Genomic DNA, 57,180 nt, shown 5'->3' with positions numbered 1-57,180 from the left:
CAGGTGGGGTTTTAGCCCCATCTGAAGGTTAGTTGCCCTTATCCCGGGATTTATCCGCTCTTACTCCACTTACAGAAGGGGGAGTCTTAGAGCGGGTTAAGCGGGTTAGTCACAGGATAAATTCATGCTGATTAGTGCATAAAGGGGTGTTGTTTTGAATCACCAGGGTATGCAAACCGGGTCAGACCGTTTGCGGGGTATATTTCTCCTGATATCGGCCGCCGCCTTATGGAGTACCAGCGGCCTGGGAATAAAGTGGATTGACTGGAACCCTATGGCTATTGCCGGTGCCAGGAGTGCGTTTGCGGCAGCAGTTATTTGGCTGGCTTTTCGCCGGTCGGAGTTTCGCTGGAATAAGGTATTGTTGTGTGGCGGGGTGGCTTATGCGGTAATGATGCTGACTTTTGTGGCCGCTATGAAATTGACTACGGCCGCCAATGCTATTTTGTTACAATACACATCGCCGATTTACGTTGCAATTTTGGGAATGATTTTTTTACATGAGAAACCGGCTTTGCAGGATTGGCTGACCATGGCCGCCACTGGCGGCGGTATGATTTTGTTCTTCCAGGATCAAATGTCAGAAGGCGGCATGCTCGGCAATATTCTGGCTATTGCCAGCGGGGTGGCGATGGCCACTATGGCGGTGTGCATGCGGCAGCAAAAAGAGGGCTCGCCGTTTGTCGCTGTACTGGTAGGTAATGTGCTTACTTTTTTCTGCGGGTTGCCGTTCATGTTTGACAGTTCGCCGGGAATGGGCGGCTGGGCGGCTATTGCGGCGCTGGGCTGCGTTCAACTGGGGTTAGCGTATGTCTTGTACTCCCTGGCCATAAAATCGGTAGTTGCCCTTGAGGCGACCATTATAACCATGATTGAGCCTATTCTTAATCCAATCTGGGTTTTTCTGCTGTTGGGCGAGTGGCCGGGATTTTGGGCGCTTGCTGGCGGCGGCGTTATCATGACCGCTATAGCGGCCAGGTATGTCCTGCCGGCTTTAAAACCGGCAGCCGTTTTGACTGAGAAAGAGTCTTCCGGCCAATAAAATAACCAAATAAAAGCTAAGGGAACTGCAATTGGCAGTTCCTTAGCTTTTGTGGCAGTGTGAGTTTACCGCGTCATTTAAGAGTCCGCACAGTATATCCAGAGCCTCGGGCAGATCGTTGTCTGTCAGGTTGGTCCAGCAAATCCGTAAATGATTGGTTTCCGGCTCACCCGGGTAAAAAATGGAGCCGGGGAGAAAATGCACTCCGCGGCGATGAGCCTCGGGAACGAGGTGGTCGGTATTAATGCCTGCCGGCATGGAGAGCCATAGATGCAGACCGGCCGACTGCCGGGGACGGATAATACGGGGATCCAGACGGCTTTCCAGTGTCTGCAGGACACTTTTGCGACGGGTGTCCAGAAAGATGCTCAGCTTGCCAATGGTCTTTAAAAGCAGCGGATTTTGAAAAAATGGCAGCAGTGATTTTTGCAGCCATAGCGGAGAGCCCAAGTCAGCTATAGACTTGGCGGCAAGCAGACGGTTGTAAATACTTCCGTCCGCCGCCAGTACGCCCAGCCGTATGCCGGGAAATAGAAATTTACTAAAGCCTTTAAGATAAATGACCCGCCCGTCGGTGTCCAGCGCTTTTAACGGAGGCGGCAGAACTGAATTTTTTATCCGGGCCATTTCCAATTCACGGTGCGGCTCGTCTTCCAGGATGAGGACATTGTGCTCGCGGGCAAAGGCTAAGAGGTCTTCGCGGCGCGACAAGGGCATGATGGCACCGGTGGGGTTTTGACCGGTGGGGACTGTGTAAATGGCCTTCAGGCGGAGATGGAGAGCCAGGTCTTCCAGAATATCAACCCGTATGCCGTTGGCATCCACGGGGATGGGCTGCAGATTGGCATGGGCCAGGCGAAAAGCGTCAATAGCGCCTGAGAAACATGGCGTTTCTACCGCGATGGTATCACCGGGGCCAAGGAATGTGCGGGCGAAAAGGTCGATGCCTTGCTGGGTGCCGCTGGTAATCAGCAATTGGTGAGGCTTAAGATGGATGGACAAACACTCCAGATACTGTGTCAGAGCCAGTATGAAATCAGTATCCCCGCGAAAATCAGCGTATTGTCCCAGCGTATGGGGATATTTCTCCAGCGTCTGGCGAATGGAGGACTGGATTAAGGGGGTGGGCAGCAGAGAATGGTGTACGCAGGCTGACGCCAAATCCAGGATATGCGGCGGCAGGCGTATCGAGCTTTGGCTCCAGAAGCTGGCCCGGGGCAGATAGTCGGCAATCGAGAGCTGCCAGTCAAAAGGGGGCGCAGTATTGTTGACGGCAGTCTTCAGTTCCCTATTGCGCACGAAGGTTCCTTTGCCGCGCGTGGTTTCTGTCAGACCGCTGTTATCCAGCATTTTATAAACCTGATGGGCGGTTACCAGGCTAATGTGCAATTCTTCGGCCAGTGTCCGGACCGAAGGCAGGCGGAAATTGGGTTCCAGCAGGCCGGAACGGATGCGCTGGGCAATCTCCAGATAGATTTGCTCGCGGATAGGAACCGGGCTTTGGCGGTCAATCAATATTTGCATAGGCCCTCCGACTGTTATATTGATGATTTGACTGTTATAGTGATTTGGTGGTTATATATGAACAATATACCATATTGTTATATAACAGAAAAGAGGAGGGAAGTCATGTATATAGTGTATAGTCTCATGTGTCTCATCTTCGGTACAACATTTTTAGCCATTAAAATTGGCATCGATGCCGGGGCGCCGCCTTTTCTTTTTGCCGGCACGCGGTTCCTCCTCGCCGGCATAATCGTACTAACCAGCGTTAAACTAATGCAGGGACGGATTGGCCTCGAACCGGGTATGCGCAAGGATGTTGTCCTGGTGGGCACTTTCATGACGGCGGTTATGTTTGGCTGCCTGTACTTGGGCGAGAAATATATTTCCTCCAGTGTTGCCGCGCTGCTGGCGGCGACTACCCCCATTATGATCAGTATCGTCGAGTGGTTTCAGGGAATCCGGGATCATTTTCGGATTAAAGGCGCCGGCTTGCTTCTGTCCTTCATCGGGGTAGGAGTGGCAGTGCTGCCGGCGCTGGGAATCGACGTCGGCACTGAAGCCATTTTAGCGGTGGTGGTTATTCTGGCCGCGGAAGCGGGCTGTGTTTTTGGCACTATGACCTCGAAAAGAGTGCTGGCTGCCGGACTCGACCCTTTTGTGCTAAATGGCTGGCAAATGGTGGTTGGCGGGAGTATGCTGGTGCTGCTGTCGCTGGTTACTGAGCCGTGGGCAGGGGTAGTCAATAACCGGATCTTTGTATCCTGGGCATATCTTATCGTCTTTGGCTCATTGGCCGGACACGGTTCTTACTACTGGCTGGTGCGCCGGGCCGGACCGCTGCTGCCGTCCACCTGGACATATATTTCGCCGGTAATTGCCCAATTTGTCGGTTATTGTGTTCTGGGGGAATATTTGTCAGGATATTCCTTCGCCGGACTCGCACTGGTGCTTGGCGGGGTATATCTTGTGAGCAGGGCGGCCATGCTGGAACAGTGGCTTAAGAACAACGGCAAAGCTTTTGGGCTGTTTAAAAAGGAATCATCGCCAGAGTTACGTCAATAAAGGCCTTAAGCGCAGGCGACAGCCATTTAGCCTTATGGTAATGCATTTGAGCCTTAATATTAAAAGCAGGTCCGGCCCAGGGCAGCGCTACCAGCTGCCCGGCCAGAAGCTCCTGCTGGACGGTAATCTGCGGCAAAAAACCAATACCCCAGCCGTCGCAAACAAATCTCTTGATAACTTCGTTGCTGCTTACCCCCATGGCGGAGGCGGGCTTGACGCCGGCCTGGGTGAGGATGCTGTCAAAGAGCTGCCGGTAGCTGCACCCGGGTTCTGTCAGGATGAGCGCCTGACCGTTCAGGTCGGCAGGTATAACGGTTGATTTTTTTGCCAGGGGATGGGCAGGGGCGGCAATAACCGCCATTTGTTCCTCAAACAGCACGTGGGTAACCAGATCGGTTTCCAGACTGGGAACGCCGAGCGAAAAGACGAGGTCTACCGTATTTTTCCTAAGATGATCCCGGTAGACGATGGAGGTGTCGAAGCGAATATTTAGCTCTACTTCCGGATAACGCGAACGAAATTCCTGAAATATCCTGGGAAGCCGGTAACTGCAAAGCGATTCGGGCGTGCCAATGGTAAGGGATCCTCTGGGAACCAGGGAATTGCCTATGTGGTCCTTAGCCTCATCGGCAAGCTTAAGGATTTGATCAGCATAGTTATATAAGTGTTCGCCGTCTTTAGTCAGTTTTATTTGTTTGCCTAAGCGTTCAAACAGCATTGTGCCTAATTCTTCTTCCAGGGACTGAATTTGATTGGTGACGCTGGACTGCGCGTAGCCGAGCGTGTTGGCAGCTTTGGTAAAGCTAAGCAATTTTACTGTTGTCATAAAGGTTCGCAGTTGACGAAGCTCCATTTTTCAACCACCCATCTGTTTTAGTGAAGATATTCATTGTGATTATCAATTTTACCTATCGATATTACTATGATAGAATAGTTTTCAGCATGAGTCTATAGGAAATCCAGCAAAGATTTTTTTGAACTGGCTGGGACGAAAGCAGGCGACACGGGCGCCAATTCAAATCGCACTGACCGACAGATTGTAAAATAACAGAAAAACGTTTTATGAAAAGGAGCGGGATGGCAATGACACGAATCGCGTATAGCGCCGCGGAGGCGGTGGCTGTGGGGCCTTATTCCCATGCTGTTCAGGCGGGAGAGGTAATTTATTTATCCGGGCAAACGCCCATAAGCTCTGAGACTGGGAAACTTGCCGCGGGTGACATTGCGGCGCAGACTGAGCAATGTTTTAAAAATTTGTTTAATGTGTTGGTTTCATCCGGATTAACACCGGACGATGTTGTTAAAGTAAATGTGTTCTTAACGGATATGAATGATTTTGCTGCCATGAACGAAGTATATTCCCGGCGGTTTACCGCGCCATACCCGGCCAGAACAACCATTGGCGTAGCCTCGTTGCCACTTGGTGCCCGCATCGAGATAGAAATGATCGCCCGTAAAAAATAATTTATGCTGATGTATAAACTTAGATCACAATGGAAACAATAACTATGTAACAGGTGTCCTCCACGCAAGAGGGTTGCGAAAACATTACTTTGAATAACGCGCAGACATAAGCACCATACACATAGCCCCTGCCAGCCGGCAGGGGTTACTTTGTTTAAGAACCAGGCATTTATCTTTTCCTTTTCACCAGCAGTCTTTGTTTTTGGCTTAGAAAGAAGCAGCCGGGGAAAAATAGTGACGGAGGTGATAATGATGCCTACACCCAGGCCGGGACCGGATAAGTTCGGGATTGAGCATGAAATCAAGAATAAAGCAGGTAACAGACCATTGACGGACGAGGAAGTACGCGAGGAAGCCAAACGGTATACCGACAAAAATCATCCGCCCCGGTAAGATTCTAAGTCGTAATTTTAGAGGCATATAACAAAGTGACTAATGAGGCGCGGCTTGCGCAAAGCCTTTCGGACAAGCGCAAGCCGAAGTGCCCGAAAAGATATCAGTCGCCGGCTAAAAGATCAATCTGAAGCGCTGCACACAGTCTGCAGATTTTTTATTTATGCTTTCAGTAAACAGAATTTATTGGTACAATAAAATCCATGCATCAGATTAGAGAGGACGATGAAAATGATTGTAACAGTAAATAAAGCAATTCTCCATATTCTGGATTTCAATTCCGGTGTTACTGTTTTTTCCGAGCAGGAATTAGATATAGAAAGTAAAAGTGTTATTGCATTTTTAGCCAAGCATATAGAAAAGTCGTATGCCGCCGCGAATTCTAAAACAGGCACGTTTCATCCTGAAAGCAAATTTAAACAGCAAGTGGCAGACTATCTGGCGGGTAACCAGGAGTTTATCGGTTTCTCCGTGTATGTGGCCGAGCTTATGTACACCGCCGTCGCGCAATCAGATGTACAGGTTTCAACCGATTTGCTGATTTGCGATTGCAGTATTGATGACACTCGTGCAATCGCAATCTTGAAATGCAACAATAGAGTGGGCTATATCCACCAGGTGGTACAGGAAAATGATAAACTGAAAAATGATATCATCAATCATTATGCCATTTTGCCGGGACCGACGCAAAAGCTTGATGAATATGCCTTTATTGACGCAGAATCCTTAGATATTAAATTTATTGATAAAAAACGGGAAGTTAATGGTCAAGAGACTTATATTATTGCCGATAATATATTAGAGTGTAGTTTTTTGCCGTCGCAAAAAGAGACCATCGAACTAGTGAACTCCATAACGCGTATGGTGGCGGAAAATCATGGCCAAAGTACGCTGGAGGCGGCTTCCAAAACTAAAACCTATATTGCTGAAAACACCGAAGTATCCGAATACCTCGATCCGGTGGAACTGGGTAAAGAGGTCTTCAGCTCCTCCCCCATCATGCAGGAGGAGTACGTAAGAGAAGTAAAAAATGCCGGTCTGCCGGAAACGGTCAAGATTGATAAGACGCTGGCCATGAAAGCCAGTAAAAGTCATAAAATCAAAACTGATACCGGGATTGAAATCACATTCCCGGCCGATTACTTTCAAAATAATGATTTTATCGAGTTTATTAATAATGCTGACGGAACGTTATCCATTGAGCTGAAAAATATTGGCAGCATAACCAATAAATAAGTAGAGGAGTACCGGCCAAGCAACTAATAGGACAAGTTCTTAATAGACTACGTAGCGAAAGGATTTCAGCAAACCAATGGCAAAATTGATGTCAATATTTACTACTATACCGTTTGGTTTACTTATTCTGACAGTGTTTGCGTATTGGCGCATCACGGCTGATCATTTGCAGATTGCGGGAATGGATAATCTTGCCTACGCCGTCTTTGGTGTAGGTCTGATACTTAGCTGGTGGTTCAACCGCAGCCGGGTCTTTTTTATCACTGTGGTACTGGCCCTTTCCCACTATGCCCTGAGCGGTTTGGCAGCCCTTCATACAGGCATGCCCTCGCTAACGACGGTAGTGTTTCCAGTCATTTGTACCTTAGTGCCTATCAATATTTTAATTTTTTCCTTGCTGAAAGAACGGGGGATCTTTAATTTTTGGGGTCTGGGACGCTTTGCGCTGATTGCCTTTCAATTGTTTTATGTCGCAATGGCTATTACTGCCAATGACCTCTCGTTATTAAACTTTTTTCGCCAAAATGTTTTGACCGGCGAGTTGGCAGCCAATGCGGCTATTCCCCAGCCGGCCGTGCTGGCGTACGGTGTTGCATTTTTATCTATGTTCAGAAAACAGCTGCACAGCCGGTCGCACCTGGATAATGCACTTAGCGTTGTATTGGTTGCTTCTTTGCTGGCCTTACAGGCCAAACCCGCAACAATGGCCGGCACCATGTTTTTTAGCGTAGCCGGCATAATGCTTATCATTGCCGTAATCCAGGACTCGTATTCGATGGCTTACCTGGATGAACTGACAGGTCTGCCCGCCCGCCGGGCTCTTAAAGAAGAGTTGATGAAGCTGCGGGGCGAGTACACTATCGCCATGGTGGATATCGATTTTTTTAAAAAATTTAATGATACCTACGGACATGACACGGGTGATGAGGTACTTAGACTTGTTGCCTCGGTACTGAAGAAGGTGACCGGGGGAGGGAAGGCTTTCCGCTATGGCGGGGAGGAATTTACCATTGTCTTTCCGCATACCGCCGTTGCTGACGCGCTGCCGCATTTGGAGAAACTGCGGGCGGCAGTGGAAGAATGCCCTTACGACTACCGGGGAAAACAGAAGCAGGAAGGCAAGAGCAAGAAAAAAGCGTCTGCCAAAAAGTTATTTGTAACCATCAGTATCGGCGTAGCCGAACGCAGTGAAAAACATCCGGAAACGCAGGAAGTCATCAAAGCAGCGGATAATGCCCTGTACCGGGCCAAAAAGAAAGGGCGTAACTGTGTAAGTAAGTAGATTATGGAAAGCGATGAACAGTGCTGGCATCTTGGCCGGCACTGTTTCATTTTTTACTGCAATCTGGCGCAAATTACCAAAAGGGTTAGCGGCGGCGGATAACGAACAAGTCCCATAATATAAAATGATTCTGATCCGATTGGTGATTTTTTGGTCTTAAAAGTCTTTGGCTAATTACGCACGGAAAGGATTGTTGTTATGGTTGGGAAACACAGAAATCCCAGGCTGGATTTGCTGTGTTGTGTGGTTGTGCTGATAATTGTCGCTCTTATTGCCCGTCTTGGCTATTTGCAGATCGCCAAAGGGGGAGAGTTCTACCAGCAGGCCGACAATAACCGCATCAGACTTATGCCTGTTATGGCGCCCCGCGGAATTATGTATGACCGCAGCGGGGCACTATTGGTTTCCAACCGGCCTGGTTTTTCTGTATCGCTAGTCCCGATTAACGGGCCGATAGCGGACGAAGTGCTTGAGAAGCTTGCCGCAATTTTAAACATGAAGGCTGCCGATATCAAAACCAAGATAAAAGAACAGGCCAACCCGCTTGAGCCAATTCGCATTAAGAACGACGCCAGCCAGGAGATTATTACGAAAATCGAGGAACGCAGGAACGATTTGCCGGGAGTGGTCATTGAGGTTCAATCCGTGCGAAATTATATATTTAATGAATTGGGTGCGCACATCTTCGGCTATGTCAACGAGATTAGCGATTCAGAGCTGGAGAGTAAGAAGAAGGAAGGCTATAAAACCGGCGATATTATCGGCAAGTTCGGACTGGAGAAGTATTACGACAAAGAATTGCGCGGCATTGACGGCGGCGCCCAGGTAGAAGTGGATGTCAACGGACGCCCGGTACGCATGCTGGGCAAGAAAGAACCTGTACTGGGAAACAGCCTGGTTTTGACACTTGATGCCAAAATACAAAAGGCTGCGGAAAAAGCAATGGATGACCGCCTCAACTACCTGCAGAAACGGCTCGGGAATCCGCAAGCCAAGGCCGCCGCTGCTGTTGTTATGGATCCTAGGACAGGCGCTATTCTGGCTATGGTCAGCCGTCCGGCATTCAATCCAAATCTATTTAACGGCGGAATATCTACAAAAGACTGGCAGGCCATAAACGATAACCCGTTTAATCCGCTGCAGAACCGCGCTATCGGCGCTGAATACCCTCCCGGTTCGGCGTTCAAGATTGTTACCGGTACGGCTGCCCTGGAAACAGGCAAGCTAACGCTGGAGGAGAAAATCCTTGATACCGGACGGCACTGGATCATACCCAAAGGCAATGCGCATGGTGCGGCCTTGGGCTGGATTGACTTTAATGAGGCCCTGGTGAAATCAGATAACGTATTTTTTTACGAATTAGGTAACCGGCTGGGAATTGATACTCTGGAAAAATGGGCGAGAAAGTTTGGTTTAGGGGCAAAAACCGGTATTGATCTGCTGGGCGAGGATACCGGTTTAGTAGCCAACCGTAAATACAAGGAAAAGGTATACGGTGAGGAATGGTACCTGTCGGAAACCTTCGACGCCGCCATCGGCCAGGGCTTTCAACTGGCAACGCCGCTGCAAATGGCTACGTTAATCAGTCAGGTGGCAAACGGCGGTCATCGCTATCGCCCGCATCTTGTAAATAAAATAATCTCCCCTGAAGGGGAGACGCTAAAAACCTTTTCGCCGGAGGAACTGGATACTGTGCCAATAGCAGACAAGAACCTGCAGGCCATTCGCAAGGCCTTGCGTGAAGTTACCATGCCCGGCGGTACGGCAGGATATATTTTTGATGGTTTTACGGCCCAAATTGCCGGGAAGACAAGTACGGTGGAAAACTCGCACGGGGATGATCATGGCTGGTTTGTTGCCTACGGACCCTATGACAACCCAACGATAGCCATTGCTGTAGTTGTGGAGCAGGGCGGCTACGGCTCAGACTCCGCGGCCCCTATTGCCAGAAAGATTATGGAAGCAGCCTTCGGTCTGCCTGAATCCAAAGATGCGGCAGACGAACTGGCTGCGCAAGAAGCTGCAACTATGAATTCGCCGAATCCTAAAAATTAACACTTGCCAGAGGACCGTTTATTTCTGGCGTGGCGGTGCCGGTAAAGCAATACTAGGATTAGGATAAGGGGAAAAAGTATTGCCCAGCCGCCAAACAAAAAGATGATTGCAGAGAGTGCCGCACTGCCCCAGGCGGATATCTTCAGGGCGGTCCCGGGAAGAATACGGGCGGCTGCGATCATACCGAGCGTATAAACAACGAGAAAATTGGCGCTGGGAATGGCGATAAGCGGCTTTAAATCCCAGGTCAGCAGATAACTTAGCAAAAGCACCAGCAAATAAAGCGGTGCAAAGGAAACCAGCGCAACATGAGGGGTTTGAAACTGCGGGTGCAGCCGGCTGAAACGCTGGGGAAAGTGGCCATCCCGGGCCTGGGCGTAGACAAGGCGGGAAAAGCCGGCGATAAAAGTGTGAACAGGACAGTAACACACGATAAAGCCCAAAAGAGCCACCAGTGAGCCTGCCATATCTCCCCAGCGGTAGGAAACAAGTGTGATCATTCCTGTTACCGGATCGTCCGCTTGGTATGCCTCACTGCCCACGGTAATAAAAGCCACTGACAAGTATAAGAGGTTTACCAATATGACGGCAGCTCCCAGGCTTACAGGAATATCCCGGCCGGGATTGCGAAATTCTTCTGCCAAATGGCCAATCATCTCCCAGCCGATAAAGGCGAAAAATAAAAGTGTCATAGCCTGGCCCACCGGGAACCAGCCATTTGGCAGGAACGGGGTAAATGCCCGGGCTTTTATTTGCGGTACAGCCGAAAGCACGGCTGTGGCCAGGATGAACAAAATAGCGGCAACCACCAACACTTGTGTATGGCCGGAGAGCTCGACGCCTCTAAAGTTAAGGGCTATGGCGACAAGTAAAAGGCCTGCCGCCGCCAGGTGTATACCTGCCGCCGGCCAGGAAAAAATGCTGCCAAGGTAATGGGCGCCTATTAAAGCAGTGACCGGCATGCCAAACGGCATGGCGCTCAGCATAAGAATGCCGGTAATCCGGCTGGCGTCAGGGCCAAATGCCTGACGTACATAGGTGGCCATCCCGCCTGAATCCGGAAACCGGGAGGACATGGCGCCGATAACAATTACCATCGGCAGTGAAACCAGTCCCATCAGCAGCCAGCTGATTAATGACGCCGGGCCGGCCATTCCGGCGGTAATGGCCGGCAGTACCAAAATACCTGCGCCGAGTACGGCGCCGATGGTTAAAGCAGTTCCTTGCACCCAGGAAATGCTTTTTCGGAACTCAACTTGTCGTTGCATAAATAATACGCCTCACTTATAAAGCAGACTTAGCTTCAGGTGGGGCTTTAATCCCATCTGAAGGTTAGTTGTCGGATAAAATTTCTTGACCGGAAGTTGATTATATCCTAGCATAAAGATAGGACTCCTGATAAGTCGATTGTTTTGATAGAAACAATCGGTTTTTCCGAAAGAAGTGGTAGTGTGTTTATTAAGAACCTGGAAGTCTTCCTGACGGTGGCCAGGCTGCTCAACTTTGGCGAGACGGCCCGGACGCTTAATTATTCGCAATCTACAGTGTCTGAACAGATCCGGGTCTTGGAAGAGTATCTTGGGGTGAGGCTTTTTGAACGCATCGGCCGGCGGATTTTCCTGACTGATCAGGGAAACATGCTGGTGCCGTTTGCCGAGCGGATGGTCCGGGACGCCGAGGAACTAAAAAATTTGTTTAGTGACACCGGTACAGTGACTGGCTCCATAACAATAGGATCAGCCGAAACGCTCTGCGTGTTCTGGCTGCCGCCCATGCTAAAGAAATACCGGCTGCTTTATCCACAGGTGAAAATAAATATAAAAGTAGGCAACTGTATCGATTTTCCGCAGTGGCTTCAGCAAAATATCATTGACGTGGCATTCGGGCTTAATGACGAATCAGCCCGGCAGCAACTGCGGCAAATAGATCTTTTTTGCGATGAAACGGTTTTTATTGTTGCGCCTGATCATGGACTGGCTGCAAAGCCGCTATTGGCCATTGGCGGGCTGGCAAGGCAGACCTTGCTCTTGCCTGAGGGGTATTGCGGCTATCCGATGGACTTGAAAAACCTATTGGAGGAAGAAAAGGTGCAGGCCAATACCATTATGGAGTTTGGCAGTCTGGAGTCTATCAAACAGTGTGTCAGGAATGGCCTGGGCGTTTCCCTGCTGCCTAAAATCGCCGTAGCCGGGGAACTGGAGCGGGGCGAGCTGATTGCCTTATCCTGGCATGGTCCGGCTATTCCCATTGAGGCCAGAATGATATTTCACCGGGATAAATGGATGTCACCGCCGCTAGCCGCCCTGGAGAAGCTAATTACTGCGTCCATACCTGAATGAGCTGGAAATTCGAGCTTGACCTTGACAATATCAGGAAACGGAGTATTCTATAGGTAAGACTTATTCTCAGGGCGGGGTGCAAGTCCCCACCGGCGGTATTCTGGATTCTTTCCAGGCAGCCCGCGAGCGCTCCTTTAGAGGAGGACAGCAGATCTGGTGAGATGCCAGAGCCGACGGTAACAGTCCGGACGAAAGAGGATGAGACAGTGGAGCTTCGATTTGTTAGCATGCTTTGTTATTGCTGTCTTTTCATACGCCCTGATTCTGGTAGGTCGACCAATCTTAGGAGGCGATTACTTTGAATCAGAATGTACTAGCAGAGTTTGGCAATTCGCGGGAAAGGGTCGAGCGGGCGCTTGCCGCATTGCGGCAAGGACAAGGTGTCCTGGTAACCGATGATGAAGAACGGGAAAATGAAGGCGATATTTTCTTTGCGGCCCAGTCGCTGACAGAGGAACAAATGGCTATATTGATCCGTGAGGGCAGCGGCATTGTTTGTTTGTGTCTGCCGGCGGAAAAAGTGCAGGCACTGGCATTGCCAATGATGGTGGCGGATAACACCAGCCATTTTCAGACAGCGTTTACTGTTTCGGTGGAGGCCGCAGCCGGGGTTACTACCGGTGTTTCGGCCGCCGACCGGGTGGTCACAGTAAAAGCGGCTATTGCCGATGACGCGTCACCGGCCAGCTTGCGCCGCCCAGGTCATGTATTTCCGTTACGGGCCCGCCCGGGTGGGGTATTGGAACGACCGGGACATACCGAGGCCAATGTGGATTTAATGCGTTTGGCCGGGTTGCAACCTTATGGCGTATTGTGTGAACTAACCAATCCGGACGGTACAATGGCCCGGCTGGCTGAGATTGCGGCCTTTGCCCGGCAGAAGAATATGGCAATGGTAACTGTTGAAGATATTGTTACATACCGCCGGCGATTAGGAGTTTAAAGGCATTTAAATAAAGAAAATCCGTAGGCGTGCTGGTCTGCGGATTTTTTGTATAAATCACTTTTAGTTTAGGGCATTGCAGTTTGCGCTTTTCGTTCACGTCCCGGCGCAAGCCGTGCTTTCTACATCTTTGTGGCTGGGAGGACATAAACCCTGTGAAAATACTAATTGACGCCGATGCCTGTCCCAAGGCCGTTCTCCAGCTATGTGTAAAGATAGGCCAAAAGTATGATATACCTGTCTGGACGGTGGCGAGCTTCAATCATAATATTGTGTCAGACCACCATATAACAGTGGGCGGTGAATCCCAGGAGGCTGACATCAAGATAATTAACCTAACCGCCGCCGGGGATGTTATTGTTACACAGGATTGGGGTTTGGCCTCAATGGTGCTGGGAAAGGCAGCCTTTTGCCTCAGCCCTGCAGGGCGGGAGTATACACCGGATACCATCGGTTTTTTGTTGGAAGAACGGGAAGCCAAGGCCAAATTCCGGCGTGGCGGCGGCAGAACCAAAGGGCCTGCCAAAAGAACGCCGGATGATGATAAGCGATTCACGGCCGGACTTGAGCGAATACTAACACGGGTAGATAACAATTGACAACCAAAGATAAGGCAAGTGGCCGCTCACGAGTGAGCGGCCACTTGCCTTATCAAATATAATTTTAATAAATTGGTACGATAATAAAATACATATGCAATGCAGCGTAAAACTGTAAACAGGAGGTTACTGTTGTGGCAGCAAAGGTAATCCCATTTCCCAAAACATCCGGGCCCGATTTGAACGAGATTGAAAAGTTAATACGATTATGGCTGACAGAGATGTCGGAAAGCCGTGATTTTGTAGATACCATAGCGGCAAGAATGATGACTTTTATTGATGCATATGCAAGTAAAACCTTTGAGCCGATTTTCAATTTGGCTGTACCGCCGCATTTGTCGGCGGAGGAAAGGCACTCACTCCTGGTTTCGATTGAAACCGGTGTTGACAATACGGCGGTGCAAGTGCAGGAAATGGTCAACCGGATAATAGTTGAACGACTGTTTCTCGAGGTAGAAATATACGAAAGTGCTCAAAAAAGGCAAAGCCGGCACTATCCTACAGTTTAATTTGAGCGAAAAGAAACTTGGCGTTGCGCCAAGTTTTTATTTTTCTGCAGCCAGTCGTTATTTATTTCTATAATAATAGGCGGTTTTTATTTAATAATAATTATCAACATGGTATAATAAAGCAAATTTAGGTACACGCTGAGTATTGATGAACAGGAGGTTGATATGATGGAAAAGAACTTTTTAACAGCAGTGAAAGATAGAAGAACCTATTATGGGATTAGCAAAGAGCCTGTTATTGCTGATGAGCGCATTCAGCAAATAATAACCGATGCGGTTAAGTATACGCCGTCTTCCTTTAATTCGCAAAGTGCCCGGGTGGTAATTTTGCTGGGTGAGCAGCATGACAGCCTGTGGGACATTACCCTCGGCGAGCTGAGAAAAGTCGTGCCGGCGGAAAATTTTGCACCTACCGAGGAAAAAATCAATTCTTTCCGCAAGGGCTACGCTACAGTATTATTTTTTGAAGACATGGCTGTTGTTGAAAAACTGCAAAACCAGTTTTCGCTTTATAAAGATAATTTTCCGATTTGGTCCAATCACTCGTCCGGCATGCTGCAGTATGTAGTTTGGACTGCGCTAGAAATAGAAGGCTTCGGCGTGTCGCTGCAGCACTACAGTCCGCTTATCGACGCCGCGGTCAGCGAAAAATGGCAAATTCCCGCGAACTGGAAGCTGATTGCCCAGATGCCGTTCGGCAAACCTACAGCAGCTCCCGGAGCCAAAGATGTCCAGCCTTTGGAGCAGCGTGTGAAGATATATAAATAGCCAATAGGTTGTAATGCTCAGCCTGCTGTAGGAAATAAAATTTACCAGACAGCAGGCTGTTGATTTTTTTTTATGAGCGGGATATAATATTTAGGTAACATTTGAGCAAGTTTGCGCGGCGGTGGAAGACGGCATGGATGACAGCTATTATATGGAACTGGCTCTGGCCGAGGCCAGAAAAGCATTTGATCTTGGCGAGGTGCCAATTGGTGCTGTGCTTGTTATCGATGACCAAGTTGTGGCCAGTGCCCATAATATGCGTGAAGAGTGGCATGATGCAACAGCGCATGCTGAGGTAATCGTCATCCGGGAAGCCTGCCGGCAGCTCAAACGCTGGCGATTGACGGGAGCCACACTTTATGTTACTATAGAGCCGTGTCCCATGTGCGCCGGTGCGTTAGTGATGAGCCGGGTTGACAGGCTGGTCTATGGCAGTCCGGACTACAAAGCCGGAGCTGTTGAATCACTGTTCAACATTGTAAAGCATCCCGGACTTAATCACCGTCTTGAAATAACAGCAGGAGTTCTTGCCGACAAGTGCTCCGGTATTATGAAAGAATTCTTTCGTATGCGCAGAAAATAATATGGAGAGGTGTCCGAGTGGTCGATGGTGCTTGACTCGAAATCAAGTGTCCTGTCAAAGGGACCGTGGGTTCGAATCCCACCCTCTCCGCCATAGAAGTCAAGGCTTTGGAGCATATCCAAAGCCTTTTAATTTTGCTTAATTAATTGTATCCAAAGTTGTATCCATTGCGGGGTAAAATTAAACGTTTTCTGTATTTTTGACACAAGAAAACATATCGACTACACGTATTAACATTTTTATTTCTGTTCCCTCTTGAGTCGTTTTTCAAATTCTTCAAGAGCTTTCCTTATTTCTTTCGGTATGAGGTGGAAATAGGTGTTGTAGGTAATGATTATATCGCTATGGCCTAAACGCCGGGAAACAAAACTTATATCCTCTCCGGATGACAATAAGTGTCTGGCATGAGTATGCCTTAGACAGTGAAACGTAAACCTGTTAATACCTATTTGTTCGCAGAACTTAGGGAACCACCGTGTAGGTATGTTAGGATGATAAAAATATCCTTCTTCATTACAGAACACTAGATTTAAGTCTTTGCGATATAATTCTCCTAATCTCAACTTATTTGCGGCCTGTGCCTTTGTTTGCCGGTCTAACGCTGCAAATATTTCGGGTGTGGCCTCGATTTTTCTTTTTTGCTTATTCTTTGTAGGCTTTATTCGGTAGCCGCCTGTTGGTGTCCAGGAAAGTGCCTTTTTAATGAATATAGTTCCTTCTTTTTCATCGATGCAATCCCACCCCACGTAAGGGCTAACAGTTCTTCGCGCCGCATGCCTGTTCTAAGGGCTACTGCAAGAAGGTTGCCATGCACAGAGGCTGTCGCTTTTTCTTCAAGAAGTATAATTTCCTCTTTTGATAAAACCTTTATGCATCGAGATTATGCTGAGACCCGAAATGCTCAATCTGCAGAAGAATTTGCGCAGGCCTTAAAAGATGGCGGGTATTACACAGACAGTACATCAAATTATGCTCAGGGTATCAGAGAAGGGCTTAAAAATATCCCTAGTGAAACTCCAGCAAAAAATTCTTCCGATCCCAACAATAATGAACCAGTTGTTCAAAATCAATCTGGTGACTTACGAGATCCGACATTGCTGGATAGAGCGAAAGATTGGTGGAATAGACTTCAAAGTCCTTCTGTATCTCAGGATACGGAGTCATCTTCAAGTTTTGTTCGCCCATCAGCTTATTTTGCCAATGGTTTTGCAAATGTCCAGTGTTACTCAATAATCTGATGTATGGAAGTTCACCAGCTTATGCCCAGAATTCAGGTGGCAGTGTTACCAATATCACCTATCAAGTAGATGTTGGCGGTGTAGAAGTAAAAAACACTAACGCCTCCGCTGATGATATAGGGAAGTCGGAAGTCTGTAGGAGAGAAAACCGCCTCTAGCATCAACAATAGGGCTACCTATGTTCTTCAAAATCGGGCTCTTAATGGCATACAGGTATAAAAAAATAAATAGGGGGCTTGGTGTTAGCCCCCTATTTATTAAATATAGTCGGTAACAACAAAGCCATAATTACCGACTATTTTTTCATTAGCGACGACTAAAATATAGTAAGTGCCGGAATCCATTCTAAAGACGTCCCAAATATTTATATAATCCGCGTATGCTGTATCTTTATCTACAAAATACGATTTTTCTGCTACAGGCCCTTTTTCTCCAAGGAGCATAAATCTTATATGTTTAGGATTTAAATGTGATATTATCATAAAATTATCAAAAGTGGATATGCTTTTGTATTCTTTTTTGCTTACTATAGCCATGATACTCCTAGATTGTACACGTTCGGCAGATTCTTTTTTAAAATCAGGAGATATAGCATGATTAACAGAAATAACTTCGTTAGACATGTCAGGTAATTTTGCAGATGCTATCCCGATACATGCTGAAAAAATGATACTAAAGAAAAACAAAATTCTTAGCTTTTTCAAAACATCACGCCCTTTCTTTAACATAAATATAAGACAAAATCTTCCTGTAGGAAAGAAGGTGATTTAATTTGGGTGTAAAAAGTAGAATAGGGTATGAACGGGATACAAGTATAAAGAAAACGAGCGATATTATTCACTCGTTTTCTTATATCCACTTCTTGACAAAACCTTATCGTGATTTAAAGAAACATATTTTTCAATTACTTGTAATGTATAATTTTGAGATGGAGACATGTTAAACCAATCGTGCGGGCCCGGATCTTTAAAGGTATCACTGATTATTTTCCCACTCATATCGTAGTCTGTGAAACTAATCATGGTGTATTTTTTATTTTTCAAATCAAAGATGAATCCGTTAAGAGAGAATGCAAAATTATCATATTTATTGGAGCCACTGTGGCTCTTTTTATATGAATTTATCCGGTCGCGAATTCCATCAGGCGTGTATTCGAATTTAATTAAAGCGGCAATTTTATTTAAATCTGCCCCGCTTTTAGTACTTGCAAATAAAATACTGTCTTTAATAACATATTGCGAAACAAAATCCCCCTTAAAGACCAATTCTAGGTCTAATTCTCGTTTAGGTTCTTTAGTTTTATCCGCCAATGCAGTCCCAATCCCTATAACCATAAATAACACAGTCAGCAACGTAATCCACAGCTTTTTCAAAACATCACGACCTTCCTTTAGTTACTATTATAACAAAATTTTACATAAGTATAAGATGGGAGGCATAAGAGCAATAAAAGAATGTGCCCAGGCTAATTTTCTACAGAGCCAATTATTTAGTTGAGTTAGAAACTGATTGGTAAATTGAAGTAATTGCCTTATGGAGTTGTTCTAGGGCGAAGTCATTTCGTTCTTCCGCTGGAGCGGCGTGACTGGGTTTTAGCGCTAAGTTATCATGTTGAATTAACGCAATAACAATCTCTTTGGTAACTTCTAAAAACTGATTCATTTCATCATCCTTCCGCCCAGGCACAACAATATACATTATTTCCGCATTAACCAATAAATTCCTGTAATATCCTGGAAAGGGCGTGGTTCTCATGGGTGTAAAAAAGGGCCTATCCGTAGATAGCTATAACTATTTCTCTGATATCCTGTCAGGTGATAAACAACCTGGATGGATGGACTTTCCCAGCAAATCACCAAACTCACCGGTAAATATGAATTGGTTAATATGGTATCCGGGATTGCTAACCTGGATACTTTTCTTTTTCGTACACCCAAATGGCCAATCGGCGGCGTCTACTTTGACGGTATAATGCGCACGGAACATGTCAGCCGGGTACGGCCTACTCAGTACCCTGTGCAAACAGGTGTTACTATGACTGACCATGCGATTATCGAGCCGGCAGAGCTGACAATTGAGGTTATGATGAGCGACTGCCATACTACCTCATTTGTGACGAACAATATATTTCTTGACCTGGTTTAGCAGTCGTTACAAAAAAAATTCTTCCTACTCAAATATTGTACAGATAAATCAGGACACAACCACAGGGAATGGGCGATCCGCCCAAGGCATGGATGACCTTAAAGGCTATGCAGCTGGCGCGGCAGCCTCTCGTAGTGGAGACCAGGCTACAGACCTATCAAAATATGCTGATTGAAGAGTTATCCGCGCCGGATGATGTTAAAACCCTGAACGCTTTAAAAACAACTGCTCGCTTACGGGAAATCATTGTCGCTGACGTGGCCGAAACCAAAACAATTATATTAGCTGTGCCGATGCTGTCAATCAGGCCGTAGTAACTCGTTTGCGTCAACTGATTTACGAATGGTGGGAGGATCTTGAGGACGGGATACCGGTCTGGCAGAAGATACTGGCCAACAGAGATAAGCGAGAAGCAGAGCGGATCATCCGGGAGAGAATCCAGAAAACCAAATATGTCAAAAGCATTCTTTACTTTGAAGCTACATGGGACAACGAAAAACGGGCGCTGACCATTCAGACGTCCATTGATACTGAATTTGGCCAGACTGAAATAAGCGAGGTGATATGATGGCCTATGTCGCACCATACATTGACGATTCGGGGCTGCACATACCAACCTACAACGATATCCGGGATGACTTGATTGCTGATTTTAAAGCAATTTACGGTCAGGATATCTACCTCGACAATGACAGCCAGGACTATCAAATGATATCTGCGTTTGCACTTAAGACCCATGATACTATGCAACTCCTGCAGATTGTCTTCAATAACCGCAGTCCGAAAACAGCGGTAGGCAGCGCCCTGGACGGCATTACCGGTATGCGGTTTTACGTTTATAATGTTAGCTTAACGGATGGATGGATCGGTAATTGGCTAGCAATAGGCTATTAGAGGAAAGGAAATGATGTAATGGATAAATATTATACTAAGTTTAAGGATACTGGAGAGCGCGAAACCTCTATAGTATTAAATGTCCATTTTGCGACTGATGACGAATTGCAACCGTATCTTGACCAGGGCTTTATCCCGATCGGTGACGAAGAACAGGAGTTATATGCTACCAATCAGTATATCCGCGACACGGAAACCGGCGAACCAGTACCGAAGCCTGTGTATGTGCCGACAGCAGAAGAAAAGTTAACTGCAATCCGGGCAGAACGTGACAGGCTGGTGACTGAAACTGACAAATATATGTTGAGTGACTATCCAATCACAGATACCGAGCGGGAACAATGGAAGGTCTAGCGGCAAGCACTCAGAGATATGCCTGAGACATGCGGCTTGGATAATCCGGGTTGGCCGGTGAAGCCTGAGTAAGCCAAGGGGGATTTATCGAAAGGAGAGGCTACGGCAGATATCCAAACTGTTTTGTTGGACGGGAATCCAACGGAGCATGTTTTCGTTAAAAACGAAACCGAGATTGACGTACCAGCGGAGCGGGAAAATTCAACCGTGATCGCCATCTTCAAATAAAAATACGCCGCATTTCTACGGCGCAAAGTAATGTGTGGGAGAGGAGTTAAAACTATGTTTAGTATTTCCAAACGCCAGGCGGCTATACTGCTTGGCGTTGTTTTATTGGTGACAGTAGCCGGGTGGCTTTTATACCAGCATTACCAACAGCCGCAGATTGTGACCGGAGAAAGCCAGCAGCAGGCCGAAACACCGGCAGGCGTGGAGCAGGCCTCAGATAATGCCAGGGTAAAAATGCTCGAATCTCAGTTGGCGGAAGCTGCCGCAGAGATTGCCGATCTTAAAAACAAACCACCGGACACAATTATAAAGACTGTGCCAGTGGAAGTGGTCAAAGCAATTGAAGTCGAGCGGCAAAAGTCTGGTGCAGATTTTTCTATTGTCACTGATCCGGCCAACCCTGATAAGCCCGTTAATTTAGATGAAATTGCCCAACTGCCGGAGGGTACAACGGTAAATCTCAATCAGTACAATGTATTTGCTTATAAAAAGGTAATCCGAGGTGTCAGTGTATACCCGAACTTGAGCGCAGCCGCCCAGGGGAAATTCAAGATTGACGAAGTTACCGCCGATGTTAGCCGCCGAATAACCAAGAACGGCAAATATATAGGTGTAACTGTTGGCTATGACTTTGAGCATGATAAGGGCCAAGGCCGGAATACGTTATTCTTTTTAACTATAGTCGCTCGGGGAAACTCGGGCGGCTTTTTTTATGTGTTATAGCATATGTTTTCGTTATAGGGGAGGGTGATAAGCGTGGATATATTACAGACTGCATATAACGACTACCTTAAACATTTGTTTTCTATATTTGTTGGCGAGGTTGTGACTGGACAGGATATTGAGGATGCCGCCATGCGATTTAAAACTGGCGTAGAAACAGCTACTAAAGTATTAAATAAAGCAAAAGAAATCATATCTAATATATAAGACTTGAAGTAAAATTTTGCCGCCGCTCTGTCCTTCGGGATGGGGCCGCGGCTTTGTTTTAGAAAATTATAGTTTATTCTAATAAACGCTATGTATGATAGTTAAAAAAAAATTATAAGGAGAATTTTATTGTTCTGGATTACTTTGGGTATTGGCTTTTTATTTGGCGTAACTGCTTCAATAATAGTGTTTTATCTCGTAACCATAGAAGTAAATTAGGCTCGGTTGGAATAACATATCGGCCGAGGGATGGGCTTTATTTATTTCTAAAGCAATTCTAAAAAGCAAGATGTATATTAAAGATGTTGAGCAATCTCCATTATAACCACCCTATTTAAAGCCGCCTGCGGGGTTCGTCCTGGTGGGCGGCTTTTTTTGTTTTTATGGCAAGTTTTTCTAAATGAATTCTAAGAATTGGTATATATAATTGCAATATAGAGAAAGAAATCTACTGGGGGAATATCAATGAAAAAAATGTTAGTTCTAATGATTGCAATGTTTGTTTTGAGCCTTTCTTCAATGGTAAGCGCTCATGATAATCAACAAAATTTAGTTCCAAATTATCAAATGCTGGCTGCTGCCGATCAACCACAACTTGATCCTAACGATCCGCATCATAAGCAACAGCCTAAATCACATAATAAGCAGCAGCCTCAGAAACAACAACCACAGCCTGAGCAGCCGAAGCCTGAACAACCAAGATAAGATATTAAAATCATAAAAGCCCGTCTCTCAGCCATTTGATATGCTACCCCTAGACAGGACAGTGAAATAAAAAACACTGTTCAGTCTGGGGGTAATATTATGTCGAAAAAAGGAAAGATAGAGGCAGAAGAAAAAATACGTATCGTAGAGTCATATCTATCAGGAAAAGTCTGAGGAGCGGTCATTTCCTGTATGAAAGCTCTGCGACTTTTTACACATCACGCGTTCAGCATATTATCGATGGCTGATGCATCCGAAGAGCAACCACGAGTTGGCGAACGAGCGAATTGCAGGTGTAATTGGGAATATACATAAAGCGCATCCGGATATGGGATACCGGAGAATACGGGACGAGTTAGACAGGAAACACGACATCCATGTAAATGATAAACGTATTCTTCGGATCAACCGTGCTCCTCATATCCAATCAACGATTAAGTATAGAAGGCAAGGATGCACCAGGAGCGCGGCATCTCCGGAATACATCGCCAAGAACTATCTAAAACGACAGTTTCACGCAGAAGTGACAAACTCGAAATGGCTGACGGATGTGACGGAGTTCAAGTATTACATTGGGCCGGAAGTCCACAAGATATATTTGAGCGCTATATTGGATCTGTATGATCGGCGCATCGTCTCCTATACCCTAGGCGATCACAATGATAACAGGATCGTTTTCGACACATTTGACGCTGCAGTGACCTCCAAATCCCGATGCCCATCCGCTGTTTCACAACGACCGTGGTTTCCAATACACAAGCCGTTCTTTTCACATGAAGATGCAGGCCGCAAGAATGAAGCAAAGCATGTCTAGAGTAGCGCACTGTATCGATAACGGTCCGATGGAAGGCTTTTGGGGCATTCTAAAACGTGAAATGTATTATGGGTACAAACTCACCAGCCGGGAGCAGCTTGCGCAAACTATTTCCGACTACATCTATTATTACAATTACCAGCGTTTACAGCGTCGTTTGTCTGTCATGACACCGATGGAGTTCCATCAACAGTACGCAAAGGATGCATAAAAAAACGCTGCCCACCATTCGGTAAACAGCGATCAAGTTCTTCTATTTTTTCATTGTCCTCTTGACGGAGTGCACAGCAATTGGCCAGGGGACGGTCTTTTTTATTTCTAAAGAAGTTCTAAAAACCGCGATGTATACTAAATAATCCACTAATGTTTCCATTCAGCCGCCTGCCGGGTATATCCTGATGGGCGGCTTTCTTTATTTTATACCTATCCAAAAACACAGTTACATGTACGGATAAAGAGTGAAGGATAATTTCGTAGTTTAATATCATGGCTACGGAATGTATCTAAGTAAGGCCGATGTACAGGAAACACACAATGAACATAAGAGTTGCCAAATAGTAGCCGCTCACCCGAGCGGTTTTCTATTTATTGCCGCTTGTCAATAACGAACATTTGTTCTAAACTATAAGCAAACAAACGTTCTGTTGTGAGGTGCGAAATGGAAAATAAGCATAAGATACCCGTAGGCGTGACAGCCAAACACGATCCGGAGGGCAACATTAAGCCGCTGGCAATCCACTGGCCGGGGACGGCAGGGACTTTGAGGTTGACCGTCTGCTTGACGCTCGTCCGGCGGCAACGCTTAAAGCTGGCGGCTGGGGGATACGGTACATATGCCGGGTGCTGAACAGGGAAGTTAAGCTATTTTATGATGATGTAGATAGGAAGTGGTTTGTGGAGCTTTAACCGTCCATTTTGATCTGACCCCAAAAAGTTAGACAAAAATTGACGTTAAGCAATTAACGAGGATTGAATCCTGTATTGTACAGGACTCAGTCCTTTTAGTTTGCTCTTAATCCGTTTGTTGTTATAGTAATATATGTATTTTTTTAACTCGACCCTAAATTCATCCATAGAACTGAATTTCCTCAGATAAAGCAGTTCTGATTTTAATAATCCAAAGAAGTTTTCCATTACAGAATTATCTAAACAATTCCCTTTCCTGGACATACTTTGCCGTATTCCCTTTTTCTTTAGGCGAAACTGGTACTGCTTATGTTGATACTGCCATCCTTGGTCTGAATGAAAAATGAGACTTGTGCCATCGGGTATCTTAGCAAAGGCTTTGTCCAGCATGTCCATTACTTGTCCGAGAACAGGACGTTCACTGATGTTGTAGCTTATGATTTCACCATTATACATATCCAGTATGGGCGCTAAATACAATTTCGTTCCAAACAAGGCAAACTCTGTGATGTCTGTGGTCCATTTTTTGTTAGGCGCATCCGTTTTGAAATCTCGCTGGATTATGTTTGGAGCAATCTTTCCAATTTCCCCCTTTATAGGAACGATATTTCTTGATTCTGACCATGCATTTGAGATGAAGACCTTTCATCAGTTGTTGCACTGTTTTATGGTTGATGCGGTATCCTCGATTATGGAGTTCCAAAGTTATTCTGCGGTATCCATATCTGCCTTGATTTTCGTGGTAAATAGCAATAATTTCTTCTTTGATTGTTTTATATTTATCAGGTTTCTTTGACTGCTTAATGTAGTAATAATAAGTACTGCGTGGCATCTTCGCTAATTCAAGTACTGCTGCCAGTTTGTATTTCTGCCTTAATTCTGTTATGACAGCTACTTTGTCGGTTTCTCTAATTTTTCCCGCTCTTGAATTAAGGCATTCAATTTTTTTAAGTATTCATTTTCCATGCGAAGCCGCTGAACTTCTGCCAACAGATCTTCATTCTTTTTCGGTTTTCTTGGCTTTTTAATTTTCATTTTGTTAGCCCTTCCTCTGCGTTCTTCACACAGAGCTTCTTTGCCTTGCTCATAATAAATACGCTCCCATTTACTTACTGTCTGTGGAGAAGGTATATTAAAATGTGCAGCTGCTTCACGGATGGAAGCTCCCTTGTTATGCATATATTCTACGACAGAAATCTTAAAATCACCAGTATAAGTTCCATGCGTTGTACATAATCCGGAAATACCGTTTTCCCGATAAGCAGCAACCCATTTTTGTATATCTGCCTTTGAACCAATATGATATTTCTCGGCGAGCTGTTTTACACCGACACTTCCTTGTAGATATTTTTGAACAATCTCTAATTTTAATTCCGTACTGTACATCTTTTTAGGCATAGAAAAAACCCCTTTCAGTAGACTTGTTTTTGTCTAATAAAAGGGGTTCACTTCATTTGGGCGGTTATTTTTTTTACAAAAGTGTAAAAATAAACAAAAAGAATACTTGCTTTAAAGCAAGTATTGCGCTGAAATTAATAAAGAGGAGGTGAACAAAGGGGTGACGGAACTAAAACTCCAAGTGATGTAAGTTATCATAACACAAAACAACTCGGCAGTTGAGACCGAGTTGTTTTCATATAGCATGCTATGTCTATTGATGTGGTACTGAAGGATTGTACCCTGGAATCGGCTGTTGCGGCTGTTGCATTGGTACGCCGTACTGCCATGATTGTTGCATTCCAGATTGATTTTGATAATTGGCGGCAGTATTTCTCATACTTTGGATGGCGTTGGATAATTCACTGGTTTTATACTGAATTGCATCTAACACATAGGAAGCCATATCAAGACGCTCATTAATGGTGTAATTTAAAATTTGGGTGGACTGTGCAACCTGGGTAGCTTTACTTCGAATATTTTGTACTAAGTTAACAGCATTTTGTGGATTACCAGAATTAATAGCGGTGATAATATTATCGCAATTCGACGCAATATCCTGGGACAATGATCTAGCGTTGTTGACCTCTGAAATTAGTGATTGTCCGCGATTTACGGCATGCTGTAGAAATGGATTGGTTTGTTGGAACAATTAGATTCGCCTCCTAAAATGTTGATAAGATAATAGTTCCTATTTTGGCAGATTTTTATTCATGCCATTTTGAGCAATATAAACTTACGTGCTCAATGACCTGCGATTTCGCAGAGTGTTTATCGACGCTTGTGATGAAAGATGATGGTTTAAAATATTACCTCTTCTTGAATTTATTGGGATAAAAGCTCTTGATTTGCAGGAATTTAGCGAAAGGTAGAGAATAGATTTTGCTATACTACCAATGTTGGAGGAATATCATGCGAATCAGTTGCAGATGTGGACATACAGAATTACTTTCAAATAAAATGGAAAATTTTGAGGTTCATCTAATCAGGTTTTTTATAGACAGCAAAACGGGAGTAATATCCGTAGTTTGCAAGAATTGTGGGCATAAATCAGAAGAAGTATTAATAGGTGCTTGATGTGATGGAGAGAGGGGGCTGGTAGCTAATTATTCGGAAGGACCACCTCCAATTAATTATGTTATAGAACCAATCAAATATTTACTTTAATGTAAAAAAATTTCATATAAATACTATGTTTTACCATAATATTTCTTCTAATAGTAAAAATTTGTAATAAACTGAGCCCCTGGCGTGTGCCAAAGATTTTTGTATCCCCGCTTGTATCCAAAAACATATTACACGAATCACAGCGTGATTCACTGTATAGACAAAATACAGCAAAATGATAACCTATGCGCTACATAATACACTATAAACAAGACTCGAAATCAAGTGTCCTGTCAAAGGGACCGTGGGTTCGAATCCCATCCTCTCCGCCATATACAAGCATCAGAGGGCTTCATGGAAAAAAGTGAAGTCCTCTGATTTTTTGTTTTGTCCCTTACAAGTAATTTTAATAGAAAAAGCAGACCTTATTTGGTCTGCTTCTTTTGAGTGGTTTTCTGTGCTGCTTTCTTTAATATATTGCCCATGGTATCAGCCGTTTCCTGCGACCGTTTTCTCCATAAGGTGGCTATATATGTTCATCGTTGTGGAAGTCTGGGAGTGGCCTAACTTACCGGATACTGTGCGGATATCATGACCGGCTGTAATCAAATAAGTAGCAGCCATATGCCGAAAGATATGAGGTGTAATTTTTGGAAGGTTATTATCTTCTACAAATTTACTCAGCCACTTATTCATTGTGTAAGGAAACATAGGTTTACCGCTCCATTGAGTAAACACGAAATCATCATCAGCTTCTTTGGCACCTTCCCATTTAGTGCCTAGTTGTAACCGGCTAGATAACTGTCCGGCCCGGTGTTGCTTCAATACCGGCACGATATAAGCAGGAAAGGTTAATAGGCGGGTACTGCGGTCATTCTTCGTTTTCTTGGCAATAACCCCGGTTTTCTTAGTATAGAATATGGCCTGTTCAATCTTCACTGTATTGTTTTCAAAATTGAAGTGGTTCCATTGTAAGCCTAAAATTTCCTCACGGCGTAGCCCACCGGTGAGAGCAAGATAAACCATAGCTTTATATTTGGCAGGTTGCGATTCCAAAGCCTTGATGAATTGACCTAATTGTTCCTCTGTGTAAGCAGTCTTTTGCTCCACTTCGGCCTTGGGTGCTTCTATCCGTTTGGCCGGATTATAGGGTATCAGGTTCCATTTCTCAGCGACATTGAGCATGGTGCTTAGTAAGCACCGCGTTGATTCGGAAGCTTTTGCCGCTATCCGTAAGCAAATGGCTCAAAATTGGCGGTCGTTGACCCAACTTTACGAAGGGTTTCAATTTTGATAAGAATCCCAGTGATCTGTTGAGCCAGTTAAAGGATGGCTCGCGGTTTTTCAATTACCGAAGAATCATCACATGCTGATAAAAAAAGCAACAGCCGAAAAACTCCGGGCCGTTGCTGATAATATGAAGGAAGATATTGACCATCTCAGGTCTGGAACTCGACTGGTGAATACTGCCCGACGGGCCAATATGGTAGCCAGTGCTGAAGCAGAAGCTGATCGAATGGAACAGACCCAAAAGATCCATGCTAAACATTGCAGATGCCATTGAAAACGGGAGTGAAATAAACTATTTATGCTATTTTGATTTAAAGCCTATTTCTTAGCCGTTGTCAGGAGAGCTTCTCTAAAAAGAGATAATAAAGCCAATACCAGTAATCGCAAATCCTTTCGAATAATTGATCTGTAGTCAACAACTCCACGAGAATCAACTCCTTTTAGGTTAATAATGACACTAAATCACAAAATAGGCAATATTATTTAAACTGCCTGCCGGGAGACTGGTAGGCGGTTTTCAGTTTTCATGATTTTCTAATTAGATTCAAAGAAATGAACACGATATAAAATAAATTTGTTAGAATATATATATAATAGTAAAACATTTACAGTAGGAGGAATTTAAATGAAAAAAATAGCAGTGCTAATGCTTGCAATGTTTGTTTTGAGTCTTGCGACAGTGGCAAATGCTCAAGAACTTCGGCAATGGACAAATCCAAATTATCAAATGCTATATCGGGATGATCCGCCGCCGGGTGGCCCACCGCCGCAAGACCCGCCACCTAAATATAAAAAACCCAAACATAAGAAGCCGCCAGCACGAAAACCAGCGCCGCCACCTGAACCACAACCTGAACCACAACCACCACATAAACCGGCACCAAGATGGTGAGTTTAATTACCGTACACCTAACAGCCAAATAGAATAACGTATAATTAGATTAAAGCCATCTCCTAGTATTAGCTGGGGGATGGCTTTTTGCCGCCTGCTGGGTGTCTGGTGGGCGGCTTTTTTTATTTTATACCTATCCCAAAACACAGTTTCATGTACGGATAAAGAGTGAAGGATAATTCCGTAGTTTAATATCATGGCTACGGAATGTATCTAAGTAAGGCCGATATACAGGAAACACACAGTGAATAAGAGTTCCTTTGCTATGTCGGGTTAAAAATTAATTGGAGGAATGTAAAATGGCAACAGTAGGTCAAGCGTTAACAGCACCAGAGGCTGGGTGGAAAAGAATAAACTTAACATTAGATAATGTTACTCATGGTGGGGGTACAGATTCTTATAATTATGGTGCTAATTCAGCCTATTTGGGAGATACCTTAAGATTAAATGTATTAGGGGCCTGGTTGAGTTTCAAATTTAATGGAGACAGAATTAGAATTATTGGTACATCCGGTGGTCATGATACCAGTATAAAAATAAATATAGACGGGGAAGATTTTACTTTTTCCGAACGTAGTGGAGCTTTCATTTGGCAAGCATTAGTATTTGAAAAAACAGGAATGTCTAATAGTGAGCATACGGTTACGATTACGAGAATTTCTGAGTACGGGAATAATATCCAGGTGCATATTGACGCAATCGATGTAGCTGAAGGAAAAATTATTCCTGCGCCCACGAATCTAATTGCTACTCCGGGTGATTCTCAGGTAACTCTTAATTGGAATATAGTAAATGGTGCAACCGGCTACAACGTAAAACGAGCCACCACGGCAGGCGGCACATATGAAACGATTGCAGCCAATGTATCTGGTACCAGTTGTGTTGATATTGCCGTGACAAATAGCACGACCTATTATTATGTGGTAACTGCCATCAATGCTACTAGTGAAAGCTCTAACTCAAATGAGGCATCCGCTACGCTGGTTGCGCCGACAGATTCAAAACTTCACATCGTTTTGGCAGTAGGAGAACAAATCCAACTTATCGGAAATATTCTCCCCGAAATCATTGGCGATCCTAACCTAGTATGGAATTCCGCCTTACCCAACATTGCTTCGGTTGATGCGACTGGTAAGGTAACGGCCCATGCCGAAGGTGTAACCCGTATTCAGGTCAAGACTGTAGACGGTGCATGGACAGACTACGCTCTGGTAGAAGTTATAGCCAAAGAACACCGGCTATCCATTCTCCTAAAAGTGGGCGAGAGCTGCCTGCTGACATTTGCGGTTAACAAGGATGTCATCTGGCAGTCAGGCGACCCGGCAGTGGCTACAGTTGCCCCCAGCGGCGCACCACAAACCAGAGTAACGGCTCATGCCGAAGGTCTGTCGTTGGTCACAGTTCAGACCGCAGATAGCAGCAAACGGGATCAGATTTATGTAACAGTTATTAAGTAAGGCACGTAATGAATCCGCTCTATCCTTCGGGGTAGGGCGGACTTTTTATTTTTCAGGGAGCAATCTAGGTAAAGGTGCGTCATGCATGCCAGCCTCATGGCGGGTTCACGCGACGCACCTATAATTAAAGGTGTTCAGCAGGTTTTGCCCAATAAATCAAATTGTTTTGCAGAAGAAAAAGCAAAATTTGAAATTAAACGCAAGTTATATGAGACAATAGAAAAACTTTAGATAAGAAAGAACCCCAGCAGTAGCCGGGGTAGTGCCGCATCCTCTGGGGTGCGGTTTATTCTTAAAGGTAATTCTAATATCAGCCCAATACAATAAGATTGTCTCCATAATATGACCATACATTACCTAGTTTTACCCGGTTACAGCGCCGGGTCTTTTTATTTCCAGCCGTTACCGCTTGCCAAACACAAACGTACGTTCTAAACTGACCTTGAGGTGATAGACATGGCTAGAACATATGTAGGAGTGCGGGCCATGCACGAATTGGACGGTAGCATAACACCGCTGGTAATCCACTGGCCAGACGGCAGAAATTTTGAAGTAGACCGACTGCTGGACGTTAGACCGGCTCCTACTGTTGGTAGCGGTTTAGGAAAGCGGTATGTATGCCGGATATACAATAAGCAGGTCAATTTGTTTCGCGATAATTTAGACGGTAAGTGGTACATTGAGCATTAATTACCAAACGCCGCCCATTAGATGGCTTTTTTTTATTGTATCCAAAGTTGTATCCAAACGCCAAAAATGAATGGATCAAATCATACCTATGGAGACACAAAATCTTATAGTTTACACGTACGTAGACAACATAACACAGTCTGTGCTTGACTCGAAATCAAGTGTCCTGCCGAACATCTCAAGATTCATCTATTCTTGAAGAAGTTAAGTTTACAGAAGACGGAAAATATAAATATCAATTAACGGCAACATATGCAAATAAGCATCTAGGAAGCTGTATAAATCTTTATATTAAAGCACTTTAATCTTAAAATACAGTACAAAGTCTATTGTTAAAGCTTTGCACTGTATTTTTTTATTATTTTGCTGAGTTAACGTCTAAACCGGCGACTTAACAAGTAAAATAGGGGAAGCTAACAGCAAAAATAGCGAGTTTTTTATTTCAAAAACAGCGATAACTGATGGAAACAGGTATGGTTGTACGTGTTAAGCGTGGCTATTATCAGTGGTTTGAAGGTTATTCCAGCGAGCGGGAGTATACCTTGCCTATGGCTGAAATCAACGGCTTTATCGAATGGTTCAACCGACCTGTGAAAGACTTGAAATAAGCGCCCAACAAATCGGCCGCTCTGTACTTTGGGATGGGGCGGCGTTTTTTAGCTATTTTACGCAAAAGCAAGAAGTGTAAGAATAATTATTGTTAGTTATTTTGGGATGTTTTTACGATAATATTTGTAGAAAAAGGAGAATAGTACAAGAAGACAGTAAATTCATATCCCCTCAAGTTCCCTGGAGGGGAGCACCTTTGCAGAAAAAAGAAGTAGAAGAAAAAAAGCAGACAATAGAAGTAGATAAAAGAAGAGTGAAAATATTTTAGGTTTTTAAAGTGGAATTAAGTGTTATAGTCAATAACTCTAATGATCCAAAAGCCGCCCGCCGGGTTCGTCCTGGCGGGCGGCTTTTTCAGTCACAATACAGTATGAGGCTACAGCGGCTGACATTTCTTTTATTTCTGACAATAAAGGAATTGTATGACTGAGATAGAATTTATTAATTTATGTTGTAATTCTCTGAATAGATGTCATTTGCCGAGCTTAAGGGAGTCAATCGATTTGCTACAGAGTAACCGAATATTTACTTGGAAGGTATTCCCTACAACTTATATAACTTTACTATTAACGGTGCTGTTAATTCCACTTGGCCTTTTCCTCCCTAACTGGTGGGGATGGGAAAATGGTCCGATAGAAAATACCCAGGTTGTTGTTCTGGGCACAGGGGCCTATTTGTCCTGGCTAGTGGCGCGGCGGAATTGCAATGATAGGAAATTATCTAAGTGGTGTTTATGGATAATGGTTGTTTGGCTAATCATGATGGGGCGGGAACTAAGCTGGGGACGGGTATTTTTCGATCCAGTGGCTATCGGTTCGGACGGTCCTGCATTTCCCTCTATTCATGAAATTTGGTATGGCAGTTTCGTTTATCCGATCCTTACGGTAATTGTTTTTTGCACACTAATCGGATTGTGGCGCAATTTTGAATGGGAGCACATGAAGTCCAAGCTGTGTATATCAATGATTGACGGAAGTTTGTTAATTGCCGCGGCCATTGCTTCGCAGCTCGTTTTTGAAAGGAATGTGATCCTGCTGCTTCAACCCTATTCGCAGCTATTGGAAGAATTGTCCGAGCTCATAGTCTATTGGTGCATGATAAGTATTTTAGTAACCAACGGTTTTAGAAGAAAATGAGGTATTTTGACACCATATACAGAGGATTCAAAGAAAAACCCCGGCAGTATCCGGGGGTGTGCCGCATCCTTCGGGGTGCGGTTTGCATTTTTAAAGTAATTCTAAAATTAGCCATTTAAAATAAAACCATCTCCTCTACATACATAAACCCTTATGTGCCCGGCCTTTATAGCCGGGTGTTTTTTTTATTTTCCAGTAAACCCGCGGCTTTTCTATGAATTCCCGTAACCGTTTATCTGCACAAATCATAAGATACAGTGTACATCACATTTCACAATATAAAAGCTAAGGAGGTCTGTTCTATGGGATGGGGTGGTCGTAACAGCTGGTTCATTATAATCATAATTATTATTATCCTATTGCTTTTCTGCTTTGAGGATAACTGCAGCTCAACCTGCTAAAGCCTAATTCCGCCGATCCGAGTACATTACCATTTTATGAGGTTACCGCCTTTATTTGTGCCCAGCGACATTAGTCGCTGGGTGGTTTTAATTTTCACTTGGAGTAGCGGCTTTTTCGTTTTATTGTAGTAAGATTCGACTATCCTGGATAGATGTTGTAAAGGTAGAAAATCGAAAAAGTGTATAACATTCGTCTTGTCAGCATCGCTCAAGACTGGCGTTCTGGTGGATTTCGCTATACTTGTCGTGGGACTTAGAGCCCAAGTAAGTCAAGTGTCTTCCTATCTACTACGCCTGTAGCCTTAAGCCCATTATCGTACTGGAATCGTTTAACTGCAGTCTCAGTCTCCTTATTAAAGAAACCATCTGCTCTTTCTTCCAGGTAGCCAAGATTTCTTAGCTTTAATTGCAGTTTTACAACATCGGGCCCCATTAAATTCATTCTTAACTGGCGCTGGATGGAAATGGGGTGACTTTCGATACGCACCGGTGTACCGACCGGGACCCACTCATAAAGTTCCTCAATATCCTTATTCCGCATGCGAATACACCCGTGACTGGCGTAATTGCCAATGCTCCATGGCTGATTAGTACCGTGTATGCCATAACCTCCCCAAGGGACATTGAGTGCAAGAAAGCGGGTACCAAAGATATCACCGGCTCTATAGGATTTCCAAATTATTACCCACTCGCCAACCGGCGAAGGAGTTTCGCTTTTACCTACCGCTATCCGGTAGGTTTTATACACTTTACCGTCTTCATGGATTTCTAATGTGCGAGCTGGTATTTTAATAAAGATAGAAAGCTTTCCTTTGGGTGCTTCTGTTGGCTGCCCCGCAATAGAATACAATTCCGATTCATCCCATTGATTATATGCAATGATCCCCACAATAAAACTTACAAGCAACACCGTTACCACAGAAAGAATTTTAGGCGGTTTTTTGATAAAAAGGCTCTGCATAGATTCACCTCCCGAGTAAAGTAGCTTTAAAAGAAACATATGCTGTGAAAAGCCAAATTACGCTAAGTAAAATAGAAAGCCCCTGACGTATGCCAAAGGCATTTTCTTGTATCCAAATTACATTCTAAACTTCATATACAGAATTAGATTAATGTTAAGGGGAGTTTGCATAATACGCGAATGGAATGTGAAGTTGAAGATATAGGGGAAATAAATTTAAAGATAACGAACTATATTTTCGATTGTATACATTATACATTCGAAAATATAGTTTACAAACTTATCAAAAAGTTCTATAGTAAAAGCATGAAAAATAATTTCACTGGACAGATAAAAACCTCATACCGTACGTTACCCGGCATGATTACAAATATTCTGCGCGAATCCATTCTGTCTGGAGAACTTGTCGGGGGAGTCCAGCTTAAGCAGGAGGAATTAGCTACCAAATTCGGCGTAAGCATGAGTGCCCTGCGGGAAGCGCTAAAAAGCCTGGAAGCCGAAGGATTGGTGCGCTTTTATCCTAATCGCGGAGCGGTGGTCAGCGAATTATCTGTAGCCGAAGCGCAGGAAATATTTGACATAAGGCTCTTTTTGGAATTAGGGGCGCTGGAGCTGGCTATTCCAAATTTGACGGAAGCCGTACTGGCAGAGGCGGACGAAATTTTAGAAAAAGCAGATGAAGAAACCCAAAGCAATCATTGGAGCGAATTGAACTGGCAGTTTCACGAAACTCTTTACCGGTCCGCGAACCGGCCGAAGTTGCTTGCGATGATTCAAAACCTGCATAACAATGTGGAACGATATATGCGTTTATATTTGACAACAATGCATTATCAGACAAAATCGCAGGAAGAACATCACGCGTTGCTAAGTGCTTGTGCCAAGGGAAATATTAAAGGAGCACAAAAAGTTTTACGCAAACATATGGCAGATGCCAGCAATAACCTGATCGAATACCTAAGCTGATTAACTTAAATCGAACACACCAAAGCTAAATGTCCTGACATTAGCTTTGATTATTGTATACATTCGAAAATCGAAAATAAAAAGCTCAATTAAGGAGGGACAAATATGTCTAGTAAACGTATTGAAGATTTTAAGCAGTCGTACCTGGATGCTAAGCCGTCTATCAGTGTTCACCGGGCAGTAGCTTTCACGTTATCACATCAAAGTACCGAAGGGGAAGCTGTTATTATCCGGCGGGCAAAAGCATTTCAGGCTGTTTGCAAGAGTATTCCCGTAACCATTTTCGAGGGTGAACTTATTGTTGGATCTGTCGGAGAGTTCCTGAAGACCGGGGTTATTTGTCCTGAATACTCATGGAAATGGGTTGAGCAGGAAATGGATTCGTTTGAAAACCGGGACCAGGATCCCTACTGCATTGACGAGGCGGCAAAAGATATATTGCGCAAAAAGATTTTTCCTTATTGGCGCGGCAAGTCGCTGGAGGAGAATTTCCTATCGCGCATCAATCAGGAAACGGCAAAGATATTGATTGATACCGGTATTATTGATAATGACTCCAAGTGGAGAAACGCAGTTGGCGAAATTACCGCTGATTATCAGGATATCATTTTCAAAAAGGGCTTTGGGGGTCTAAAACAAGAAGCACTTGCGAAGTTGCAAAGCTTGGAGCCTGTTTCTGCCGAAGCATTGGAAAAGATTGATTTTTACAATGCAGCTGTCTTGGTTTGCGAGGGAATTATTATTCTGGCCCGGCGCTATGCGGATAAAGCCGCAGAACTGGCCCGGACGGAAACAGACGCTCTGCGGCGACAAGAATTGCTTGAGATCGCGAAGGTTTGCCGCAAAGTTCCGGAGCATCCCCCGGAGAACTTCTATGAAGCTGTACAGACCGTATGGTTTACTCAGCTTGGCTCAATTCTGTCGGAGAATTCACTGGCATTAAACATAGGCAGATTTGATCAGTACATGTATTCCTATTACGCCGGCGACATAAAGGCCGGTGCTATCACGCCGTCGGCAGCGCAGGAATTAATCGAAGCGCTCTGGATTAAGCTCTCGGAATGGGTATGGGCTATTTCAAGCAACACGGCCAAATTTTTCGCCGGGTATAATTCCTTCCAGAATTTGACCATTGGCGGCAGGACAAGAGACGGCCGTGATGCAACGAATGAACTTTCGTATATGTGTCTAAAAGCGACAGAAAACGTAAAAACACATCAGCCAGGCCTGAGTGTGCGGATTCATCCTGACAGCCCGGAGGAATTTCTCCTGGCGGTTTGCAAATTGATTCGTGTCGGGACAGGATTCCCTGCAGTGCATAACGACAGGGTCGGCTCACAGATGCTGTTGGCGGAAGGATTGTCGCCGGAAGACGCACGCGACTGGAATAACTGCGGCTGCGTAGTACCGCATTTCAGAAAAGTGGGCAAATGGACATCGGCAGTTAACATTAACTTGGCGGCCGCTGTGGAATATGCGCTGAACGGTGGCAGAAGCCGCATTACCGGCAAGGATATGGGGCTGCCGGAAGTGCCTGTTGCTGAATTCAAGAGCTATGAAGAAGTGAAAGCGGCTTTTTATAAGCAGCTTGCCTATTTAATAAAGCATTCGGTTATCGGCTCAATTACTGCCCAGCAGATTCATGCCGAAATGGTGCCAAGACCGTACATTTCCATGCTGGTCGACGGATGCATGGAACAAGGAAAAGACCTTAGCAAAGGCGGCGCCAAATATAATCTGGGACCGGTCCTCACCGGCATAGGAGTGGCTGACTCGGCCAATTCGCTGGCAGCCATTAAGAAGCTGGTATTTGAGGACGGGAAATATACCTTGGATCAGATTAATAAAGCGCTCGATGTCGACTGGGAAGGTTATGAGGAGCTGAGACAAGCGGTGCTCGCCTGCCCGAAGTATGGCAATGATGATGACTATGTTGATTCCATTGCGGCAGAAATAAGCGATTTTTACTATCGGGAAGTACGCGCCTATAAAGACTATTTCGGCTCACCTTTCAATTCGGCGTTTATGGGAATTTCCAACTATATTCCGGCCGGCAGCGTGATTGGTGCGACGCCGGACGGCAGAAGAGCGAAAACTCCATTGACGGAAGGCGTATCACCACATGCCGGCACTGATTTGACCAGTCCTACCGCTGCTATGCGTTCTGTTGCCAAAATCAATCATGACGTACATTCCGGCGGTACACTGATGAACATTAAGCTATCGCCCGAACTGTTGGAATCGGAACGAAACCTGAAGAATCTGGCGGCCATTATTCGGGCGTATTTTGCGCTGGGCGCTTTCCATGTTCAGTTTAATGTGATATCCACAGAAACCTTGAAAAAGGCCCAGGAACAACCGGAAGAATATAAAGATCTGCTTGTCAGAGTAGCCGGGTACAGTACTCAGTTTGTCAACCTGTCCCGTGAAGCCCAGAATGCCATCATTGAAAGAACCACCTATGAAGCCATGTAGTGGCAATATATTTCAAATACAGCGCTGGTCGATTCATGACGGTGAAGGGGTAAGAAGTACTGTTTTTCTAAAAGGCTGCCCGTTGCGCTGTAAATGGTGCGCCAATCCGGAATCCTGGAATAGGAGTATTGAAATTCTTTTTTTTCAGGAGAAATGCACTGGTTGTAACCGCTGTTTATCTGTTTGCGGTAAGGGTGCTATTACCAAGGAGAATGCCATACATCAGTTTGCTCGTGAGAAATGTGATTGTTGTACAAGGTGCTGTGAGGTGTGTCCAACAGGCGCCCGCAAACTGATAGGCTCTACAGTGACTGTCGATGATGTCCTCAAAGTAATCAAAAGAGATGCTGTTTTTTATCGGGAGTCAGGTGGCGGGGTGACATTTTCCGGCGGGGAACCATTTGCCCAGCCCGAGTTCTTCCGGCAGCTCGTGGCGGCCTGCAGCCGGCTCGGGATTGACACTGCTGTTGAAACCAGTGGTTATTTCGACTGGGAGCAAGTAAAAGACATCTTTGAACTTTTAGACTGCGTTTTTGTGGATATCAAGCATATGGATGACGAATGTCATAGAGAAATGACCGGCGTCAGCAACTGCAGGATTTTAGAGAATATTATCCTGATATCCCGGTTGCATCCGAATACAATTGTTCGTGTTCCTCTTATTGCTGAAGTTAACGCCAATGAGAAGAACATCAATGCAATGTGCGAATTTCTTAAGAAACACACATGTGTTAAAGGGGTGGAACTTCTTCCCTATCATGATTTCGGCGAGTCGAAGTACAGGGCTGTCGGGGCTCATGGTCAGACGTTTACAACCCCTGATGCGGCAACAATTGCAAACATGAAAAAAATAATATCGGACTATGGTATCCGGATTGTAGATTTTAAATAGCTTACAGATAGCTATAGAAAACCAATAAAGATTTTCAGAAAATAGGGTATTAGTAACATTTCGCCGCTGGCGCTTAGCCTTCGCTATTACTAATACTCTGGCTGTAAATCCTTAGTGGATACTATATAGCGGCGGTTTTCGAAAAGATGGATGTTATAAAAGCAATGGTGCTTTAAATGGAGTAGTGAAGAACATGTTCATTTGAAGCACCTTTTATTAAGCATACAATTCACAGAATAAAGATTAACTTTCAAATATTGAAATATGGCGTCGGTTTCTATATTGGTGCTCCAAAAAAAGTACCAGTATATATATATTATTAAGGAGGACAAGCCAATAATGAGTGACAAAAAACAGAAAGCATTTCAGTTTGTAGACGCGCATCGTGACGAAATGGTGTCACTATGGGAAGAGGTTGTTTCGATGGAGAGCGGCCCGCACGAAAAACAGGGAATTAACAAGGTTGCCGACCGCTTTAAAGAGATATTAGATAAGGAAGGGGCGGCTTCCCGCCTGGTCGAGTTCGAAAAGGCCGGCAGTATGCTGATTGCTGAGATTGGCGAAAGAAAAGCCCAGCCGGGCGTAATCTTCGTGGGGCATATGGATACTGCCTGTCCGGCCGGCGCAATCAAAGAGCGGCCCTTTACCATAAAGGACGGCATTGCCTACGGACCGGGCGTTCTTGACATGAAAGGCGGTATTGTGTCGGCTATTTACGCCATAAAGGCACTAAAAGCCGCCGGCTATGACTCGCGTTCGCTGAAAGTTCTTCTGGCCGGGGATGAAGAGGTATTGCACGCCCATTCTAATGCGCCTGATATTTTTATTGAGGAAGCAAAGGGCTATGCGGCGGCGTTTAATGTGGAAACAGGCTTTGTCGACAATGGAATTGTTGTCGGACGCAAGGGTGTCGCCCGGATTATGATGGAAGTAAAAGGTGTCGCCGCCCACGCGGGCAATGATCCGGAAAATGGCCGGAGCGCCATTTTGGAAATGGCGCACAAAATTATTGCCGTGCAAAAGTTAACCGACTGGGACAAGGGTATTAGTTTCAATGTTGGGGTAATACAAGGCGGTACGACCTCCACGGCCGTTCCTGACTATGCAAAAATTTATATTGATGTGCGCTATAAGAACCCGGATGATTTGCCGGACATTATTAAACAGATCGAAGACGTAGCAAGCAAAGTCTATGTGGAAGGCACGTCTGCCACAGTTACCTTTATGGACGGCATCAAGCCGATGAAGACGACGGACGGGGTTATGCAATTATTTGAGATAGTGAAAAAAGCTTATGAAGAAAACGGCTTTGGAACGCCTTATGCCAAGAAGGTGGGCGGCGGCTCAGATTCTGCCTATACTGTTTTAGCGGGAGTGCCAACAGTATGCGCTATGGGCGTAAAAGGCGGCCGCAATCACAGTCCGGAGGAGTATGCCATTGTCGACAGCCTATTTGAAAGAGCCAAACTGATGGTCGACTGTGTACTGAAACTGGACACACTGTAACTACCCGGATTTTGGCTGATGAGCCAGCGCCTTGGCCAGATTAAACAAAGAGTTACTCTGGTCAAGGCATTAGAACACTAGATATTTTAATGATCAGGAGGAGAGCACATGGCGGAGGAAAATCAGGAAAAGTATAAAGTTACCTGGAAAGGGTGGCTATCATTAATCATCTTGCTTATTTCTTTTTCCGGTGTGTTTGCCAAGATGGACGGCCCTTTGCGGGCACTGGATTTTCAGGTGCTTACGGGCGACTTCGGGCAAGTGGCCAAGGGGGTAATCTTTACCGGTAAAGGCGGGACCGGGGCGCGTGATGGTTTCATGTTTGCGTTGACACTGTTTCCGACACTGATGTTTGCGCTGGGCTGTATTCAGGTTGCCGAATCGCTTGGCGCTTTGCGGGCGGCCGAAGTCCTATTCCGCCCTATTTTAAAGCCTTTCATGGGGCTGCCGGGGGCCAGCGGCCTGGCCTTTGTCAGCAGTTTAACCAGTTCTGACGTAGCGGCGGTAATGACGAAGGAACTAGTGGAGGACAACAAAATGATGACTGAAGAAGAGCGGGCCATATTTGTCGCCTATCAGTATGCCGGGTCTGCCCCGGTCACCAATACCTTCGGCACCGGCGCAGCCCTCTTGCCTATCAGTGTTTTGCCGGTGGGGATAATTATCGGCCTGATCTTTGTTGTTAAAGTTATGGGCGCTAATTTGGTCCGTTTCTATCTAAAATGGCTTGCGACCAAAAACAGGGTAGAAGGGAGCGGAGCAAATGGCTAATCAAACTGCCGCCGGCATGGATTTTAAGAAGGCCAAGCCCAGTGTAGTTGAAGAATTTGTAGCGGGAGCCAAAAAAGGATTTTATATTGGCGCGGAAATGATTGCTCCGGCTATGGTTTTGGCGTATGTACTCATTCAGTTTCTGGATATCACCGGGTTAATGAAGAGCGTAGGTACAATCCTGGAGCCGGTAATGACCCTGTTTGGCCTGCCGGGTGAGGCTGTCTTTGCCCTGGTCGCCGCCTTTTTTGCCAAGGCGGCAGGGTGTGCCACTGCAGCTACCCTGTATTCCAAAGGGGTTATAACGGCTGCCCAGGCGACAATTCTGTTTCCGGCGTGTGTAACCATGGGAACGCTTATTGGTCACTTTGTGCGCATTGTAATTGTTTCCAATGTCGACCGGAAATGGCATTCGCTGCTCATTTGTGTTCCGCTTGTAGACGCCGCTGTTGTTATGATACTGACCAGAGTGGTTTTAAGTATTATGGGACTGAACTGATAACTTCTACAACAGCAACGAGGGGGCAGAATTGTGGTGCTAAACCGGACAAGCCTGTCCCCTTGGCTTTCACGCAATTATGTATTTGATTCCAGACGAGAGGATGATGATGAATATGACAAGAAATATGAAAACAATGGACGGAAACACGGCAGCAGCCTACATCTCCTACGCATTTACCGATGTGGCGGCGATTTTTCCGATTACGCCATCGTCCAATATGGCGGAAAGTGTGGATGAATGGGCCTCTCAGGGCAAAAAGAACCTGTTCGGGCAAACGGTTGAGGTTGTGGAAATGCAGTCAGAGGGCGGCGCCGCCGGCGCGGTCCACGGCTCCTTGCATACCGGCGCGTTGACTACTACCTATACCGCCTCGCAGGGACTTTTGCTGATGATTCCCAATATGTATAAAATCGCCGGTGAGTTATTGCCTGGCGTCTTTCATGTCAGTGCCAGAGTAGTTGGCGCCAATGCCATCAGTATTTTTGGCGATCATTCCGACGTTATGGCTGCAAGGCAGACCGGTTTTGCCATGCTGGCCGAAAGCAGTGTCCAGCAAGTTATGGATCTGGCGGCCGTGGCGCATTTGTCGGCAATCAAAGGCCGGGTGCCGTTTCTCAACTTCTTCGATGGGTTTAGAACCTCCCATGAAGTGCAAAAAATTGAAGTTCTGGAATATGAGGAATTGGCCAAACTGTTAGACCGGGATGCTGTCGACAACTTCAGAAAACGGGCGCTCAATCCCGATCATCCCTTGACCAAAGGTACTGTGCAGGGGATTGATATTCATTTCCAGCAAAGAGAAGTATCCAACCGTTTCCATCAGGATATTCCGGCGATCGTCGAAGGCTATATGGCCGAAATAAGCAAATTGACCGGCCGGGAGTACCACTTGTTCAACTATCACGGCGCGCCTGACGCCGAGCGCATGATTATTGCCATGGGCTCCATGTGTGAAGCCATTGAAGAAGTAGTGGATTATCTCAATGCCCAAGGCGAAAAAGTAGGTCTGCTGACCGTACATCTCTACCGGCCGTTTTCGCTGGAGCACTTCTTTAAATACATTCCGGCTACCGTGCAAAAAATTGCCGTATTGGACAGAACCAAGGAAATGGGCTCGTTGGCCGAACCGCTGTACCTGGATGTCAAAAGCGCCTTTTACGGCAAGGAGTGGCAGCCGGTTATCGTTGGCGGACGCTGCGGCGTCGGCGGCAAAGATGTAATTCCCAGCCATATTCATGGCGTTTTTGAAAACCTTAAGGCCGACAAGCCCCGGGACAACTTTACTGTCGGCATAATTGACGATGTAAACCATACCTCGCTGCCGTTCGGCGCAGATATTGACACCACCGCCGCCGGCACAAAAGCCTGCAAATTCTGGGGAATCGGCTCAGATGGAACGGTAGGCGCCAATAAAAATGCCATTAAGATTATCGGCGATCACACTGATATGTACGCACAGGCCTATTTTGCCTATGATGCGAAAAAGTCCGGCGGCGTTACCATTTCCCACTTGCGCTTTGGCAAAAAGCCGATAAAATCTCCCTATCTCATTAATAAAGCAGATTTTATTGCCTGCCACAATCAGTCCTACGTGTATAACTACAATGTTCTGGAAGGACTGAAGCCAGGCGGCAGTTTCCTCTTAAACTGTCAGTGGAGTGAAGCCGAACTGGATCAAAATCTGCCGGCGGCGATGAAAAAATACCTTGCCGGCAATAACATACAGATGTACATAATCGATGCTGTAAAGATTGCGCAGGAAATCGGCCTTGGCGGCAGAATTAACATGATCATGCAGGCGGCCTTTTTCAAGATTGCCGGGATTATTCCGGAAGAAGACGCTGTAAACTACCTCAAGGATGCTATTCAAAAGTCCTATGGCAAAAAAGGCGAAAAAGTGGTTGCCATGAACAATGCCGCCGTAGATCAGGGGATAAACGCGATTGTGAAGGTCGCTACACCTGCTTCCTGGCAAGCGGCTACTGAATCCGAAACCCATAGTAAAGAAGCGCCGGCATTCATTAAAAATGTCCTCATCCCGATGAACCGGCAGGAAGGCGACAAATTACCGGTCAGCGCCTTTATTGGTCTGGAAGACGGTTCCTATCCGATGGGAACTTCCGCCTATGAAAAGCGGGGCATTGCCATTGACGTGCCCCAGTGGCAGGCAGATGCCTGCATTCAGTGCAATCAGTGCGCCTATGTCTGTCCGCATGCCGCGATCAGGCCGGTATTACTTTCCGAGGAAGAACAGCAGCAGGCTCCCGCCGGCTTTACTGTAAAACCCTGCAATGGACAGAAAAACCTGTATTTTGCGATGGCAGTCTCCCCTTACGACTGCACCGGCTGCGGCAATTGCGCCCAAATTTGTCCGGCGAAAGAAAAAGCATTGGTAATGAAACCGCTGGCAACCCAATTGCAGCAAGCGCCGCTTTGGGATCATGCGCTGACAATTGCGCCGAAAGCGAATCCGCTCAATATCTTCACAGTAAAAGGCAGCCAGTTTGAACAGCCGCTGCTAGAATTCTCCGGGGCCTGCGCCGGCTGCGGCGAAACGCCGTATGCCAAGCTGGTGACCCAGCTCTTTGGCGACCGGATGATGGTGGCCAATGCCACAGGCTGTTCCTCGGTTTGGGCCGACAGCGTCCCGTCAATGCCCTATACCACTAACCATCGCGGGCATGGACCGGCGTGGGGCAACTCCCTGTTTGAAGACAATGCGGAATATGGCTTAGGCATGATGATGGCTGGTAAGCAGCTGAGAAAACAAGTCGCGCTGGCCATCGAAAAGGCCGCGAAACTGGAGCTGGGAGAAGAATTCCGCGCTGCCTGTGAAACCTGGCTGGCCAATAAAGACAAGGGCGAAGGCAGCAGAGAACGGGCGGATAAACTGATTGCAGTGCTGGAGCAAGTAAAGGGCAAAGATGCCCTGCTTAATGAAATCTATAACAACAAAGACTTCCTGGTTAAACGCTCACAATGGATTTTTGGCGGTGATGGCTGGGCTTATGATATTGGCTTCGGCGGCCTCGATCATGTGCTGGCGTCCGGTGAAGACGTTAATGTGCTGGTGTTTGATACCGAAGTATACTCCAACACCGGCGGCCAGTCTTCCAAAGCCACCCCAACCGCTGCTATTGCTAAATTTGCCGCCAGCGGTAAAAAGACCAAGAAGAAAGATCTGGGCATGATAGCCATGAGTTATGGCTACGTCTATGTAGCGCAGATTGCCATGGGGGCAGATAAGAACCAAACCCTCAAGGCCATTGCCGAGGCTGAGGCGTATCCGGGTCCGTCCCTGATTATCGCCTATGCTCCCTGTATCAACCACGGGATGAAAGTTGGCATGGGCTGCAGTCAGCTCGAAGCCAAGCGTGCAGTGGACAGCGGCTATTGGGCGATGTACCGGTATAACCCAGGGATAAAAGAAGCAGGCAGCAATCCGTTCACCCTGGACTCCAAGGAACCGACCATGGACTTTAAAGAATTCCTCATGGGTGAAGTGCGTTATTCGGCCTTGAAACAGCAATACCCCGATTTGGCCGAGGAGCTGTTTGCCAAAACCGAACGGGATGCCAAAGAAAAATTGGCGAAATATAAAACGTTAGCCAAGCAATAAGGCGCAGTAATCCGCAAACCAAGCGGAAAATAGGAGGAATTACTCTATGAAAAGTGTTGTTAATACCGATCAGGCTCCAGCGGCGATAGGACCTTACTCACAGGCAATAAAAGCAGGCGGCTTCCTGTTTGTTTCCGGTCAGATACCTGTTGATCCTGCCACGGGAGCAGTAGTGTCCGGTGGCGTGGCAGCCCAGACCAAACAGGTTTTAGAGAATATCACAGCAATTTTAAAGAGCCAAAACCTGACTCTTGAGAATGTTGTTAAGACAAGCGTATTCCTTGCCGACATGAATGATTTTCAAACTGTAAATCAAGTATATGGGGAATACTTCTCGCAGGCTGCTCCAGCCAGGGGCTGTGTCCAGGTAGCCCGGCTGCCTAAAGACGTATCAGTTGAAATTGAAGCTATCGCTTATCTATAATTTTAAAAATCATGACATTGGTAATAATTTTATAAGCTAAGCAGGGTATTCTTACCCTGAGTACAGGGAAGAAGCGGGGCAACTCGCGGTCTTCCCTGTAAGCCTATACAGTATAATCAAACGGGCATTATGCTGGCGGCTCTTAGCGGAGGAGGATAGCATTGGACAAAGCTATTGCCGACAAGATAGTGGATTTTATTTTTCAGGAAACGGAACTAAGTGCGGTTATCTGTAACCATGAAGGGATCATTGTGGCCGCCAAGGATGCTGCAAGAGTGGGTACAGTTCACAGCGGTTCGCAAAAGGTACTTACGGAAAGAATCGAGCATCGTATTGTTACTGCTGAGGATGAGCAGCGGTCAGGCGGGACTGCTAAAATGGGCGTTCATCTGCCTATTATCTATAAAAACGAGTGGGTTGGCAGTTTCGGTATAGGCGGTGACCCTATTTATTCCAAACCTATCGCCAAGATTGCCACAGGTCTTTTCCGCTGGGAACTGCAGGCAGCGGAAAATAAGGCAATGCTGCTTGAACAGGCACAGCAGGTTACCGATTCGATTACAACCATCGCCGCCACGATAGAGGAATTGAACGCTTCCCAGGAGGACCTGGCTGCTACCATGCAGGATGTAGCGAACTTATCTGACCGTGTGTCGGTTAATGTCAATAATACCGATACGGTTATATCAACCATTCAGCAAATCGCCAGTCAGACAAATCTGCTCGGCCTTAATGCCGCTATTGAGGCCGCCAGAGTGGGTGAGCAAGGCCGAGGGTTCGCTGTCGTAGCCGAAGAGGTCCGTAAACTTTCCGATCAGAGTCATCATTCCGCAAAAGATATTCAGATAACCCTTCAGGAGCTAAAGTCATCGATGGAACTGGTTATTAATCATTCCCAGCAAACAGCGGGCATTACCAAAGAACAAGCCAAGGCGACTGAATCGATTACCGAGCGGGTGATCACATTAAAGCATGTCGGGGAAAAATTGCTCTCCATGGCGAAAGAGGAGGAGGCTGGAGGAAGACATGCATAGTCAGAAGGAACAAGCCTTCCATTTATGCCCCGATGAAAAGAACGCCAGTCGGCGATGAACTTTTTGCCGTTGTCAAATAGAACTATGAGGAAATGGAACTGGGGCCTCCCTATGCAAAACTGGTCGGCGGGGGTTCAGATTCGGCGGCCGGCGTACCCACTGTCTGCGCCATGGGCGTTAAAGGCGGCAGAAATCATAGCCCGGAGGAGTATGCCATTGTGGAAAGCCTGTTTGAGCGGGCCAAACTACTGGCCGCCTGTATAATCAATTTGGCGGCGAAGTAGAACTCGCCCTCTCTTTCCCGTCATAAGCACTTGTAGACCTACTGCTCAAAACAGTAGGTCTTTTTTATCCTGATAGAAAGTATAACTTTCGCCTGGATAAGGGCAATATCGTCTTCCGCTTTCGCCAAAGGCTCGGCGCAAGTTGTGTTTTCTTTACAGATATACATATTGTGGAAGGATAATGAAGTTATTTAGAGAAAGGAAAATATCAGTAGAGGAGATGTTCGGCAAACACGAAAATTGGGGGGCTTTATATGAAAAATATTTTTCTGAAAGTACTAACCGGAGTAACACTTATGACCTTTTGGTTCATAGGTAATAACACAAGTGTGGATGCGGCGCAGATTACCAAAACATTAACGGACAATACCAGAATAACGCCGGCCGGAGTTATTGCGACCAGCTGGGGCGCAATACCGAAGTTCAAGAAAGGGACGGTTGTCACCCTGAATGAGTTTGGCGAGGTTTTTGAAGGTGTACTGGCGGAGAATATCGGCTTACCCTATGAAAGCGGTCGGTCCCAGGATTCCGTCAGGCCGGCAAGCTATACGCCTATGCCGTTTTACGTTATCCCTTCAGTTCCCGCCAATGTTGAACCGCCCAAGCGGATTCTCCTGTTTAAGGGCGGCACAACCGTTACCTTTAATGACAAGGGTGAAGTGATTAAAGGCACAATAAGCACATCTGGTGAAGATATTACCTTAAATTCGGCAAACCGTATACGGGTAGCCAGCGGCGAAATAAGTTTTCATAGAAACGGGATGCCGGCAACCTGTACTTTAGCCGGTGATTCCTACCTGCGGCCTGTCGGCTGGAGGCAGGTTTTAACCGATAACTTTACGGAGAATGCAGCCTGCGCTGGGTTTGTTGAATTTAAGGGCGGGCAGCCGGTGGAACTGAACGAAAAAGGCGAAGTAGTCAAGGGCACGCTAAACAAGAATACCAAACTGCTGTCACCCCTGTCTATTCTGTCTCCGGACAGTGACGGCATTAAGGTGTATGAAGCCGGTACTACGGTCGAATTTGGCGAAAAAGGCGTTGTTATGAAAGCTACAAAAGCGGCTAGTACAGTGAACTAGTATTGTTTCTGTGTTTTCTCCTCGTCTGCGTTTGATATATAACAGCCGCTCTCCCTATCAGGAGAATGATTGTATTGGTGAATAAACCAGGCAAAGTGACCGGAAAAAACGAAATATATGGGCATGAAATATAACTTCAAAATGACTTACGCAATGAATCTAACCGCAAGTCATGTAATGGCTGGAGCCTCTGCAGGGCTCCTTATTTTTTTGTTTCCCGAGGGATAGGCAAGAATCCGGTACTTCGTTTTCGGCGTAATGCCCATTGAAGTATTGTATTTGCTACATCCGGGTACAACTCGAGAGTCAAGATTTCCGTGGATTGATAAGGCTTTTGTAATGCTGAAAAACGGAGTCCCTGTCCCCGTGTTTCAGAAAAATATTAACGGCTAGTGAAGCCGTTAATATTTTTTTGCTGCTGTTTCTTTTGTTGCATCTTAAAGTGAAAATATTCTGCAAGGTCTTCCATAATCTCTTGTCGATCCTTTGGTGTAATAGCAGGAGTCGATTGAAATTCTTCCACTACAGTTTTAAAAAAGTCATTTACTGCGGGATTATCTACAGATCTAATGCCGGGACCTAGTTTACGCTCGTCGGAGATACCTGTCAAATAATCTGTAGTTGTATCTAAAACGGAAGCTAAACGGGATAAATCATCATGTGAAATTCCTGGTGTATAAGCGCGTTCCCAATTAGAAATTACCTGAGGGGAAACATTTATCATATCAGCCAATTGTTTTTGAGTAAGTCCCTTGTTCTTACGTAATTGCTTTACTCTTATTCCTGTAATGTTTTTATCTTCCATAAATGTCACCTCGGATGTTCTTACCAAATATTTTATAATTAGCTAACGCAATAAGATAGCAAACTAACGAATATTGAGAAATATATCGAGCTTAATATTGACAGTAACGAAATTCGTTAGTATACTTTTGGTAACGGATTCCGTTGCCAAGGAATAAGGAGGTGCAAAAAGGTGTAGCAAAATGTAGATAAACACGAAGATTCAATGGTTCCTAAAATGAAAAAGTAATCAGCTAAATTTATCAATATTGACACGTTGCGCCAAGAAAGAAATTTGATATAGAAGCCGATGAAAATCATTACGAATATGTTTGGTATTGTTGGAAGTTATTTTTTTGATGTTTAACTAACGAATATCGTTATAAATGAATTGATGATCAGTCAAAAGCGGCCGTTCTAATGAAACTGACTAGATCGGACAATAACAATATTTTTGGCCGCTAGCAGTAAGAAACGGCCTGAGGCCGCTGGCGTTGGGACAACCGGTTGATCTGGTTCAGTTCTTCGGCAAACAAGGGGATAGCTGGGTTGGGGTTTTTACTGTCCCACATAATCGTCATATTACCGTAAGCTTCTTTTCCGTTCATAAAAACAAAACGGATACCGCCTGAACGCAACTGATTGGCGCGCAGCAGGACGGGATCGCCGACCATAAAGGAAACACCGATGCCCGCCTGGACTTGCCAAAGCATGGTGTCAAAATTGGCGGATTTGCAAACGACATTTGGTATGAAGCCGGCTTTTTCACACTGCTTGTGAAACCAGTCGAAGGCTTGCGGATATCTGCTTTTGTCAATGAGAATAAAGGGCTCATCGGCCATGTCGGTTAGTGAAAGGCAATGCTTATTGACATAGGGATGCTTGTGGGGCAACAGAAAGCCCAGCCTGTCCCTGCGGACCACCTGAAAGGAAAACCTGGATTTCAGTTCATTGCCCATAAAGCCGGTGAACCCGATATCAAATTCGCCGCGGGCCAGGGCTTCCTCGATCCGGCTGAGGGGAAGAACCCGGATATCTAAGCTGATATTTGGATACAGCGTCTTAAATTTTCTTATCGCCAGCGGCAAGATCGCATATTCAACGCCAATACAGCCAATTCTTAGCACGCCCCGGAGGCCGCTGTCAGCTTCCCGCGATTTGTTGAAAATAGCATGCATCTTGTCCATAAGCGGTTCAACTTCCTGCAATAAAATGTGGCCGGCGGTTGTTAATCGAACAGTGCGGTTATTGCGGATGAACAGCTGAACGCCCAACTCTTTTTCCAAAACCGCGATTTGCCTGCTTAGAACTGATTGGCCAATATAAAGCTGCTTGGCGGCTTCGGTGAAATTCAAATGATGAGCCGTAACAATGAAGGAGCGCAAGAAAGAGATATCCATTTACCGTTGTCTCCTTTCTATGTGTGAAATATTTAAAATATTGATTCAATTATAGATTTCCCCTGCCAGCTTTGCAACGATTTACCATCTAATTTACGCATTACCAATGAACAGCTTTTTGAATTTTACGGGCTTTTGGTTTGGCTTTATCATAGTACTAGACTTAAAAATCAGAATATAGAAAAAGCTTTTGTCGCTGATGAGAGAAGGGAGGATTGCGATTATGCGGCAGTAGGAGTAAAGAAAACAATATTAACAGAGGAGATGCTAAATCATGCAAACAGGAGAGCAGTTATACGACGAGCACTGGACAAGGCTTACGCTGGCCGCATCCATGCAGCAGCCGGACAGGACCCCGGTTTACCTGCATGCCGGCCCCTTTGCCGTCAGGCAGGCGGGCGGGAAAATGGCCGACCTAGTCACCCATATTGAGTATGGGCAGGAGCTGGCCCTGCAAGGATTGTTGGCGCTAGGCGATATTGACGGCGCCGATATTGTCGAATACCCGGTTATTGCAGGTGTTCCTTTTCTGGGGCACACCAAGCTACCCGGACGTGAGTTGCCGGAGGATATGCAATGGCAAATTGATGAACGCGGTGAGATGACCGAGGACGATTACGACACCATTATCAATAAAGGCTGGAATTATTTCTTTGCCGACTTTTGCCAACGGCATCTGGGCAATGCGCTGGCCGAGCTGCAATATTTTAGTCAAGTAAAAGACGCGGCGGAAAAGAAGTTTAAAGCCGCCGGCATTGTACAATTGTCAAGCATCTTTGCCGGTCCGGCCTTTGGCGCCATTTGCGGCGGCCGTTCTATCAGCAAGTTTATGCGTGATTTACACAGGATTCCCGATAAGGTGGCGGCTGCTCTGGAGGCGGCCATGGAAGACAGAATCGCCAACTTTCAGCAGCAGATACATGCGGCTGACAAGCAGTTTTCCGTCATTCTGGCAGTGGGCCGCGGGGCGGGGGATTTTCTGACCAGGAAGGCCTTCGACCGGTTCGTATGGCCGCATATCAAAAAAATGGTGGAAGTAATGGCGGCGGAAGGGGTGTTTATCCATCTGCACATGGATATGAGTTGGGATCGCTTTTTGGATTATTTTCTGGAATTGCCTAAAGGCAAGTGTATTTTTGCCCCTGACGGTTCTACCAATATGACTAAGGTAAAAGAGGTACTGGCAGGGCACATGTGTGTTATGGGTGACGTTCCCGCTGCCCTGTTAACCCTGGGGACCCCAGAGGAGGTCTACCGGTATAGCAGGAGCTTGGTGGATGATTTCGCCCCCACCGGTTTTATTATGGGCGCCGGCTGCTGTGTACCGCTTAATGCCAGGCCGGAAAATGTTAAGGCAATGATTGCAGCCGCTGCCGGCAAATGACCTTAATTTTATCCAGGAGAGTGAAGGGGAAATGAGTGATAAAAAATACGGCTTTGTTACCAAAGCCGCGGTACTGTCCGTTGCGCTGCTGATGTATACTACGGCAACGACAACTCCGGCCCTGGGGGCCATCGCCAAGGCGTTTCCTGACGTAAGCCCGGATACGGTAAAACAGATCGCCTCCCTGCCTTCATTGATGATGATCGCCGGCTCGCTGCTTACCGGACAGTTGGAACGCTTCATGACTAAAAAGGCTATTTTGTATGTATCCATGACCGTACAGCTTGTTGCCGGCATAATTCCCGCTTTTTACGGTGATATGGCCCTGATTTTGGTTTGCCGGGCTTTTTTCGGGGTTGGCTATGGACTGGTATTCCCGCTGGCGTCTTCGCTTATTGCTGATTTGTTTGACGGTCGCGAGCGGGATACGCTCATGGGACTTAAAAGTGCCGTAGGTGCCGCCGCCGGCATTGTCTTTCAGATGCTGGGAGCGTATTTGGCAGTTATCTCCTGGCGCCATGCATTTTTAGGCTTCCTGCTGATCATCCCTATTTTTCTGATGATATTCTTTAAACTGCCTGAGCCTGAGAAAAAAACGGCGCCGATGGCCGCCGACGGTGCTGTCCAGGCCCGTTTGACACCGGCAACCTGGTATATTTGCCTGCTCAACCTGATTTATAACCTGATCCAGTTCTCTTTCATGACCAATGTAGCCATTGTTATGACAACCGCCAAAATCGGTAATGCCATGCAGGCTGGTATGGTGCTGACCGCGTTTACGGCCGCCGCTTTTGTGGCCGGTCTGGCCTATGGTAAGGTAGCGCAGGTTTTTAAGCGGTATACGGTTGCCCTGGCGGTGGGGCTGGTGGGCCTGGCCTTCCTAATGCTGCTCAATGTGGATACCTATGCCCTGTTTCTTGTAGCCGGAGCAATTTTCGGTCTGGGGTTCGGCACCTATAACCCGGCCGTCACTTTGCTGCTGATCGGCACGGCTCACAAGTCCGCCGCCACACTGGCCTTATCATTTTTTGTCGCGTTGATGGGGGTGGGACAATTTTTATCGCCGATTGCGTTGGGCTTTCTCACCAAAATGCTTGGCTTTGCCGGTCCCCTGGCTGCCTGGCAGCTGGCGGCGCCTGCTTGCCTGGCAGCCGCTGTGATATTGACACTGGCAGCAGCTTTTAACAAACCCAAGCACGAGGGAACGGTAACGATGTAGTTTTTTGCCCCGTTGATTACTGTGCCGGCCAAAGCGGTGGCAGCAAGTCAGAAGAATGATGGCAAATCCCGGGCCGGTGGGAGGGATAAAGGAGGAAAAGAATGGATTTTAAGAAAACCGAAGAACAGGAACTGTTGCTGGAAAGCCTGCGGGAACTGATTGCCCGTGACGGTTCGGAGGAGTATTTCCGGGAATGTGATGAAAAGCATCATTATCCCGAGCGGTTTATGAAAGCGCTGCTGGACGGCGGTTTTGGCCTGCTGGGCATACCGGAGCAATACGGCGGCACTGAGGTGGATAATCTGACGTTAATGATGGTGGCGGAGGAACTGACGAAAGCCGGTGTACCCAGTTACCTGTACGGCAATGCGCTGCCGGTTGACGATATGCTTACTTTCGGCAGCGAAGAACAGAAAAAAATTACCATGGAATATGTTAAGCAGGGGATTATGCCTTTTTGCTTGGGCTTTAGCGAACCGCAGGCCGGTTCGGACAGCAGTGCGATCGCAACCACCTATACCCGCAGTAAGGGTAAAGTTTATATTAACGGTCATAAAACCTTTATTACCGGCGCCAGCCGATCGCCGTATATGCTGTGCATGGCCAGGGACCCTGCCGCCACTGATCCAACCTTTACCATGTGGTTTTTGCCCATGAATGCCCCGGGAATAACGGTGGAGCCTTTGCCCAAGCTTGGCATGAATATGGTGGACAGTTGCGAAGTCTACCTGGATAATGTCGCCGTGACCGAGCAAGACTTAGTTGGCGTAGAGGGAAAGGGTTTTGTCCAACTGATGAAAAATTTTGAAATCGAGCGCCTGATGCTGGCGGCAGCGACAATGGGGGCCGCAGAGTGTGCTTTTGCCGATGCTGTCCGCTATGCCAACCAACGGCTGCAGTTTGGCAAGAAAATCGGCCAGTTCCAGTTAATTCAGGAAAAGCTGACCTATATGGCCATTAAAATTGAAAACATGCGTAATATGATCTACAAAACTGCCTGGGAAAAGGATAACGGTATTTCAATAAAAATATCGTCGGCGCTGGCTAAGCTGTACTGCGCGCAGGCCGCTTTTGAAGTTATTGATGCCGCCATGCAGATCCTCGGCGGCATTGGTTACACGACAGATCACCGCATCTCCCGGCTGTGGCGGGATGCACGCGTGCAGCGGATTGCCGGCGGCACCGACGAAATTATGGTTCACATCGCCGGCCGGGCTATATTAAAAGAATACGCCAAGTAAACCAGGGAGTAATGCAAGTGTTTTTCTATTAGAGAAATGCAGGGGAGGAAAATTTATGGCAACTAGAGCAGTTGTACCGGTCTTCGGGGCATTATCAGGCGTGAAAGTGCTCAATGCGTCGCTGACGATAGCCGGCCCGTTTGCAGCGCAGATGATGGCCGACTTCGGGGCCGATGTTATTTGGCTGGAGAGTCCCTTAATGATGGATATTGCGCGTACCGGTTCGCAAATGCTGGGGCAGCAGGACCGCCGCAACCAGCGGACCATATCGCTCAATATCCCTTCGCCCGAGGGACGCGAAATATTTCTCAGGCTGATTAAGGCCGCCGATATCTTTATAGAAGCCTCGAAAGGCGGCCAGTATGCCAAGTGGGGGCTGACTGACGAGGTGCTGTGGGAGCATAACCCGGCATTGGTTATTGTCCATATTTCCGGCTTTGGCCAGGACGGCATCAAGCGGCATGTGGCCCGTCCCTCCTTTGATCCCATTGCCCAGGCTTTTGGCTGCTTTATGAATCTGAACGGCTTCCCGGACCGGCCGCCCATTGCCGCCGTGCCGTTTGTCGCCGATTATTTTACCGGGCTGTTTGCTTTGGGCGGAGCGCTGGCGGCCTTGTATAAGGCCAGGGAAACCGGCCGGGGCGACAGCATTGATGTGGCCCAGTATGAAACCATGATCCGCCTGCAGCCTTATCTCCTGGATTATATGAATCTGGGAGTTAAACCCCGGCGCGAAGGCAGCCAAAGTGCGGTGCTGGCCGGCTGGGGCAGTTTCCCCTGCCGGGACGGCCAAAACATTTTTATCGCCATCGGCGGCGGCGGTGTTCTTAAGAATGCCCTACAGTTCTTAGGGCTGGAGTTCGGGTCAGCCGAGTTTCCCAGTAACAAACCCAATGTCTTCCGGGATACTCCCGGGGGCGTTCTGCTCACTAAAAAACTGGAAGAATATTGTACTGCCAAAACAGCCGCCGAGGCTGAAGACGAACTTATCGACGCCGGTGTTCCCTGCAGCATCATTATGGATTATGACATGGCCGTAACCCATCCGCACTATCAGGCCCGCGAAGTCTTTATCGAGTGGGAAACCATGGCCGGCCAAAAAATAAAAGGCATCAATACCTTCCCGAAATTTAAAAACAACCCGGGGAAGGTCTGGCGGGCCATGCCCGGGATTGGCATGGACAATGAGGAAATCCTGGCGGATCTGGGGCTGACGGACAGTGAAATACAGAGCTTATATGAGAAAAAGGTAATTGTAAAAAGATAGGCGGTGAACCGGGTGAATGTAATAGCCTGTTACAAAGTTGTGCCTGATGAACAAGATATTGTTGTCTGTCCGGACCGGACCCTGTCCTTTGCGCAGGTCGAGTGGAAAATTGGCCAGTACGATTTACCGGCGCTGGAGGCCGGGCTGCAGCTTGTCGAGGCTGTAGGGGGAAACCTATCGGCGCTCAGCGCCGGTTCCCGGCAATTGGAAAATTCCAAGCTGAAAAAAGGAGTTCTGGCCCGCGGGCCGGCGGAGCTGTTCCTGGTAGTCGATGAAGCCTTGGCCGGCGCCGACTCTCATCAGACGGCCCGGGTGCTGGCGGCAGCTGTTCAAAAGATCGGTGGCGCCGATCTGATATTGTGCGGTGAAGGCTCCGCCGATCTGTATGCCCAGCAAGTGGGTGCGCAACTGGGCGAATTGTTAAACCTGCCGACAGTCAATGCTGTCAGCCGGCTTACGGTTGAGGGCAATAAACTTATTGCCGAGCGTACCCTGGAGGAGGTGGTGGAAGTACTGGAAATCCAGTTGCCGGCCGTTGTCGCGGTGACTACCGATATGAATCAGCCACGCCTTCCGGGAATGAAAGAAATTCTGGCGGCCGGGAAAAAGCCTGTTACCGAGTGGCAGTTGACCGATATTGACGTGACCGGGGGGCTGAGCCGGCCCGTCACGGAAGTTATCAGCACACTGGCGCCGCTGCCGGCCGAGCGCAAACGGCTTATTTTCGAAGGCGAATCCGAGGAAGTAATCGATCAGTTTTATACATGTCTGCGAAAGGTACTGTAGCTATGAAAGGAGGAATTTGTCGCTGATGCATGCAGTGAAAAATGTATGGGTATTGGCTGAAAAACTAGAGGTCTTTGCTGAACTTTGCGCCGGGGCGCGGCAGCTTGGCGAGACCATATCGGCCTTGCTGATCGGGACTAAGAGCGAGGCCGGACTACTGGCCGGCGGAATTGCGGACCGGGTCTACTGGCTGGAGAAAACATCCTCTGACGGTATGCTGGAGGATTATGTGCCGGCATTATCTGAACTCCTTGCCGGGCAGCGGCCGGAGGTGCTCTTAGTGGGTGCCGGCAAACGGGGCAGGCTGATGGCCGGTCGCTTGGCAGCGCGGTTAGGGACCGCTGTACTTAGCGATGTTACGGAATTTGTAATCGTCCAGGGCCGGCTCCAGTGCAAACGACTGGTCTATGGCGGTACGGCTGTCCGCACCGAGAAGGCGGCTTCAGGCACAGTCATTGCTATTGCCGGCAGCGGTGCCTTTAATACGGCGCCTGCTGTTGCCGCTCCGCCGGGTACTATTGCCAGTGTGGCTGCGGGTGCGCCGGGGACGGGAATAAGGTGTCTGGAAAAACGGCCTAAAGGCGGGGTAAAAGTTAATTTAGCGGCCGCCAAACGGGTACTGGCCGTCGGGCGGGGAATCGCCGCGCCGCAAGACCTGAACATGATCACGGAATTCGCCGGCTTGATCGGCGCTGAGCTGGGCTGCACCCGGCCCCTGGCCGAAGGCGTTAACTGGCTGCCCCGGGAACGCTATCTCGGTGTGTCCGGCGTTATGTGCAAACCGGAAGTCTATATTGGGGCAGGCATCTCCGGCCAGGTGCAGCATATGGTCGGCTGTGACCAGGCCGGGACAATCTTTGCCATTAACAAGGATAAAACGTCCCCGATCTTTAGCCAGGCCGATTACGGGGTGGTTGGCGATCTTTATACAATAATTCCGGCCTTGATCGAAAAATTAAAAGGGAAACAGGCAGCACCATGAGCAGCAGTAAATATGAAGTGATTATTATCGGGGCCGGACCGGCCGGGCTGGCTGCCGCCTGTAAGCTGGCCCGGGCCGGAGTGGAAGTTGTGGTGGTTGAACGCGGCGATTATCCCGGCAGTAAGAACGTAAGCGGCGGCGCTCTTTACAGCCGGGTGCTGGACAAACTCATTCCCGGCTTTTGGCAGGAGGCACCGGTGGAACGCTATGTTACCAGTTACATTACTTCCTTAACCACCACCGATGATTACATTAATCTGGAATATAGGGGCAAAGCGCTGGGAGACACGCCTTATAACGCCGTCTCGGTATTGCGCGGCAAGTTTGACCGGTGGCTGGCCGAACAGGCGGAAGCGGCCGGGGCGATGATCGTTACCGGGATAAAAGTGGAAAATGTGCTACAGGACGGCCGGCGGGTTATTGGCATTTGTACCGGCGAGGAGGAAATGCTGGCAGACGTCGTCATTGCCGCCGACGGCATTAACTCTTTCATCGCGCAGGCGGCAGGCTTGCGCGGGCTGATCAAACAGGAGCATTTATCTGTCGGCACCAAGGCCCTGATTGAATTGCCGCAGGATCTGCTGGAGGAAC

General features: G+C 46.7%; 61 protein-coding genes, 1 tRNA gene, 1 pseudogene and 1 riboswitch (1 of these 64 only partly in view). Of the genes and pseudogenes, 50 read left to right on the top strand and 13 right to left on the bottom strand.

Features of this window, described 5'->3' with window-relative positions; genetic code table 11:
• Positions 1-154: 154 nt before the first annotated feature.
• The gene (locus tag SATMO3_RS29585) at positions 155-1,042 is read left to right on the top strand and encodes a DMT family transporter (RefSeq protein WP_371374971.1); all 888 of its coding nucleotides are present in this window, start codon (positions 155-157) and stop codon (positions 1,040-1,042) included.
• Between the two features lie 42 nt (positions 1,043-1,084).
• On the opposite strand, the gene SATMO3_RS29580 is transcribed toward SATMO3_RS29585, so the two are convergent.
• Positions 1,085-2,566, bottom strand: a complete 1,482-nt coding sequence (locus tag SATMO3_RS29580; RefSeq protein WP_371374968.1) for a PLP-dependent aminotransferase family protein — start codon at positions 2,564-2,566, stop codon at positions 1,085-1,087.
• 105 nt (positions 2,567-2,671) lie between these two features.
• On the opposite strand from SATMO3_RS29580, the gene SATMO3_RS29575 reads away from it, so the two are divergent.
• On the top strand, positions 2,672-3,610 hold the full coding sequence (locus SATMO3_RS29575) for a DMT family transporter (protein ID WP_371374965.1): 939 nt from the start codon (positions 2,672-2,674) through the stop codon (positions 3,608-3,610).
• Here the strand turns inward: SATMO3_RS29575 and SATMO3_RS29570 are convergent.
• Positions 3,576-4,463 carry a LysR family transcriptional regulator gene (locus tag SATMO3_RS29570; RefSeq protein WP_371374963.1) on the bottom strand — a complete coding sequence of 296 codons (888 nt, stop codon included), beginning with the start codon at positions 4,461-4,463 and terminating at the stop codon, positions 3,576-3,578. The genes SATMO3_RS29575 and SATMO3_RS29570 overlap by 35 nt on opposite strands.
• Before the next feature lie 230 nt (positions 4,464-4,693).
• Here SATMO3_RS29570 and SATMO3_RS29565 point away from each other — a divergent pair, with 230 nt between their 5' ends.
• From SATMO3_RS29565 to mrdA, 5 genes are all read left to right on the top strand, one after another.
• Positions 4,694-5,074 carry a RidA family protein gene (locus SATMO3_RS29565; protein WP_371374960.1) on the top strand — a complete coding sequence of 127 codons (381 nt, stop codon included), beginning with the start codon at positions 4,694-4,696 and terminating at the stop codon, positions 5,072-5,074.
• 150 nt (positions 5,075-5,224) lie between these two features.
• On the top strand, positions 5,225-5,467 hold the full coding sequence (locus tag SATMO3_RS29560) for a hypothetical protein (protein ID WP_371374957.1): 243 nt from the start codon (positions 5,225-5,227) through the stop codon (positions 5,465-5,467).
• Positions 5,468-5,698: 231 nt separating this feature from the next.
• Positions 5,699-6,703 carry a nucleoid-associated protein gene (locus SATMO3_RS29555; RefSeq protein ID WP_371374955.1) on the top strand — a complete coding sequence of 335 codons (1,005 nt, stop codon included), beginning with the start codon at positions 5,699-5,701 and terminating at the stop codon, positions 6,701-6,703.
• Positions 6,704-6,779: 76 nt separating this feature from the next.
• Complete coding sequence (locus tag SATMO3_RS29550; protein WP_371374951.1) at positions 6,780-7,985, top strand: diguanylate cyclase; 1,206 nt, start codon at positions 6,780-6,782, stop codon at positions 7,983-7,985.
• Positions 7,986-8,183: 198 nt separating this feature from the next.
• Positions 8,184-10,040 (top strand): penicillin-binding protein 2, encoded by a 1,857-nt coding sequence (mrdA, locus tag SATMO3_RS29545; RefSeq protein WP_371374948.1) that lies wholly within the window; start codon positions 8,184-8,186, stop codon positions 10,038-10,040.
• On the opposite strand, the gene SATMO3_RS29540 is transcribed toward mrdA, so the two are convergent.
• Entirely contained in the window at positions 10,037-11,308 is a 1,272-nt protein-coding gene (locus SATMO3_RS29540) for an APC family permease (RefSeq protein ID WP_371374945.1), read from the bottom strand. The two genes, mrdA and SATMO3_RS29540, sit on opposite strands and share 4 nt — an antisense overlap.
• A 183-nt stretch (positions 11,309-11,491) precedes the next feature.
• On the opposite strand from SATMO3_RS29540, the gene SATMO3_RS29535 reads away from it, so the two are divergent.
• The 7 genes from SATMO3_RS29535 (at position 11,492) to SATMO3_RS29505 (ending at position 15,874) form a co-directional block, all read left to right on the top strand.
• The gene (locus SATMO3_RS29535) at positions 11,492-12,379 is read left to right on the top strand and encodes a LysR family transcriptional regulator (protein WP_371374942.1); all 888 of its coding nucleotides are present in this window, start codon (positions 11,492-11,494) and stop codon (positions 12,377-12,379) included.
• Positions 12,380-12,437: 58 nt separating this feature from the next.
• Positions 12,438-12,583: riboswitch (FMN riboswitch) on the top strand.
• A 94-nt stretch (positions 12,584-12,677) separates the two neighbouring features.
• Positions 12,678-13,322: a 3,4-dihydroxy-2-butanone-4-phosphate synthase gene (gene ribB / locus SATMO3_RS29530; RefSeq protein WP_371374939.1), complete on the top strand. Its 645-nt coding sequence runs from the start codon at positions 12,678-12,680 to the stop codon at positions 13,320-13,322.
• A 155-nt stretch (positions 13,323-13,477) separates the two neighbouring features.
• Positions 13,478-13,921, top strand: a complete 444-nt coding sequence (locus SATMO3_RS29525; RefSeq protein ID WP_371374936.1) for a DUF188 domain-containing protein — start codon at positions 13,478-13,480, stop codon at positions 13,919-13,921.
• A gap of 134 nt (positions 13,922-14,055) precedes the next feature.
• Positions 14,056-14,430 (top strand): hypothetical protein, encoded by a 375-nt coding sequence (locus SATMO3_RS29520; protein WP_371374933.1) that lies wholly within the window; start codon positions 14,056-14,058, stop codon positions 14,428-14,430.
• Positions 14,431-14,595: 165 nt separating this feature from the next.
• Entirely contained in the window at positions 14,596-15,198 is a 603-nt protein-coding gene (locus SATMO3_RS29515; protein ID WP_371374930.1) for a nitroreductase family protein, read from the top strand.
• A 133-nt stretch (positions 15,199-15,331) separates the two neighbouring features.
• Entirely contained in the window at positions 15,332-15,781 is a 450-nt protein-coding gene (tadA, locus tag SATMO3_RS29510) for a tRNA adenosine(34) deaminase TadA (protein WP_371374927.1), read from the top strand.
• Between the two features lie 3 nt (positions 15,782-15,784).
• Positions 15,785-15,874 (top strand) — tRNA-Ser (locus SATMO3_RS29505).
• A 146-nt stretch (positions 15,875-16,020) separates the two neighbouring features.
• Here SATMO3_RS29505 and SATMO3_RS29500 read toward each other — a convergent pair.
• Positions 16,021-16,527 (bottom strand): site-specific integrase, encoded by a 507-nt coding sequence (locus SATMO3_RS29500; RefSeq protein WP_371374924.1) that lies wholly within the window; start codon positions 16,525-16,527, stop codon positions 16,021-16,023.
• Between the two features lie 57 nt (positions 16,528-16,584).
• Here SATMO3_RS29500 and SATMO3_RS29495 point away from each other — a divergent pair, with 57 nt between their 5' ends.
• Positions 16,585-17,019: a hypothetical protein gene (locus tag SATMO3_RS29495; RefSeq protein ID WP_371374921.1), complete on the top strand. Its 435-nt coding sequence runs from the start codon at positions 16,585-16,587 to the stop codon at positions 17,017-17,019.
• A gap of 257 nt (positions 17,020-17,276) precedes the next feature.
• Here the strand turns inward: SATMO3_RS29495 and SATMO3_RS29490 are convergent, their stop codons facing one another.
• The 3 genes from SATMO3_RS29490 to SATMO3_RS29480 form a co-directional block, all read right to left on the bottom strand.
• Positions 17,277-17,723 carry a hypothetical protein gene (locus tag SATMO3_RS29490; RefSeq protein ID WP_371374918.1) on the bottom strand — a complete coding sequence of 149 codons (447 nt, stop codon included), beginning with the start codon at positions 17,721-17,723 and terminating at the stop codon, positions 17,277-17,279.
• A 129-nt stretch (positions 17,724-17,852) separates the two neighbouring features.
• Complete coding sequence (locus SATMO3_RS29485) at positions 17,853-18,392, bottom strand: hypothetical protein (protein ID WP_371374916.1); 540 nt, start codon at positions 18,390-18,392, stop codon at positions 17,853-17,855.
• Positions 18,393-18,504: 112 nt separating this feature from the next.
• Entirely contained in the window at positions 18,505-18,681 is a 177-nt protein-coding gene (locus SATMO3_RS29480; RefSeq protein WP_371374913.1) for a hypothetical protein, read from the bottom strand.
• A gap of 168 nt (positions 18,682-18,849) precedes the next feature.
• Between SATMO3_RS29480 and SATMO3_RS29475 the strand changes: the two genes are divergently transcribed.
• The 11 genes from SATMO3_RS29475 (at position 18,850) to SATMO3_RS29425 (ending at position 23,936) form a co-directional block, all read left to right on the top strand.
• Positions 18,850-19,164, top strand: a complete 315-nt coding sequence (locus SATMO3_RS29475; protein ID WP_371374911.1) for a phage baseplate protein — start codon at positions 18,850-18,852, stop codon at positions 19,162-19,164.
• Positions 19,165-19,232: 68 nt separating this feature from the next.
• Positions 19,233-19,478, top strand: coding sequence for a phage baseplate protein (locus tag SATMO3_RS29470; RefSeq protein ID WP_371374909.1), 246 nt, complete (start codon positions 19,233-19,235; stop codon positions 19,476-19,478).
• Positions 19,479-19,486: 8 nt separating this feature from the next.
• Positions 19,487-19,732 (top strand): hypothetical protein, encoded by a 246-nt coding sequence (locus SATMO3_RS29465; RefSeq protein WP_371374906.1) that lies wholly within the window; start codon positions 19,487-19,489, stop codon positions 19,730-19,732.
• On the top strand, positions 19,729-20,058 hold the full coding sequence (locus SATMO3_RS29460) for a hypothetical protein (protein ID WP_371374904.1): 330 nt from the start codon (positions 19,729-19,731) through the stop codon (positions 20,056-20,058). Before SATMO3_RS29465 ends, SATMO3_RS29460 begins: the two co-directional genes overlap by 4 nt.
• A gap of 18 nt (positions 20,059-20,076) precedes the next feature.
• On the top strand, positions 20,077-20,412 hold the full coding sequence (locus tag SATMO3_RS29455) for a phage tail assembly chaperone (RefSeq protein WP_371374902.1): 336 nt from the start codon (positions 20,077-20,079) through the stop codon (positions 20,410-20,412).
• Between the two features lie 282 nt (positions 20,413-20,694).
• Positions 20,695-21,363: a hypothetical protein gene (locus SATMO3_RS29450; RefSeq protein WP_371374899.1), complete on the top strand. Its 669-nt coding sequence runs from the start codon at positions 20,695-20,697 to the stop codon at positions 21,361-21,363.
• 33 nt (positions 21,364-21,396) lie between these two features.
• Positions 21,397-21,570 carry a hypothetical protein gene (locus tag SATMO3_RS29445; RefSeq protein ID WP_371374897.1) on the top strand — a complete coding sequence of 58 codons (174 nt, stop codon included), beginning with the start codon at positions 21,397-21,399 and terminating at the stop codon, positions 21,568-21,570.
• Positions 21,571-22,035: 465 nt separating this feature from the next.
• Positions 22,036-22,275, top strand: a complete 240-nt coding sequence (locus SATMO3_RS29440; protein ID WP_371374894.1) for a hypothetical protein — start codon at positions 22,036-22,038, stop codon at positions 22,273-22,275.
• 247 nt (positions 22,276-22,522) lie between these two features.
• The gene (locus SATMO3_RS29435; protein ID WP_371374891.1) at positions 22,523-23,089 is read left to right on the top strand and encodes an IS3 family transposase; all 567 of its coding nucleotides are present in this window, start codon (positions 22,523-22,525) and stop codon (positions 23,087-23,089) included.
• On the top strand, positions 23,070-23,300 hold the full coding sequence (locus tag SATMO3_RS29430) for an IS3 family transposase (protein ID WP_371374888.1): 231 nt from the start codon (positions 23,070-23,072) through the stop codon (positions 23,298-23,300). The genes SATMO3_RS29435 and SATMO3_RS29430 overlap by 20 nt, the downstream gene beginning before the upstream one ends.
• A 447-nt stretch (positions 23,301-23,747) precedes the next feature.
• Complete coding sequence (locus SATMO3_RS29425; RefSeq protein WP_371374885.1) at positions 23,748-23,936, top strand: hypothetical protein; 189 nt, start codon at positions 23,748-23,750, stop codon at positions 23,934-23,936.
• A gap of 104 nt (positions 23,937-24,040) precedes the next feature.
• Here SATMO3_RS29425 and SATMO3_RS29420 read toward each other — a convergent pair.
• The 3 genes and pseudogenes from SATMO3_RS29420 to SATMO3_RS29410 all read right to left on the bottom strand — a co-directional run bounded on the left by SATMO3_RS29420 (position 24,041) and on the right by SATMO3_RS29410 (position 27,724).
• Positions 24,041-25,393 (bottom strand): annotated as a pseudogene (locus SATMO3_RS29420) (IS3 family transposase).
• Between the two features lie 253 nt (positions 25,394-25,646).
• Positions 25,647-26,084 (bottom strand): hypothetical protein, encoded by a 438-nt coding sequence (locus tag SATMO3_RS29415; protein ID WP_371374882.1) that lies wholly within the window; start codon positions 26,082-26,084, stop codon positions 25,647-25,649.
• Between the two features lie 944 nt (positions 26,085-27,028).
• Positions 27,029-27,724, bottom strand: coding sequence for a site-specific integrase (locus tag SATMO3_RS29410; protein WP_371374879.1), 696 nt, complete (start codon positions 27,722-27,724; stop codon positions 27,029-27,031).
• Positions 27,725-27,905: 181 nt separating this feature from the next.
• Here SATMO3_RS29410 and SATMO3_RS29405 point away from each other — a divergent pair, with 181 nt between their 5' ends.
• From SATMO3_RS29405 to SATMO3_RS29380, 6 genes are all read left to right on the top strand, one after another.
• Complete coding sequence (locus tag SATMO3_RS29405; protein WP_371374876.1) at positions 27,906-28,103, top strand: hypothetical protein; 198 nt, start codon at positions 27,906-27,908, stop codon at positions 28,101-28,103.
• Between the two features lie 351 nt (positions 28,104-28,454).
• Positions 28,455-28,721 (top strand): hypothetical protein, encoded by a 267-nt coding sequence (locus SATMO3_RS29400; RefSeq protein WP_371374874.1) that lies wholly within the window; start codon positions 28,455-28,457, stop codon positions 28,719-28,721.
• Between the two features lie 299 nt (positions 28,722-29,020).
• The gene (locus SATMO3_RS29395; RefSeq protein WP_371374872.1) at positions 29,021-30,178 is read left to right on the top strand and encodes an Ig-like domain-containing protein; all 1,158 of its coding nucleotides are present in this window, start codon (positions 29,021-29,023) and stop codon (positions 30,176-30,178) included.
• A gap of 456 nt (positions 30,179-30,634) precedes the next feature.
• A complete protein-coding gene (locus SATMO3_RS29390) occupies positions 30,635-30,868 on the top strand; it encodes a hypothetical protein (protein ID WP_371374870.1) in 234 nt (77 codons plus the stop codon).
• Positions 30,869-31,341: 473 nt separating this feature from the next.
• Complete coding sequence (locus SATMO3_RS29385; protein ID WP_371374868.1) at positions 31,342-31,476, top strand: hypothetical protein; 135 nt, start codon at positions 31,342-31,344, stop codon at positions 31,474-31,476.
• Between the two features lie 741 nt (positions 31,477-32,217).
• Positions 32,218-32,613 (top strand): hypothetical protein, encoded by a 396-nt coding sequence (locus SATMO3_RS29380; protein ID WP_371374865.1) that lies wholly within the window; start codon positions 32,218-32,220, stop codon positions 32,611-32,613.
• Between the two features lie 654 nt (positions 32,614-33,267).
• Here the strand turns inward: SATMO3_RS29380 and SATMO3_RS29375 are convergent.
• Positions 33,268-33,975, bottom strand: coding sequence for a L,D-transpeptidase family protein (locus SATMO3_RS29375; RefSeq protein ID WP_371374863.1), 708 nt, complete (start codon positions 33,973-33,975; stop codon positions 33,268-33,270).
• Between the two features lie 360 nt (positions 33,976-34,335).
• Between SATMO3_RS29375 and SATMO3_RS29370 the strand changes: the two genes are divergently transcribed.
• From SATMO3_RS29370 to SATMO3_RS29320, 11 genes are all read left to right on the top strand, one after another.
• Entirely contained in the window at positions 34,336-34,941 is a 606-nt protein-coding gene (locus SATMO3_RS29370; RefSeq protein ID WP_371374860.1) for a GntR family transcriptional regulator, read from the top strand.
• Between the two features lie 105 nt (positions 34,942-35,046).
• The gene (locus SATMO3_RS29365) at positions 35,047-37,416 is read left to right on the top strand and encodes a formate C-acetyltransferase/glycerol dehydratase family glycyl radical enzyme (protein WP_371374858.1); all 2,370 of its coding nucleotides are present in this window, start codon (positions 35,047-35,049) and stop codon (positions 37,414-37,416) included.
• Positions 37,403-38,308, top strand: a complete 906-nt coding sequence (locus SATMO3_RS29360) for a glycyl-radical enzyme activating protein (protein ID WP_371374855.1) — start codon at positions 37,403-37,405, stop codon at positions 38,306-38,308. Before SATMO3_RS29365 ends, SATMO3_RS29360 begins: the two co-directional genes overlap by 14 nt.
• Before the next feature lie 339 nt (positions 38,309-38,647).
• Positions 38,648-39,814, top strand: a complete 1,167-nt coding sequence (locus tag SATMO3_RS29355; protein ID WP_371374852.1) for a M20 family metallopeptidase — start codon at positions 38,648-38,650, stop codon at positions 39,812-39,814.
• 108 nt (positions 39,815-39,922) lie between these two features.
• Positions 39,923-40,585 (top strand): nucleoside recognition domain-containing protein, encoded by a 663-nt coding sequence (locus SATMO3_RS29350; protein WP_371374849.1) that lies wholly within the window; start codon positions 39,923-39,925, stop codon positions 40,583-40,585.
• A complete protein-coding gene (locus SATMO3_RS29345; RefSeq protein WP_371374847.1) occupies positions 40,578-41,084 on the top strand; it encodes a nucleoside recognition domain-containing protein in 507 nt (168 codons plus the stop codon). Before SATMO3_RS29350 ends, SATMO3_RS29345 begins: the two co-directional genes overlap by 8 nt.
• Positions 41,085-41,199: 115 nt before the next feature.
• Positions 41,200-44,706 carry a pyruvate:ferredoxin (flavodoxin) oxidoreductase gene (gene nifJ, locus SATMO3_RS29340; RefSeq protein ID WP_371374844.1) on the top strand — a complete coding sequence of 1,169 codons (3,507 nt, stop codon included), beginning with the start codon at positions 41,200-41,202 and terminating at the stop codon, positions 44,704-44,706.
• Positions 44,707-44,752: 46 nt separating this feature from the next.
• A complete protein-coding gene (locus SATMO3_RS29335) occupies positions 44,753-45,130 on the top strand; it encodes a RidA family protein (RefSeq protein ID WP_371364397.1) in 378 nt (125 codons plus the stop codon).
• Positions 45,131-45,291: 161 nt separating this feature from the next.
• Entirely contained in the window at positions 45,292-46,164 is an 873-nt protein-coding gene (locus SATMO3_RS29330; protein ID WP_371374841.1) for a methyl-accepting chemotaxis protein, read from the top strand.
• 92 nt (positions 46,165-46,256) lie between these two features.
• The gene (locus tag SATMO3_RS29325; protein ID WP_371374837.1) at positions 46,257-46,448 is read left to right on the top strand and encodes a hypothetical protein; all 192 of its coding nucleotides are present in this window, start codon (positions 46,257-46,259) and stop codon (positions 46,446-46,448) included.
• Between the two features lie 254 nt (positions 46,449-46,702).
• A complete protein-coding gene (locus tag SATMO3_RS29320; RefSeq protein ID WP_371374834.1) occupies positions 46,703-47,527 on the top strand; it encodes a hypothetical protein in 825 nt (274 codons plus the stop codon).
• 382 nt (positions 47,528-47,909) lie between these two features.
• On the opposite strand, the gene SATMO3_RS29315 is transcribed toward SATMO3_RS29320, so the two are convergent.
• Both SATMO3_RS29315 and SATMO3_RS29310 read right to left on the bottom strand, forming a co-directional pair.
• Positions 47,910-48,332 (bottom strand): helix-turn-helix domain-containing protein, encoded by a 423-nt coding sequence (locus SATMO3_RS29315; protein ID WP_371374831.1) that lies wholly within the window; start codon positions 48,330-48,332, stop codon positions 47,910-47,912.
• Between the two features lie 439 nt (positions 48,333-48,771).
• A complete protein-coding gene (locus tag SATMO3_RS29310) occupies positions 48,772-49,710 on the bottom strand; it encodes a LysR family transcriptional regulator (protein ID WP_371374828.1) in 939 nt (312 codons plus the stop codon).
• A 274-nt stretch (positions 49,711-49,984) separates the two neighbouring features.
• Between SATMO3_RS29310 and SATMO3_RS29305 the strand changes: the two genes are divergently transcribed.
• From SATMO3_RS29305 to SATMO3_RS29275, 7 genes are all read left to right on the top strand, one after another.
• On the top strand, positions 49,985-51,094 hold the full coding sequence (locus tag SATMO3_RS29305) for a uroporphyrinogen decarboxylase family protein (RefSeq protein WP_371374825.1): 1,110 nt from the start codon (positions 49,985-49,987) through the stop codon (positions 51,092-51,094).
• Between the two features lie 31 nt (positions 51,095-51,125).
• Entirely contained in the window at positions 51,126-52,313 is a 1,188-nt protein-coding gene (locus SATMO3_RS29300; RefSeq protein WP_371374822.1) for an MFS transporter, read from the top strand.
• Between the two features lie 101 nt (positions 52,314-52,414).
• Complete coding sequence (locus SATMO3_RS29295) at positions 52,415-53,554, top strand: acyl-CoA dehydrogenase (protein ID WP_371374820.1); 1,140 nt, start codon at positions 52,415-52,417, stop codon at positions 53,552-53,554.
• 55 nt (positions 53,555-53,609) lie between these two features.
• On the top strand, positions 53,610-54,821 hold the full coding sequence (gene caiB, locus SATMO3_RS29290) for an L-carnitine CoA-transferase (RefSeq protein ID WP_371374817.1): 1,212 nt from the start codon (positions 53,610-53,612) through the stop codon (positions 54,819-54,821).
• A 12-nt stretch (positions 54,822-54,833) separates the two neighbouring features.
• The gene (locus SATMO3_RS29285; protein ID WP_371374814.1) at positions 54,834-55,607 is read left to right on the top strand and encodes an electron transfer flavoprotein; all 774 of its coding nucleotides are present in this window, start codon (positions 54,834-54,836) and stop codon (positions 55,605-55,607) included.
• Between the two features lie 25 nt (positions 55,608-55,632).
• Positions 55,633-56,589: an electron transfer flavoprotein subunit alpha/FixB family protein gene (locus SATMO3_RS29280; RefSeq protein WP_371374811.1), complete on the top strand. Its 957-nt coding sequence runs from the start codon at positions 55,633-55,635 to the stop codon at positions 56,587-56,589.
• Positions 56,586-57,180 carry the beginning of an FAD-dependent oxidoreductase gene (locus SATMO3_RS29275; RefSeq protein WP_371374808.1) on the top strand. Its footprint extends 701 nt past the window's final position, so 595 of the gene's 1,296 nt are visible here — the first part of the coding sequence; the start codon lies at positions 56,586-56,588; its stop codon lies off the right edge, out of view. Before SATMO3_RS29280 ends, SATMO3_RS29275 begins: the two co-directional genes overlap by 4 nt.

This window comes from Sporomusa aerivorans, from assembly GCF_041428895.1.
Taxonomy (GTDB): Bacteria; Bacillota; Negativicutes; order Sporomusales; family Sporomusaceae; genus Sporomusa; species Sporomusa aerivorans.
This window is presented reverse-complemented; position numbering and strand designations above follow the sequence as displayed.

Coding starts and splice junctions, on each gene's coding strand:
- SATMO3_RS29580 (WP_371374968.1), bottom strand. CDS start 2,566: ATGCAAATATTGATTGACCGCCAAAGCCCGGTTCCTATCCGCGAGCAA.
- SATMO3_RS29575 (WP_371374965.1), top strand. CDS start 2,672: ATGTATATAGTGTATAGTCTCATGTGTCTCATCTTCGGTACAACATTT.
- SATMO3_RS29570 (WP_371374963.1), bottom strand. CDS start 4,463: ATGGAGCTTCGTCAACTGCGAACCTTTATGACAACAGTAAAATTGCTT.
- SATMO3_RS29565 (WP_371374960.1), top strand. CDS start 4,694: ATGACACGAATCGCGTATAGCGCCGCGGAGGCGGTGGCTGTGGGGCCT.
- SATMO3_RS29555 (WP_371374955.1), top strand. CDS start 5,699: ATGATTGTAACAGTAAATAAAGCAATTCTCCATATTCTGGATTTCAAT.
- SATMO3_RS29550 (WP_371374951.1), top strand. CDS start 6,780: ATGGCAAAATTGATGTCAATATTTACTACTATACCGTTTGGTTTACTT.
- mrdA (WP_371374948.1), top strand. CDS start 8,184: ATGGTTGGGAAACACAGAAATCCCAGGCTGGATTTGCTGTGTTGTGTG.
- SATMO3_RS29540 (WP_371374945.1), bottom strand. CDS start 11,308: ATGCAACGACAAGTTGAGTTCCGAAAAAGCATTTCCTGGGTGCAAGGA.
- SATMO3_RS29515 (WP_371374930.1), top strand. CDS start 14,596: ATGATGGAAAAGAACTTTTTAACAGCAGTGAAAGATAGAAGAACCTAT.
- tadA (WP_371374927.1), top strand. CDS start 15,332: ATGGATGACAGCTATTATATGGAACTGGCTCTGGCCGAGGCCAGAAAA.
- SATMO3_RS29480 (WP_371374913.1), bottom strand. CDS start 18,681: ATGAATCAGTTTTTAGAAGTTACCAAAGAGATTGTTATTGCGTTAATT.
- SATMO3_RS29475 (WP_371374911.1), top strand. CDS start 18,850: ATGGATGGACTTTCCCAGCAAATCACCAAACTCACCGGTAAATATGAA.
- SATMO3_RS29470 (WP_371374909.1), top strand. CDS start 19,233: ATGGGCGATCCGCCCAAGGCATGGATGACCTTAAAGGCTATGCAGCTG.
- SATMO3_RS29460 (WP_371374904.1), top strand. CDS start 19,729: ATGATGGCCTATGTCGCACCATACATTGACGATTCGGGGCTGCACATA.
- SATMO3_RS29455 (WP_371374902.1), top strand. CDS start 20,077: ATGGATAAATATTATACTAAGTTTAAGGATACTGGAGAGCGCGAAACC.
- SATMO3_RS29450 (WP_371374899.1), top strand. CDS start 20,695: ATGTTTAGTATTTCCAAACGCCAGGCGGCTATACTGCTTGGCGTTGTT.
- SATMO3_RS29440 (WP_371374894.1), top strand. CDS start 22,036: ATGAAAAAAATGTTAGTTCTAATGATTGCAATGTTTGTTTTGAGCCTT.
- SATMO3_RS29435 (WP_371374891.1), top strand. CDS start 22,523: ATGCATCCGAAGAGCAACCACGAGTTGGCGAACGAGCGAATTGCAGGT.
- SATMO3_RS29430 (WP_371374888.1), top strand. CDS start 23,070: ATGAAGCAAAGCATGTCTAGAGTAGCGCACTGTATCGATAACGGTCCG.
- SATMO3_RS29425 (WP_371374885.1), top strand. CDS start 23,748: ATGGAAAATAAGCATAAGATACCCGTAGGCGTGACAGCCAAACACGAT.
- SATMO3_RS29410 (WP_371374879.1), bottom strand. CDS start 27,724: ATGCTCAATGTCGCTGAGAAATGGAACCTGATACCCTATAATCCGGCC.
- SATMO3_RS29405 (WP_371374876.1), top strand. CDS start 27,906: ATGCTGATAAAAAAAGCAACAGCCGAAAAACTCCGGGCCGTTGCTGAT.
- SATMO3_RS29400 (WP_371374874.1), top strand. CDS start 28,455: ATGAAAAAAATAGCAGTGCTAATGCTTGCAATGTTTGTTTTGAGTCTT.
- SATMO3_RS29395 (WP_371374872.1), top strand. CDS start 29,021: ATGGCAACAGTAGGTCAAGCGTTAACAGCACCAGAGGCTGGGTGGAAA.
- SATMO3_RS29390 (WP_371374870.1), top strand. CDS start 30,635: ATGGCTAGAACATATGTAGGAGTGCGGGCCATGCACGAATTGGACGGT.
- SATMO3_RS29385 (WP_371374868.1), top strand. CDS start 31,342: ATGGTTGTACGTGTTAAGCGTGGCTATTATCAGTGGTTTGAAGGTTAT.
- SATMO3_RS29380 (WP_371374865.1), top strand. CDS start 32,218: ATGGTTGTTTGGCTAATCATGATGGGGCGGGAACTAAGCTGGGGACGG.
- SATMO3_RS29375 (WP_371374863.1), bottom strand. CDS start 33,975: ATGCAGAGCCTTTTTATCAAAAAACCGCCTAAAATTCTTTCTGTGGTA.
- SATMO3_RS29370 (WP_371374860.1), top strand. CDS start 34,336: ATGATTACAAATATTCTGCGCGAATCCATTCTGTCTGGAGAACTTGTC.
- SATMO3_RS29365 (WP_371374858.1), top strand. CDS start 35,047: ATGTCTAGTAAACGTATTGAAGATTTTAAGCAGTCGTACCTGGATGCT.
- SATMO3_RS29360 (WP_371374855.1), top strand. CDS start 37,403: ATGAAGCCATGTAGTGGCAATATATTTCAAATACAGCGCTGGTCGATT.
- SATMO3_RS29355 (WP_371374852.1), top strand. CDS start 38,648: ATGAGTGACAAAAAACAGAAAGCATTTCAGTTTGTAGACGCGCATCGT.
- SATMO3_RS29350 (WP_371374849.1), top strand. CDS start 39,923: ATGGCGGAGGAAAATCAGGAAAAGTATAAAGTTACCTGGAAAGGGTGG.
- SATMO3_RS29345 (WP_371374847.1), top strand. CDS start 40,578: ATGGCTAATCAAACTGCCGCCGGCATGGATTTTAAGAAGGCCAAGCCC.
- nifJ (WP_371374844.1), top strand. CDS start 41,200: ATGACAAGAAATATGAAAACAATGGACGGAAACACGGCAGCAGCCTAC.
- SATMO3_RS29335 (WP_371364397.1), top strand. CDS start 44,753: ATGAAAAGTGTTGTTAATACCGATCAGGCTCCAGCGGCGATAGGACCT.
- SATMO3_RS29325 (WP_371374837.1), top strand. CDS start 46,257: ATGGAACTGGGGCCTCCCTATGCAAAACTGGTCGGCGGGGGTTCAGAT.
- SATMO3_RS29320 (WP_371374834.1), top strand. CDS start 46,703: ATGAAAAATATTTTTCTGAAAGTACTAACCGGAGTAACACTTATGACC.
- SATMO3_RS29315 (WP_371374831.1), bottom strand. CDS start 48,332: ATGGAAGATAAAAACATTACAGGAATAAGAGTAAAGCAATTACGTAAG.
- SATMO3_RS29310 (WP_371374828.1), bottom strand. CDS start 49,710: ATGGATATCTCTTTCTTGCGCTCCTTCATTGTTACGGCTCATCATTTG.
- SATMO3_RS29305 (WP_371374825.1), top strand. CDS start 49,985: ATGCAAACAGGAGAGCAGTTATACGACGAGCACTGGACAAGGCTTACG.
- SATMO3_RS29300 (WP_371374822.1), top strand. CDS start 51,126: ATGAGTGATAAAAAATACGGCTTTGTTACCAAAGCCGCGGTACTGTCC.
- SATMO3_RS29295 (WP_371374820.1), top strand. CDS start 52,415: ATGGATTTTAAGAAAACCGAAGAACAGGAACTGTTGCTGGAAAGCCTG.
- caiB (WP_371374817.1), top strand. CDS start 53,610: ATGGCAACTAGAGCAGTTGTACCGGTCTTCGGGGCATTATCAGGCGTG.
- SATMO3_RS29280 (WP_371374811.1), top strand. CDS start 55,633: ATGCATGCAGTGAAAAATGTATGGGTATTGGCTGAAAAACTAGAGGTC.